Below are 56,245 nucleotides of genomic sequence, written 5' to 3'. Positions count from 1 at the left end.
GGCTGGGCATTCTCATCAAACAGTTCGGCCAGCTTCTCGGTCATCGCCCCACCCAACTCTTCCGCATCAATGATCGTCAGGGCCCGCTGATAATAGCGCGTCACATCATGGCCGATGCCGATGGCCAGCAGATTGACCGGTGAACGGGTTTCGATCTCCTCGATCACTTCGCGCAGGTGCTTTTCAAGATAATTGCCCGGATTGACCGACAAGGTGCTGTCATCAACCGGCGCACCATCCGAAATCATCATCAGGATCTTGCGCTGTTCGGGCCGCGCCAACAGGCGCTTATGCGCCCAATCGAGCGCCTCCCCATCGATATTCTCTTTCAGCAGTCCTTCGCGCATCATCAAGCCAAGATTGCGCCGGGCCCGACGCCACGGACTATCTGCAGATTTATAAATGATATGCCGAAGGTCGTTCAGGCGTCCCGGGTTGAGTGGCTTTTCAGCCTTCAGCCACGCTTCGCGCGACTGACCGCCCTTCCAGGCCTTGGTGGTAAAGCCAAGAATCTCGACCTTGACGTTGCACCGCTCCAGCGTCCGGGCCAGAATGTCGGCACAGGTCGCCGCAATGGAAATCGGTCGCCCGCGCATCGAGCCGGAATTGTCAATCAGCAACGTGACGACCGTATCGCGGAATTCAGTGTCCTGCTCCCATTTGAAAGACAGCGGCCGCATTGGATCCGTCACCACGCGGGTCAGGCGGGCGGTATCAAGTAATCCTTCTTCGAGATCGAAATCCCAGCCACGATTCTGCTGCGCCAACAGGCGACGTTGCAGCCGGTTGGCCAGACGGGCCACAACCTGATGCAAGTTCTGCAGCTGCTTGTCGAGTTGGGCCCGCAACCGATCAAGCTCGGCCGTCTCGCACAAATCCTCGGCATGGATGATTTCGTCAAAGCTCTGGGTGAAGACGCGATAGCGGGTGTCCGGCTCGTTGCGGCCATAATCCTTCTGGGACATGGTCTCGCCGGATTCCTCACCATCGAAATCCTCATAATCGATCATGTCCTGACTGGTCTGTTCATCAGCCTCGGACTCGCCCTCATCCTGCTCTTCAGCGCTTGCTTGGGCTTCCTGATCCTGCTGCTGCTCGCCCTCGGAAGATTCCTCGGTTTCGCGATCATTCTCGACATCGTCATTATTGCCAGATTCGCTATCGTCAGCATTTTCTTCGCTGTCTTCGGCTTCTCCGCCCATGTCATCGGCAACGTCGAGATCCGCCAGCACCCGACGCAAGCGGCGGGCAAATTTGGCCTGATCCTGAATATCCTCGGCCAGACCGTCAAGACTGCCTTCGGCGGTCTGCTCGACCCAGCCGCGCCATTGCTCGACCAGCGCATGAGCGCTGTCGGGGATCGGTTTGCCGGTCAGTTTCTCACGCACGATAAGAGAGAGCACATGATCAAGCGGTGCCTCTTCAATGCGGCTCGAATCCCCTGCCACATAGCGGCTATAGCGATCTTCGAGCATCGCCGAGAGGTTGCCCGCCAGACCTTCCATCTGGCGTGCGCCAATGGCTTCCACCCGCGCCTGCTCGACCGCATCAAACACCCCACGCGCCCGCGCCCCGTCCGGCGCATGCTTTGCGTGAACACGCGGATCATGACAGGCGACCCGCAAAGCAAGACTGTCGGCCTGCCCGCGCAGAATCGCGGCTTTCTCAGCAGTGAGCGCACGCGGCGGTTCCGGCAGACGCGCCTGACCGGACACCAGCATGGGTCGATCGGCAGAGAAATGCACATCCAGCTCCACATGACCGGCAATGGCTTTCAGGGTGCCGCTGACCGAATGCTTGAACCGTTCATTCGGGTCAACATGACCGTGCAGCTTTGAGGGTGACTTGCTCGACATGGGCTTCTTCTTCGTCCACCAACTTGCAACAGGATGCTGTGAGCCTTAGCTCACAGCGACATTCACGGAGCTTTCCGGCAGTTCCTCGCCAAAGCAACGCTGGTAGAACTCTGCCACAAGCGGCTGCTCCAGCTCATCGCATTTGTTCAGGAAGGTTACCCGGAAGGCAAAGCCAATATCCGCGAAAATGTCGGCATTTTCGGCCCAGGTGATCACCGAACGCGGGCTCATGACGGTCGACAGGTCGCCATTCATGAAAGCATTGCGGGTCAGATCGGCAACACGCACCATCTTGCCGGCGGTCACCTTGCCTTCATCGCCCTTGAGCGATTTCACTTTGGCGCAAACGATGCCCACTTCATTGTCATGCGGCAAATAGTTGAGCGTAGTGACAATCGACCAGCGGTCCATCTGGCCCTGGTTGATCTGCTGGGTGCCGTGATACAGGCCCGACGTATCCCCAAGACCAACCGTGTTGGCGGTGGCAAACAGGCGGAAGGATGGATGCGGACGGATGACGCGGTTCTGGTCAAGCAGAGTCAGGCGACCGGCCACTTCCAGCACGCGCTGAATGACAAACATCACATCCGGACGACCCGCATCATATTCGTCAAACACCAGCGCCACATTGTTTTGCAGCGCCCATGGCAGGATGCCATCGCGGAATTCGGTGATCTGCTTGCCTTCTTTGAGGACGATGGCGTCCTTGCCGATCAGATCGATACGCGAAATATGACTATCGAGGTTGACGCGCACACAAGGCCAGTTCAGCCGGGCAGCGACCTGTTCGATATGAGAAGACTTACCCGTGCCATGATACCCGGAAATCATCACCCGCCGATTGTGAGCAAAGCCGGCAAGAATGGCGAGCGTTGTCTGCTTGTCGAACAGATAGTCCGGATCCAGATCCGGCACATATTCATTCGCTTCACTGAAGGCTGGCACCATCCAGTCCGCGTCGATGCCAAAGGTTTCGCGCACGGATACTTCGGTATCCGGCAATTGGGAAAGTTCGTTGCTCATATCATTCACTGCACTGCTCAGGATGGGGCCCATCACTTGCCTTGGCCGCAGGGGCGTCTGGGAAACGCGTTCCCTATGGGACAGGGGCCCGATTGAAAGCTCGGTCATTCGAAATCGCAACTTAAAGCAATCGAGACCGAAAAGAAAAGGTAGATTTGCGCTTTTTTATGTCAGGAGGGAGAGAGCGGATCACTCTAACGTGACGGCCTGCATCTCTGGCCCGTCACAAGACGGGCATTAGAGGTGCAAAGGGACCGTCGGCAACGGGTTGGCAATCCCCTCAGAAAAACAGGCGGCCAAGCCGCCTGCAACATTCTTTTCTTGGCGCGGCAACGCTCGCGCCCTCACCGATAGGCACGCGATCAGCAATAGCCACCGGCGCGCAAGGTATTGTAGGCGGCGATAACGTCCTGCAGACGCTCTTCGCAGGCCCGATCCCCCTTGTTGAGGTCAGGATGGTTTTCTTTCAACAGCCGTTTATAGGCGCGTTTCACGTCATCTGCGGTCGCTGGCAGGCTCAACCCGAGGGTCTCGAACGCCTTTGCTTCCAGAGGCCGCAACTTGCGGGTCTGGTTCTGGTGGCGTGAGCGACGTTTGGCCCGTTCGGCCGCACGCTGGGACCGCCCATCGGAAAAGCCGCTGCCTTCCCAGCTCCGTCCCCGCGCTTCACCAGCCTTATGAGTGGCGTCACCCCAGGCATTGACGCCCATTGCCCAGGTCGGACGGTCGCCGGTCGCGGTGCTGGCCTTGACGCTGTCCGCCTCGTCGTCATCCATACCAGTGAAGTAATTGTAGTTCTGATTGAACTCACGGGCATGCACTTCACAGAAATTGTGATACTCACGACGCGCCGTACCACGCTTGGGCGCCTTGCAGCCCCCAACCTTCTCGCAGCCGGGCCATTCGCACTGCTCTTGCTGCTGCTTCTTCTTCTTGCGGTCAACATCTGGTTTGATGCGAATGGAATCAAAAAGTTTCGAGTCGAGTTTCATTGATTTTTGTTTGTCTCCGAACGCTTGGTTATCGCTCTTACATGGCGCAGAACAGATCGATTGCTGTAAGCCTTTGGTCATGCTATTCGACATCACCCCTTGCACAGACAGGGTAAAAACCCTACCTGCGGGACAATGGAAAAGCAGATCTGCTCAAATCACCCCTAAATTTGAAGTGCAACAATTCAACATTCTTCGCCATGACCGTCAAGAACACGATTGAGAAAAAACTGAACAAACACCTTCAACCCACATTGTTGGAGGTCTTTGATGACTCCGATCGGCATGCCGGCCATGCTGGCGCTCGCCCGGAAGGCGAAACCCACTTTCGGATTCGCGTCTCCAGCCCGGCTTTTGCCGAGCTGTCCCGGATCGATGCACACAGAATGGTGCATGATATTATCAAAGAAGAGCTCGCAGGTCCAATCCATGCTTTGGCCCTTGAGACAATCAAGCCGGCCTGAGCTGAAAACGAGCTGTCAAACCCAGCCAATATCCGGACCTATCGAACCGGAGTGATTCTCAGCGACGTGATCCGGTTACGCTCCTTGCGCAACACGCGGAAACGGAAATCATAGAAGGTGAAACCCTGTCCCGGCTCGGGAATTTGTCGGGCTTCATGGATGACCAGACCGGCTATGGTCGTTGCCTCATCGTCCGGCAAGGACCAGTCAAACGCCCGATTTAGGTCGCGGATCGGCACGGAACCATCCACCAGAACGGACCCGTCCGGCTCGACCTTGACACCCTTGACGTCAATATCATGCTCGTCCGAAATGTCGCCGACGATCTCCTCGAGAATATCTTCAAGCGTCACCAGTCCCATCACTTCGCCATATTCATCCACCACCAGCGCAAAATGGCTCTTGCGCTTGAGGAAGGCATTGAGCTGGGCCTTGAGGCTGGTTGTATCGGGCACAAACCACGGCTCATTGACCACCGACATCAAATCAAGCTTGTCCGGATCCCCCTTGACGCCTGCCAGAGCCCTGAGCAAATCCTTGGCATGCAGAATGCCAATGAAATTGTCCTGCTCGCCCTGCCACAAAGGAATACGGGTATAGGGGCTTTCGAGCGCCTGCTCGACAATCGCGACCGGGCCGTCATCAATATTGAAAGAGCTGACATTGGTGCGGTGAACCATCACGTCAGAGACATCAAGCTCCCCCAGATCCAACAGGCCACCGAACCGGTCACGGTCCGCTTTGACCACACTGCCTTCCATATGCAGCAGATCAACCGCGCCACGCAATTCATCCTGACCAGACAGGATCTGAGCCCCCTTGGTGTCGACCCCGACCAGACGCAACAGGCCAACCACCAACCATTCCACCGCCACAACGAATGGTCCGAACAATTTGGTAATCACCCGCACATAGGGTCCAACCCGCAAGGCAAAGCTGTCCGGGTTGGAAATCGCCCATGTCTTTGGGAACACTTCGGCAAAGACCAGCACCACCAGCGTCATGACAAGCGTCGCATAGACCACGCCAGCCTCGCCAAACAGCGTGATGAACAGGCTGGTTGCCAGCGCCGACGCCAGAATATTGACCAGATTGTTGCCCAGCAGCAGCGACCCGATCAGGCGCTCGCGAATCTGCAACAGCTCATTGACGGCCAAAGCACCCGGCTCGCCATTCTTTTCCTTTTGCAACATACGGGCGCGCGACGCCGCCGTCAGCGCGGTTTCCGAGCCGGAAAAGAAGCCAGACAGGGCGATCAGGCAAAAAATCGCCAGAGCGGTCAACCAGAGCGAACCAAGCATCAGGCCAGTTTCTCCTCAAGAAAGGCGCGCAGTTGAACCGGATCAACACCCTTTTCAACAAAGGACTGACCCAACCCGCGCGTCAGAATGAAGGTCAGATTGCCGCGCGAGACTTTCTTGTCCTGCGCGATGAAATCCATCAGCAGATCCACTTTGGGCAACTGACCGGGGATAGCTCCTATATGGGTAGGCAACCCGACCGCTTGCAAGTGGGCAACCACACGATCGGTCACAGCCGGATCACACAGGCCAAGACGAGCGGAGAATTCATGGGCCAGAACCATGCCGATTGCCACCCCTTCCCCGTGCACCAGTCGTTCGGCGTCATATTCCGCCATCCCTTCAAGGGCATGACCAAAGGTATGGCCAAGATTGAGCAGCGCCCGCTGGTCGGCCTCTTTCTCATCGGCGGCCACCACATCGGCCTTGGCCTGACAGGAGCGCGCAACGGCTTCTTCGCGCTCAGGACCTCCGGCAAAGATGCCCTGCCAGTTCCGCTCCAGCCATTCAAAGAAATCCGGTTGGTTGATCAGACCATATTTGGCCACTTCCGCATAACCGGCCCGAAACTCCCGTGGGCTAAGCGTATCAAGCACCGCCGTATCCGCCAGCACCAGATGCGGTTGATTGAACAGGCCGAGCAAATTCTTGCCGTGCGCCGTGTTGATGCCGGTCTTGCCTCCGACCGAGGAATCCACCTGCGAGAGCAGAGTGGTCGGAACCTGCACAAACCGCATGCCCCGCCGCACGACCCCGGCAACAAAGCCCGCCAAATCACCAATCACGCCACCACCCAGCGCAATCACCAGATCACCACGTTCAAGCCGTGTGTCCAGCACCCCGTCACACGCCTTGATCAGTCCGTCATAGCTCTTGGTCTTCTCGCCCGGTTCCATCACCAGCACTTGATGCTCAATGCCATGGGCGGAAAGGCTCTCTTCGGCGGCTGCCAGATGCAAACCCGCCACTGTCCGATCAGTGATGAAGACAGCACGGGCACCGGGAAACTGCGCTGCAAACCGCGCCCCAAGTGACCCCAGGACCGAGCGACCGATCACAATGTCATAAGAGCGATCTCCGAGCGCAACGCGGACCTTGGTCTCGTCGGCCATTTGTTCAGAAGCTTGCGGAGCCATCCTCATCTCACTTTTCTTGTTATGCAGTCAGCCAAACAAAGGCCGAAAAGCAGACCGGGCATCACGCTGGACCCGCGTTTCAAGTCAGCTTGCCCGATCAACGGGGGAGACCGAGATAGTCTTCCAAGGCCTCAATCACAAAAGTCACGATCTTCTCATGGGGCACGTCAATGGAGTCCACCGTCACATCGGCTTGCGCATAGACCGGATAACGTTCGTCCATCAGACGACGCATGACCCCTTCGGGATCTGGATCCTTCAGCAAGGGTCGATGGGAGCGTCTGCGCACCCGCGACATCAGAATATCAAACTCGGCCTTCAACCAGACCGAAATCCCCTTGCCATTGACCAGCGCCCGGGTTTCCTCATTCATCCAGGCGCCACCACCGGTGGCGAGCACCTGATCGCCTTGCTCCATCAATCGGGCAATTACCCGTTTCTCGCCTTCGCGAAAGTGAGTTTCACCATGTTCGGCAAAAATGTCGGCGACCGACATGTTGGCAGCGGCCTCAATCTCGTGGTCCGCATCACGAAACGGGATGGAAAGCCGGTTGGCCAGTCGACGACCAATGGTCGTCTTGCCTGCACCCATCAGGCCCACCATGATGATGGGCCGCCCATTGAGAGCCGACACCAGACGCTTTTCGCGTTCGCCACCATCACTTTTTTCAGACTTCGCCATGGATTTCCTAATCTCTTTTTGTCTGTTTCTCGTTTGACCGCGATTGGCCCGACCTGTCAAGCCAGCTTTGCATTTTGCCCAAAAAACCCGGCATCCCGTCCCCAAATGCCCGCAAAGGCTGACAAATTGACTGGAAAAGACACAGCCGCAAATGACAACGGTCGGAATTCGGTGCTAGGTTAGCTCGCATTGATACAAAACCAGACTGACAAGCAATCGGAACCATTATGCCTAGTTTGATCAAAGCCTTGGTATTTCTTCTTATTCTGGGCGGCCTTGCTGCGGGTGGCATGTTCTATCTCGCCAATTTCGTTGAGCCGACCCCGAAGGAAACCGTCATTCGCATCCCGTCCAAGGATCTGCGCTAGCCCTTCATCCTCACCAGCCCCATCCATCCGCCCCGCGACAAAGAGCATATTGTGGCCCTGAGCAACCCCCGAGCAATCGACCTCTTTCTTGATTCCCTCAGCGCAGAAAAAGGGGCGTCTGCCAACACGCTGGAGGCTTATCGCCGGGATTTGGACGATCTCGATAGTGCCTGCAGCCGTCAGAAGATGCGCTTTGAACAAATCGACGTCGATGCATTGCGCAGTTATGTCGCCGATCTGTCCGATCAGGGCCTCGCCGCCTCGTCCATCGCGCGCAAAATATCTTCGATCCGGCAATTGTTCCGCTTTCTTTATCGCGACGGCTTTCGCAACGATGACCCCTCGACCACCTTGAAAGCCCCCAAGCGCCAGCGCCCCTTGCCCCGGATCCTGACCGAGCAGGAAGTTGACCGGCTGATCGAAGCAGCCCGTTTCAATGCCAGCCTTCAAGGCCCGACCCCGAAACGTCAGATCCGTGCAATGCGGCTTTATGTGCTGCTCGAATTGCTGTACGCCACGGGCTTGCGCGTGTCTGAACTGGTGTCATTGCCAGCCTCGGCGGCCCATCAGGATGGACAGTTCCTCGCAGTGGTCGGCAAAGGCAGCAAAGAACGGCTGGTACCCCTGTCAGACCGGGCCAAGGAAGCCATGCAGGCCTATCGAACGATGCTGGGTGAAGATCCCACCCGCAACCAGCTCAAGAACCGCCAATGGCTGTTTCCCTCATCGGGCCAATCGGGACATTTCACCCGTCAGGCCTTTGGACGGGATTTGAAGTCATTGGCCGATGATGTCGAGCTGGATGCCGCATCCGTCTCCCCTCATGTGCTGCGCCATGCTTTCGCCTCGCATCTGCTGCAAAATGGTGCCCATTTGCGGGCCGTTCAGAAGCTGCTCGGCCATAGCGATATTTCAACCACCCAGATTTATACCCATATTCTGGATGAGCGACTGATCGAACTGGTTGAACAGCACCACCCCCTGTCCGATCTGGCGAACAAAAACACATCCAAAAGGGGCAATTGACCTTCCCTAGGGACACCCCATTTAAGAGAAGCTTGGGAAAAACCCCATGCGCTCAGCGATAAGTGCGCCATTGCTTGACACGCTTGCTTTATGCGTCCAACGTGCCGCCAACTTGTCAGATAGACCAGAAACACAAGAAAACGCGGATCGAACCACCTATGCATAGTTATCTGGAATTTGAAAAACCGGTTGCCGACCTTGAGGGCAAGGTGCAGGAACTGCTCGTCATGCAGGACAAGGGCGAAGCGGTCGATGTGGGTGACGAAATTGCCCGCTTGCAGAGCAAGGCCGATAGCGCACTGAAGGATATCTATGCCAACCTGACACCATGGCACAAGACCATGGTCGCCCGGCATCCGGACCGGCCACATTTCGTCGATTATGTCGGCGCCCTGATCGATGAATTCACCCCTCTGAGCGGTGACCGCAAGTTTGCCGACGATGAAGCCATTCAGGCCGGTTTCGGCCGCTTCCGTGGTCGTCCCGTCGCGGTGATCGGTCAGGAAAAGGGCTCGGACACCGAAAGCCGCATCAAGCATAATTTTGGCATGGCCCGTCCGGAAGGCTACCGCAAAGCCGTCCGCATCATGGAACTGGCCGAGCGCTTCAAGATGCCTCTGATCACCTTTGTGGACACGGCAGGGGCCTATCCCGGCATTGGCGCGGAAGAGCGCGGCCAGTCGGAAGCCATTGCCCGCTCCACCGACGCCTGCCTTGCCATGGGCATGCCCAATGTCGCGCTGATCATCGGCGAAGGGGGGTCTGGTGGCGCCATCGCGATTGCGGCAGCCAACCGGGTTCTGATGCTCGAACATTCCATCTACAGCGTAATCTCGCCTGAAGGGGCAGCCTCGATCCTGTGGCGTGATTCCACCCGGGCCAAAGACGCGGCGACCAACATGAAAATCACCGCGCAGGATCTGTTGCAACTCGGCGTCATCGACCGGATCGTGTCCGAGCCTGTGGGCGGTGCGCATCGTGCACCGGACACCGTGCTTGAACGCGCTGGCAACATGATTGCCGATTGCCTGTCCGAGTTTGACGGCATGACACCAGAAGAAGTGCGCAAGGCCCGGCGTGAAAAGTTCCTCGCCATCGGCAGAAGCCTCTGACTTGTCTGGCTCTTATGCCCAGGATTGCGACTCGTATAAAGGGAGGGTTCACCCCTCCCTTTTTCATGGCCGTTTGATCGCGCCTTGGGCCATCCAGACCAACCATCTGGTTCATTTTTTCTTGAAGACGGCAAGCTGCCCTATTCTTGCCGCACCAATCCTCCTATTTTTTTGAATTGCATTCTGGGCCCGTTTCCCGATATTTGACTTAAGGAAAACAGGGCGCAAAGCAGCAACGACTGAAAACAGCCAGCCTCGATGGCCCGCCAATAGCGTGTCCATTTCCGGGGCTTGCCAAGAGACTTGTCCGGTAACCATCTGTCAACCAGTTCTGGTTACGGATCGTTGACCATACCGACGGTAGGATGGGGTCAGATTGGCACGCGCGAACAGGCAAGTAACAGCAAATGATCAAAGCTTCACATTTCTTGGCGGCATCCATGGCAGTGCTTATGCTGACCGGCTGCAATCCTGAACTTCTTGAAGATGGCAAGCATTTGCAGCCCATTTCGGCCAAACTGAAGGACGAGATTCGCAAGCTTGATTCCACAGAGCAGGCCCCGCTCTATATTCGTATTTTCAAGAAGGAATCGGTGCTTGAGGCATGGAAGCAGCGCAAGGACGGCACCTATGCGCTGCTCAAGACCTATCCGATCTGCGCCTATTCCGGTGAATTCGGCCCGAAAAAACGCGAAGGCGACCGGCAGGCCCCCGAGGGCTTTTACTCCATCACCCGTGGCCAGATGAATCCGCGTTCAAGCTATTATCTTTCCTTCAATCTGGGCTATCCGAACAAGTTCGACCGGGCCTATGGGCGCACTGGCAAGCATTTGATGGTCCATGGCTCCTGTTCATCCCGTGGATGCTATGCCATGGAAGACGCCCCGATTGCCGAAATTTATGCTCTGGGGCGCGAGTCTTTTGCCGGTGGCCAGCGGACTTTTGAAGTGCATGCCTTTCCTTTCCGCATGACGCCGGAAAATATGGCCAGATACCGGGACAGCGAACATTTCGCCTTCTGGCAGAATCTCAAGAATGGTTACGACCATTTCCAGATCACCCGGAAGCCACCCAAGGTCGAGGTCTGCAACCGAACCTACATCTTCGATCCCGTTGGTGGTGGCCATTTCGATGCCACGGGCCCCTGCCCGGATTACGCCCTCGAGCCGTCTTTGCTGGCCTCGCTGAAAAAACTCAGAGCCAAGGAAAATGTCCGCTTCCAGCAAGCCGTGCTGGAGCTTGAACAACAGGCCAAGGAAAAAGAAATCAAAACCGCCGACGCGATGGTTGATTCCCAGCTCGATCTGCTCAAACGCAAGCAACGCATCGCGGAGGGCAAAAATCCGGATGGCTTCCTTGCCGGTCTGATCAATGGCAATCCGACCACGCCATCCGCAAACGCACCAAGCGCGGCCCCAACCCCAGCCCCAACCCAAGCCCAAGGCCAAGGCCAAGCCTCGCAGCAGCAGGCTCTGGCTCAATCCGAGATCAACCGGCCCCAGACGGAACAGTCTGGCAGTTTCTTCTCCCGTCTGCGCAGCGCTGTCGCAAGCCCCTTCAAGCGCTCGGCATCAGAGCCCACTCAGCCACAGCAAACGTCAGAGCCAAGCCTGCTGACCCTGCCAAAGGCCCGCCAGTAATGCACAAAGGCCCGGCTTGTGACCGGGCCTTCTGCTTATCCTGATTGCCTTTTGATAATCTTGGGATCGATTGTGCCCTAGGTCACCCGATAGCCCATCCGAACACCACCCCAGTGGCGCCCCCGGACATAAACCGGTGCAGACACATCCTTCATCAACACAAAGGTGCCGCCACCCATATCCCGACGGTAGGTCTGCAACAGGAAAGGCTCGGTATTCTGCCCGGCCGACAGACCGACACGATCATTGAAAATCCGCCGGTTACGGCAATTGGCAGCATTCCAGATCGGGTCATCGCCTTGTGGCTTCGAGAAGACCTTGTTGTGGGTTGGCAGATACCCGTTCCGATCGATCGCGGCAACAAAGACAATGACGTCATTCTCAGCCACAACAGGTTCCTGAATGGCTGGCATGACGCGATCCGTCATGGTGGTGAAAGGTGCCATCACCTGTTCCGGATCCGTCCCGACAATCGGTGTATAGGTCATGTCGAACAGATCGGTCTCACTGATCCGCCCGGCCCGTACCTCTGCCTCAAAGGCGTCTGCCACCTGATTGGCCAGCGTCTGGATGGTCTTGATACAGAAGGTATCATCCGTCTCGATGCCGCTGATCGAGGACCGCGCTACCATGCGGTCTGCTGCAGCGACCGATTTAATCATCCGCTCGCTGGCCCTGTTGAGCCCGGAATGGGTGGCATCAAATGCCTTGTGCACCGAATCCACATCACCAACCAGCGTCTCGATCGTACCATTGGCTTCAGATACCTGCCCTTCAATGGACTCCGACGATTCCCGGATCGTCTGAAAAGCTTCGTCCAGACCGGTAATCAGCCCGTGCACCGACGCGGTGCTTTTCTCGACCTCATCCATGTAGCCCGTTGCTCGACCGCTGAGATCGATCAGGGCTTCGGCTTCCTGATCCAGATCGGACAATGTGGACCCGATGGTCTCGGTGGCCTTGCTGGTCTGGGCGGCCAGTTCCTTGACTTCCGCAGCAACCACCGCAAACCCTTTGCCGGCTTCCCCGGCCCGTGCCGCCTCAATCGTCGCATTCAGCGCCAACAGATTGGTCTGCCGCGCAATGGCATCAATCGCGGCAGCCACATCGCGCACGGAAGAAAAGGCGCTCTGAAGCCCTTGAAGCTGGGAGTTGATGCCTGTCACCGACTCCACCAGCTCGCTGACCTTGCCCAATGTGACATCGATCATCTCGCGGCTTTGCACCACTTCCTGCGATGTTGTCTGGGCAATTTCAAACGACCGGCTGGCCGCATTCATGATCTGGTCATTCGAAGCCTTGACCTCGCCAGAGGCTTTCACCAAATCGGACAGGGACTGGAAGCAATCAGATGTTTCCTTGTTGATCAGTTCAATCTCACCGGCCAACTCGGCCATATCCTGCCCTAGATCGCCAAGATCATGGACAACATCGCTGATCAATTGTTGATCAATCGGAGATACTGAGCTGTCAGGATTGTCAAGTTCGCTCTCGGTGTCCCCCGAACCGCGATCGAACGCTTCGTGGTCTGTGTCCATATGCACAGCACGCGAAGATTTTGAAAATTTGAACATGTCCCACTCGTCACTAGCGTTAGAATCTGTGATCGGTCTATCATTTGATCGCGCGGGTTAACAAAGACAAAAGAAGCGCCCGTTTTGCGCTATTTTTGGCCTGTTTTGGCCTGTTTCCGGGTCGCTTTGCCGATATTCTCGGCAAAGCGTAAACAAAGACATACGTGTCAGCCCGGATTAAGTCGGCTTCCGTTGACCTCTTGTTTTTGATTTTTGTTATGTTATAACGTAACTTAAATCATCGGATTTTTCTGCACACTCCCCGACCCCACCCAAGAAATGGCAAAAAGTTTCACCATGGCTTCTACTGTGAAAAACCTATCCCGGCACTTGGCCGCCCTCTCCGTATTTTCTTTGGTTACCACCCTTCCCGCTCTGGCCGCCCCTGACGTGGTGGCATCCGTTGCACCGGTTCATTCAATCGCTGCAGCCATCATGAAGGGCGTTGGGACGCCTCACCTGCTCATACCCTCTTCCGCGTCTCCACACAGCGCAGATCTTCGCCCATCCGGTGCACGGGCGCTGCAGGATGCAGATTTGGTCTTCTGGGTTGGCCCACGCATTGAGGCCTTCCTAGTCAAACCCCTGAACACACTGGCAGCGAACGCAAAAGCCATCCCGATGATCGATGCCGAAGGCATGACATTGCTGCCGGTCCGCTCTGGCAGCAACTGGGAAAAACACACCCACGCCCATGATGATGATCACGAACATGAGCATGAGCATGAGCATGAGGATCATGATGATCACGAGCATGAAGGTCACGAGCATGAAGATCATGACAAGGAGGGTCATGAACATGCGGCCGAAGAGCATGACCATGACGCCCATGATCACGACCATGACGAAGCCAGCGTCATGGACAATCACATCTGGCTCTCCCCGGACAACGGACTGGCGATGGCAGCTGCCATAACCAAAGCCCTGTCCGAAGCCGACCCTGACAATGCCCAGATCTATGCCGCCAACAGCAAGGCTTTGACCGCAGAGATCAAAGCGGCATCAGAGGAAGCCAAGAGCCTGCTCGCCGACCACAAAACGGCCCCCTTCATGGTCTTTCACGATGCCTATCAATATTTCGAGGCAGCGTTTGATGTGTCAGCCATCGGCTCCATCACCCTCACGCCCGGTGTCAATCCCGGCGCCGCTCGGATCAAGGAAATAAAGGAAAAGCTCGACCATCTGGGCGTAGCCTGCCTGATGTCCGAACCGCAATTCTCCTCCAGAATCACCACGATTCTGGTTGAGGGCACCAAGACCAGACAGGGCCTGCTCGACCCGATTGGCAAGGAGCTAACCGAGGGCCCCACCCTCTATCCAGAGCTGATCCGCTACAATGCCCGCCAACTGGCCGGTTGCCTGAAGGGCGCATGATCAGGGGTGAGGCAGCGATCTTAGCCTTGCCAACAACACATGAAAAAGCGGGCGCAAAGGCCCGCTTTTTTCTTACTCAGTATCATCCAGAATGGATGGCCCAAGCCCCAGAATTTGGGGATCGGTTGGCGCAATGACCGAAGCATCCTTGCCCGGATAGTGCAGATTGGCCAGCAGATAGCGCAGCATGTTCAGCCGTCCGCGTCGTTTGTCATTATAGCGGATCACCACCCACGGCGCATGTTTGGTATGGGTTGCCTCCATCATCCGGTTGCGCGCATCCGTATAGGCATCCCACAGATCCAGCGACTTCAAATCGATCGGCGACAATTTCCAATGTTTGAGCAGACTGTGGCGGCGATCATGAAAGCGCTTGAGCTGCATTTCGCGTCCCACATTGAGCCAAAATTTGAACAGCCGCGTGCCGCTATCCTGAATCATCTTTTCGAACCGTGGTGCATCATCGAGAAATTTGTCAGCCTGCTCCGGCGTGCAGAAGCCCATCACCGGCTCGACCCCGGCCCGGTTGTACCAGGAACGGTCAAACAGCACGATTTCCCCCTGCGTCGGCAATTGGGCCGCATAGCGTTGGAAATACCATTGCCCCTGCTCCACATCGCTTGGCTTGGACAAGGCGACGACCCGCACATGACGCGGATTGGTATATTCAGTCAGTCGCTTGATCGAGCCGCCCTTGCCAGCGGCATCCCGTCCCTCGAAAACAACAACAATCCGCTGGTCAGTCTGGCGCACCCATTCCTGAACCTTGACCAGTTCGATCTGAAGCTTTTCAAGCTCCTCTTCATATTTTGACCGCTTCAATTTCTTACCATGGGGATAGTTGCCACTGCGCATGGCAACGTCATTCAGAGCGTCTGGAAAATCGGGATTGTTGATATCAAACGGGACAGGCATCACAATTTGCTCCGGCTTCTATGTCAAACGGGTGATGGCGATGCTAACGCCAATTCGAAGGGAAGGCCAGCCACTCCCGCTCTGGACACCCTGAAACGCCATTCCAGCCGCAGCCCTTTGAGCAAGATGGTGTAGCAAGGAATTGTTTTCAGGTTGCAATTCGATTAGACCTATCCCTGTCAAACACTTTGCTGATTGTCGCTCGAACAAGGAAATTCTCTTCAATGTTGCACAAAGCCCTCCGCTCTTTTGGCCTTGTCTTGCTTCTGATCACCACGCTTGCAGCAGGTGCGGTTTCAGGCGCTCGGGCGCAGACAACCGAAGCCCCGAATGTTGCGGATTCCCTGCTTGTGAAGCTCGATCAGATCGAAGCCACACTCAACCGTGACGGCCTGTCCGAAGACACCTTCTCCGAACTGCGTAGCAGCCTCAGCGACATCGAGGCCAAGGCGACAGCGCAGAAAAGTCAGGTCCAACCTCTGCTACAGGAAGCCAAGGCGCGCCTCGAAGCGCTGAAACCGGCAGAAACAAAGGAAGGTGAGGAAGCTGCAACCGAAGCCGACAGCCTTAAGACACGGCGTGAGGAACTTCAGGAACAAGTTACCCAGATCGACGCCCAGCTCAAGCTGATCTCCTCCAGTCTTGTTCGTGCCGAGCAGTTGAACAACCGCATCACCCTTGCCCGTCAGGACCGGTTCACCCGGCAATTGTTCGAGCGCAGTGGCACCATCCTCAACCCGGCCCTTTGGCTCAATGGCCTGTCCGGCAGCGTCACCACGTGGCAAGCGGTCACCACGCTCTTTTCCGATTGGGGGCGCTATCTGATAACCCGCGCCGCCGATCACATCTGGCAGGTGATCGGAGTGATCCTGATTGTCGCGGTGGTGATCGTTGGTCCCTTGCGGTTCCTGCTCTTCTCCGGCTTGCGACGCCTGTCCAATCTGGAAGACCCCACGGCACTGCAACGCAGCCTCTATGCCTGCTGGGCCGTGTTTGTCTATACCATCGTGCCTGTTCTGATCTTCCTTGCGGTCATCCTCATCCTCGACAATGCCGACCTGATGCCACGCCGCGTTGAAGCCCTGATGTCCGAACTCGGCTCCGTGGTCTTCACCCTGTCCTTGAGCTATGGCTTGATCAGGGTTCTGCTGGCCCCAAGCCGTCCCACCTATCGACTGCTCAATATCTCAGATTCCGACGCCAACAAACTCTATGGCATCGCGCTGACCCTGCTGGCCATCTATGGCTTTGAAATCACCCTTGACGAAACAGACCAGACCCTGTTGACCCCGCTTGAAACCACGATCCTGCTCAGCGGCATCGCCTCGATCCTGACGGCCATCCTGATCTGGACCGGTCAACGCGTGATGATCAACACCACGCCACAGCACGAGACCCCGGTCGATGAGTCCCTGACACTGCCATCCGGTTTCAATCTGCCCGGCTTCCTGCGTCTGTTGCAGCCCTTCATCTGGATTGCCTGTCTTGTGATCGGCCTTGCCCCGATCCTTGGATTTGTATCACTTGGCAGCTTCCTCGCCATGCAGCTGGGACGCACCTTCATCATCCTTGGCCTGCTTGGCATTTTCTCGGCCCTGATCGACAATTTCCTCAATGAAGAGCTCGAAACCGGCAACACCGCAGCCCAGAAAATCTCGCGCGCTATGGGCATCACGCCAAAGACGGTCAATCAGTTCAGCGTGCTGTTCAATGGCCTGATGCGTATCCTGCTCTATGTTGGCGCAGCCCTGCTGATTTTCACGCCATGGGGTGTGGAATCGACAGGCTTCTTCTCTTCGCTCGAAAAGGCCATCTTCAATATCCAGATCGGTGATCTGAGCATTTCCCCGATCAACATTGTCGGGGCACTGGCGGTCTTCATCGTCACTCTGGTGCTGGTCAAGAGCATCCAGCGCTGGATGGAACAGCGCCTGATGCCTGCAACCGACCTTGATACGGGCCTCAAAAATTCCATTCAGACCAGCATTGGGTATGTCGGTTTCATCCTTGCCGCGATGCTGGCCTTCTCCTATATGGGTGTCAATCTCTCCAACATCGCGCTGGTGGCTGGTGCGCTTTCAGTCGGTATCGGTTTTGGCCTTCAGAGCATTGTCAACAACTTCGTCTCCGGCCTCATTCTGCTCGTCGAACGCCCCATCAAGACCGGTGACTGGGTCGTGGTGGGCAACGATCAGGGCTATGTCAGCAAGATTTCCGTCCGCGCCACCAAGATCGAAACCTTCGACCGCGCCACTGTCATCGTGCCTAACTCGGACCTGATCTCCAACCGGGTGATGAACTGGATGCATAACGGCTCCATGGGGCGGATCATTGTGCCTGTCGGGGTTTCCTACGATTCCGACCCGGAACAGGTCCGCGACATTCTGATGCGCGTGGCCAGTCAGTCCGATCAGGTGTCCTCCTACCCCAGCCCGAGCGTCTATTTCATGGAATTTGGCGCATCCTCACTGGATTTCGAATTGCGCTGCTTCATTCACGACATCAACAGCTCGCTAAGCGCCAAGAGCGACCTGCGCTTTGCCATTTTCAAGGCCTTGAAAGAAGCCAATATCGAAATTCCATTCCCGCAGCAGGATGTCTATATCCGCTCGATGGCAGCCCCGAACAAGCCGATGCAACCAGAACTGCCACCGGAAACACCGCCCACCCAGCAAAGCAAACAGACAAGTCCCAAGTCCGACGGTCATCAAAATGCCGAATATGAGTTGAACGATGGCAATGACAATGATTCTGGAGAAGGGGACGGCGATGCCGCGGCAACCGCATAATATCGGAACATGGGCGGGTCGAAAAACCCGCTTGGCACGCCTTCTGGCAATAGGGCTTGCCACTGCATTGCCATTTGGCCTTGCCAGCTGCAGTCAGGGGCCAGGCTTTGACCAGCCGGTCATGTATGACAATCTCAACCGCACCGGAGCCTCGGTTAACCCACAGGAAGCGCTCAGCATGCTCAATGCCTACCGCAGCCGACAGGGACTGAGCCAGCTGGTTCTGAGTGACAAGCTCACGACGGCTGCGCAGGAGCAGGCCAACGCCATGGCGGCGGCCGACAAGGTCAGCCACACATTGGGACGCGATCGAACCCTGATCAAGCGCCTCAACAAGGCCAGTTATGAGCCAGATATTGCAGTAGAGAATATCAGCGCCGGCTATTGGACTCTGGCCGAGGCCTTTTCCGGTTGGCGCGATTCGCGCGGCCACAATGCCAATATGCTGCGCAAGGGTGTCACGGAAATGGGGATTGCGACGAGCTATCGTCCGGATGCCAAATACAAGGTTTTCTGGACCCTTATTCTGGCCAAGCCGTCAGAAATCAAAGAGCCGGACACGATGTCTCAGATGCGGCCCAACATCCTCTTCGCCCAATAACGAGCCTGCTGCTTACCATCTGCCGCCGCACTGTGGCTGAGGGCACCCACTCTGCCATAAGCACTGAGCGGCACGAATAGCTGCGCATAGGCCCGATGTCCGCCCCAGATGTGCTCGGCCACCGGGTGGCCCGCATCCGCCAAGCTGTCGACATAATCGATATCGGGATCAGCCAAGGCCTGAAGGCTGAGATGATGCAGGATATGCACGCCGGGAGAAAAGCGTTTATAGACTTCATCCATCCCGGTTTTCCAAGAGAAAAGACCACGCCCCGCCTGCAAAGACACCAGTCCCGCGATGCAATGATCATCAAGCATCATCAGATCGATCCGGGCACGCCCTTCTGCCAGCAGTGGCGGCAGAAAGTCATGGGCAAACGCATTGAGCGCAGGCACCACCGACAAGGCCGTGCCTTTACGGGCCTTCCAGCCCGAGGCCTCGACCTTCAGAAAAGCCTCCAGGGCTTCTCCATCATCCAGACCATCCCGGGTTGAAACGAAACGCACCGCGCCCATTTCCTCAAGCCGACGCCTTTGACGGCCCATCAGTTTGCGTTTGTTCCGACTCAAGGTCAGACCGGCATCCTGTGCAGTGCGACAATCAAGAAAGCCCCGTTGGTGCGCGCGACGCATCAGCATCGAGGCAGAGGGACCAAAGTGATCGACCAAAAAAGCGCGAAGCCACTGAAATTCTCGCGCTTCAATCGGGAAATAGGGCCATATCAGAAAGTCCGCGCCGGCTTTGTCGATCAACGCCTCAAGCCCGGCTCTAAAATCCGCCTCATTGCGCTGATGCCTGCCATCCAGATCAAGGAAACAGCCACCGATCGGACCGTAGCCATGCCCCCAAAGGGTTGCGTAACTGGCCCCCAGAGACGGAGCGGAGCGCTTGTTTTCATAGTGAAACCGGTAGCCACCCTGATGGACTTGCTGAACCGGTCCGGCACAAATGCGCCCGTCGGCAGCCTCAATGAAAGCAGGGTGCACGAATGGGCTGTCAAACAGATCCATTCTGTCCTCCACATTCAACATCCTGTCTGCTTTCAACAACATCCTGCCCGGTCCCATATCCGTTGCCCTGCCCATCAGACCGCGCAATGCGGTTTCGGTGCACTGCATCCAGTATAAGCAGTTTTTCCGATACAAGACGGCATAGTTTCAGCTTTAGGTTAATCGATCGCGCAAGCAGCACGCGATTTCCATCACCTTTTCCCTTCACCTTCAAGGGATTGAGCGCCGCTCTACGCTAGAATCGCTAAAAATTGAACAATTCGATCAAGAAACGAAACAAAATTGCCAGCTTGCACGCTTTAACGGATCATTAACCCTGATAACAGAATTCCAGTATCGCGGGCTTCCGAGCGGCCTTCAAGGCCCCCATCGAAGGCCAAGTCTCACCTCAAGTCTCACCCGGCAAAGCCACCTTCATCGAGAAAGACCTGCTCCTCTGGTGTTGTCTCACGACCCAGAACCGCATTGCGGTGTGGGAAGCGACCGAAGCGGGCAATGATATCGCGATGGATGATCGCAAAGCGCTCGGAATTGGCGTTGCCGATCCGCTTCATCCAGGCGATGCAATCCTCTTGTACCTGCAAATCTTCCGCATGCATCATCGGCATCACCGCAAAGGTCTTTTCATCATAGCTGAGCTGATTCCAGTCCGGATGCGCGACCAGCGTTGAAGAGAGCCGTAAAGCTTCATCATCATGGGCAAAAGCTTCGGCCGAGTCGCGATAGAGATTGCGAGAAAACTGATCCAGCACGATGATCAGAGCCAATGTTCCGTGCAGGCTTTCCCGCCAAGCGCTGAGCTGACCGGCACGGGCCGCCTCAAGCACAGGACCGAATCTTTCGCGGATCTCCGCATCGAACCCGTCATCCTTGGCAAACCAGTATTTCGGATCGGCCCCGAACCAGAAATCCAACACTTCTTGTGGCTGTACGTGATTGGCTTGCATCATCATCTCCCCTTATTGTCCGGTTTCCCCGCTTGCGACATCGTCAGCGAACCGTTAGAAACCGAGATCACCCCATATACTGATTTATACTGGATTTAACGTAAGACGGAACGCGCCTCATGCAAGAGATGGACTTAAGCGGCCTCAAATGTCCCCTGCCCGTCCTGCGGACCCAAAAGGCATTGTCGGCCATGAAGGCAGGCGACTGCATAGAGGTCACCACCACCGATCCGATGTCGATGATCGACTTGCCTCATTATTGCAACGAGCATGGTCACCGACTGCTGGCAAGCGACCAGCACCAAGACGGTAAGATGCGTTTTCTGATTGTAAAAGCGTGAGCGACTCAGGGCTTCGGGCGTGGCAAATAGGCCAGACGAACCACATCACCCTTCTGCGCCTTTAGCGGCTGGACCGGCTTTTCGAACGGGCTGGCTAGGGGCAATTGCGCCATTTTCAGCGGCAGCTTGATCGGCCTTTTCTTCACCCCGGCATAAACCCGCACCGGCTCCATTACCTTGAAGCGCGGCTCAAGAAAACTGACCTTGTAGGCCACATGTGGCGTCCATTTCGGCCCGCCATTGGGGCAGATTTCCGGCCGCATGTCATGGGGTCGAGTGATCGCTCCAAACTGGGTCCCATTGGCAATCGATGCCCCGGCGCCCGGCGCCATATCCTGCCGCACGAAGCCTTGGGTCAGCAGGAAAGCGGCTGTCTCGGAACGCAGTTGTGTGTTGGAAGCCCCCAGCACCACAGCCACCAGTTGCCGGCCATTGCGCGTTGCAGACGAAACGATGTTGTAACCGGAGGAACAAACAAACCCGGTTTTCATACCGTTGGCACCGCGGAAGGTTTCGAGCAGCTTGTTGTAGGAGCGAAGGACCCGCTTGCCATGGCGAATGGCCGGGATCTGGAACAACGGGCGATATTGCGGAAATTCCAGCAGGATCTGCCGGGTCAGCACAGCCATGTCACGGGCCGAGCTGGTTTGATCCGGATGGAAAAGACCATTGGCATTGACAAAATGGGTCGCAGTCATACCCAGACGCGCCGCCTCCCGGTTCATCCGCTCGGCAAAGGAAGGTTCACTGCCCGCAACCCGTTCACCCAAAGCGGCGGCAATGTCGTTGGCCGATTTGACCAACACCATCTTCAGTGCATTGTCGACCGTCAGCCGTGTGCCGACCTTGAACCCCATTTTAGACGCAGGATAGGCCAGTGCATGCTCGGAAATGGTCACCACACTATCTTCGGACAATTCGCCAGACGCGATGGCCCGAAAGGTGACATAGGCCGTCATCAGCTTGGTCAGCGATGCCGGATACCATTTCTGATTGGCTTTTTGATGATACAGCACCTTGCCGCTCGCCACATCCATCAGCAACAGCGGATTGGCAGACAGAACCAGATCCTGCTTTTCCGCAGGTTTGGCCTTTTGCGCCGCCTGCGCCGACCCGCCCGTCGCCAGCATTGATCCCATCAGCGCGACAAGGCCAAGACCGACCAGCGATAGCGCCGTCAAACGTCTGCTGGATTTGACCAGACTGTCTTGTTTGGTGTGACTGGCTTTGACGCCAAAGGCTGGACGCATGATCCGAAACTCTCCGAAGATAGGCAGTTCGAGACTGATTCTCAGATCAGTCGGGTAGGGTTCTGACGTTAAAGACCCACCCCTCTCTAGCGGATGCACCGACGGCGAACAAGCCCCAATCGCGAGAAGGCGCATTCCAACAGGGGCCGCAGAGACAAAGCCCTTGCCCTTGCTTGATGCCCCCACTAATCTCAACGCAATCACGAGACAGCACGGTCTCGTGCGATGGAAGCTCAACAGAGCCCGTCCTGTTCAAACAAACCTTTCCAAGCAAGGCCTCCATTCATGCCAATCATCAATCGTATTGCCGACTTTCACGACGAACTCACTCAAGTCCGGCGCGATTTGCACCAACAACCAGAGCTTCAGTTCGACGTCCATGAAACCGCCAAGCGGGTCGTCAAGGAACTGACAGCCTATGGCATCACGGACATCACCACTGGCATTGGCAGAACCGGCGTCGTCGCCGTGATCGAAGGCAAGAGCAACATATCCGGCAAGACTGTAGGGCTGCGCGCCGACATGGACGCTCTGCCGCTGGTTGAGACCTCCGGCAAGCCCTATGCCTCCAAGGTCGAAGGCAAAATGCATGCCTGCGGTCATGATGGCCACACCACCATGCTTCTGGCAGCGGCCAAGTATCTTCAGGAAACCCGCAATTTTGATGGTCGCGTGGCGCTGATCTTCCAACCAGCTGAAGAAGGCGGGGGCGGCGCGCGCGAAATGGTCGCAGACGGCCTGATGGATCGCTGGTCGATCGATGAAGTCTATGGCATGCACAACTGGCCCGGTGTGCCGCTCGGGGCCTTTTGTATGAAGGATGGCCCGATCATGGCCTCAGCCGATCGCATCATGATCAATGTCGAGGGCAAAGGCTGCCATGCCGCCAAGCCCCATGAAGGCATTGACACTGTCGTGGTGATGGCCGCCATTATTCAGGCGGTGCAGACCATCGCCAGTCGCAACACCAACCCGCAGAGCTCGATTGTCGTCTCTCTTTGCCACATCCATGCTGGTTTCACGGACAATGTGGTCCCCCAGACCGGTTTCATCGAAGGCACGGTCCGCACCCTCGACCCCGCAGTCCGCGATATGGCCGAACAGCGCTTGCAAGAAATTGTCGAGGGCACGGCAGCTCTTTATGGTGCCAAGGCCACATTGGCCTATCAGCGCGATTACCCCGTCACTGTCAACCATGGCGCGCCAGTGGCAATCGCCGAAAAGGTAGCCAAGGAACTGGCCGGTGAGGACCAGGTCGATGCCACCATGACGCCATCCATGGGCTCGGAGGATTTCTCCTTCATGCTACAGGAACGACCCGGCGCGTTTGTTTTTGTCGGCAATGGCGACAGCGCCTCGCTGCATCATCCCGATTATGACTTCAATGATGACCTCATTCCGGTCGGGGCATCCTATTGGGTGAAGATTGTCGAGGCTGCCCTGCCAGCCTGAGGCCAGACAACCCAATCCCGCAAGCCCGATGCAAGGGGGCGATCATGTTAGAATCTCTGCCAATCTTTGCCGACACCGGCCTTAATGAGCTCGCTTTGTGGGGTCTGATTGTCGCCGCTTATGCCACCTCCGCCATGACTGCCGCCTTTGGCATTGGTGGCGGAGTTGCGCTGTTGGCAATCATGAGCATGGTCATTCCCGTCGCAACCCTCATTCCAGCCCACGGCATCGTCCAGATGGGCTCCAATGCAGGGCGGGCATGGCACTTGCGTCCCCATATTCGATGGACCTTCATGCTGGCCTTTGCCATCGGCGCGATCCTTGGTACGGCGGTCGGATCGCAAATCGTGATCGCCTTGCCCGATGCCCTGTTGAAGATCATCCTTGCTCTGTTCGTGTTGTTTCTGGTCTGGGCTCCGCGACCCAAATTCATGCAAGGCGGCGCGGCAACCATCGGATTTGGCGGTGCCTTTTCCTCACTGGTCGGCATGTTTGTCGGCGCAACCGGCCCCCTTGTCGCTGCCATCGTGGCTGGCAAAGCCCCGGACCGTCAGGGGGTCGTTGCAACCCATGCAACCGCCATGACCCTTCAACATGGCTTGAAGATCATTGCCTTCGGCTTTGTCGGCTTTGCGTTTAAAGCTTGGATCGGTTTGTTGCTGGCAATGATCGCGTCCGGCTATCTGGGGACCATCACCGGCGGCAAGATCTTGCATATGATGGATGAAAGCCTGTTCCGCAAAATCTTCAAATATCTGCTGACCGGTCTGGCACTGCTGATGCTGTTGAATGCCATCCGCACGCTTCTATAGCCGACAAGACGCATCAAATGGGCGCCAAAGCGCAATGATGGCCGTGCGTGCGAAAGGATGTGAACATTTTACCAGGAAGAGAAATGGTGCCCCTGGCCCGACTCGAACGGGCACTCCGGTGAAGGAAACGGATTTTGAATCCGTCGCGTCTACCAGTTCCGCCACAGGGGCACGTGAGGTGGGAATATAGAAGCAAAAATTCTCCCGTCAACAGACAAGCGTCACAATTCTTCCATAGTCAACACGATTTGACACACCCTTAACCAGTGCCCCCTATGCTCGCGCCACTGGAACAAGGCACAAAGGTGCCCTATCTGAACTGAGACATTCCGCCTCCGGCAGAGACAAGAGAGAGATGATCCCCGATGCTGCGCAAATTGTATGATTGGACAATGGGTCTGGCATCAGGCCCCCGCGCCCCTTGGGCGCTCGGGTCGGTTTCCTTCATCGAAAGCTCGGTCTTCCCCATCCCGCCAGACGCGCTATTGATCCCGATGGTCATCGCCAAGCGCGAAAAAGCATGGCTCTACGCAGCCATTTGCACGGCGGCTTCCGTGCTGGGTGGGTTGCTGGGCTATATCATCGGTGCCTTTCTGTTTGACCAGCTGGCCCAGCCGATCCTTAGCTTCTATGGCTATGCGGACAAATTCGCGTCTTTCACAGAACGCTACAATGAATGGGGCGTCTGGATCGTGCTGATTGCCGGTCTTACCCCCTTTCCCTACAAGGTCATCACCATTGCGTCGGGCGCCACAGGGCTGGCCATGCCGGTCTTTCTGGTCGCTTCCGTCATCGCCCGGGGCATTCGCTTCTTTGCCGTCGCAGCGTTGCTCTATTGGCTCGGCCCTCCTATTCGCGACTTCATCGAGAAAAGGCTCGGTCTGGTTTTCACCGTGTCGCTGATCGTCTTGATCGGCGGTTTCGTTGTGGCGAAATATCTGGTTCCACACTGACAAATTTTCGACATGGTTGCCCCCTAAAGCTCTGACACCTGCCAAGCTTGGCCCTCCCGGCCCGCATCCCGTCCCTTGGATGACAGACAATGACATTGACGACCCCGCTTTCCGACACCCAACGCATGAGCGCCCTCCTGCTCTTTCTGGGATCTGCCTTCATTTCCCTTTGCTCCCTTGGCTTCGAACATATTGGCGGTTTCCAGCCGTGCCAATTGTGCTACATCCAGCGTCACACCCATTACGCCATGGTACCGCTCGCAGCCATTTTGGTGCTTGCGATCCGTCTAAAGGCCCCCGCACCTTTTGTCCGGCTGATGCTTTTGGCCTTGTCGGGCCTGATGTTCTACAGCGCGGGCGTGGGCGTCTATCAGGCCGGTGCCGAGTGGGAATTCTGGATGGGTCCCAGCGACTGCACAAACACCGTTGAAATCACCAACAATGCCGCCAATCTGCTGCAGCAACTTCAACAAACCGAACTGATCAGTTGCTCGGTCGCCCAGATGCGCATTCTCGGTCTTTCCTTTGGCGGCTGGAATGCCGTGCTGTCCAGCATTCTCGGCGCCATTGGCCTTGTCGGCGCATTTGGCCGGGATGGTATCTTCGGCTTTGTGTTCCGTCTGCTGCCCTTCCTCAAGGGCTGGCTCGACAAGCTCTATGGTCAGGCCTGATCAGATCACTCCGTCGCGCCCTGCTTTCAGGTCGCGATAGATCGCCCAGAGCAAATGCGCAGCCGCGCTGCGCTCTGGCTGCCACGCGCTTGCCGCCAATTCCTCCAATTGCTTGGCGCTGAGCCGCTCGTCCGCCCCCACCAGATGGGCAGCCGCCACCTGCAAGGCCAGATCACCGGACGGCATCACATCACGCCCCCCAAGACAGAACAGCAGATAAATATCGGCTGTCCATGGTCCCACCCCATGCAACGCAAGCAATTCCGTGCGCACCACAGACAGGCCTTGTTCCAGCAACCCATCGGGATCAAAGCCATCTGCAAAGGCTTGGGCGATCCTTGTCACCGCCTTGATTTTCGGTCGTGACAGAGAGCAGGCACGCAAATCCTCTTCGCTCGCCTCGGCCAATGCTTTGGCCTCCATGCCCGGATAGGCCGCCTCAAAGCGCTGCCAAATGGCATTGGCCGACGCAACCGAGACCTGTTGCCCCAACAGGATCCGCAACAACCCCCCAAGGCCTCCGGGCCGTTGCCGCAAAGGGATCGGCTGGCACAGTTCGATGAAAGGCACACAGCGCCGGTCCAACTGACCGAGCCGCACCAAAGCCGCATCGAGATCTGACTGATCCTTAAAGCGTTCCATAATCGATCTTTCTCACTTGGCGTCCCTATAGACACTCCCTGCCCGAAGGGGCTATCAATCACCAGATTGCCTCCTCCCGCAACCGGACAAGACCCGATGTGCCCGATTTTCCGCTTTGCCCCCAGCCCCAATGGCGCTCTTCATCTGGGCCACGCCCTCTCGGCTCTGATCAATTTCGAAGCGGCACAACGCAGGCAGGGACAGTTTCTGCTCCGCATCGAGGACATCGACACCATCCGCTGCACCCCGAACCAGGTCAACCAGATGACCGATGACCTGCGATGGCTGGGCCTCGACTGGCCTGAACCGGTCGTGCAGCAATCCAGCCGTTTTGACGTCTATGCGGCAAGCATTGATCAATTGAAACAGCGAGGCCTGCTCTATCCTTCCATCGCCAGCCGCAAAGAGATCCGGCAGGCCATCGCCCGCTCAGAAGAACAAACAGGGCACCCCCATCCGCGTGATCCGGATGGAGCACCGCTGTTCCCCCGCCATTTGCTCAAGGAGAAAGAGCATGCGAATGGTGACTGTGCCTGGCGGCTCGATATGGAAAAGGCAATGAAATTGGTGGCGTCCGCCCCCCTCAACTGGCAGGAAAATGGCCTTCGCAGCCCATCCTATCCGCAAGTGTCCGCCATTCCTGCTCAGCCAAACGCATGGGGCGATGTGATATTGGCGCGCAAGGACTGCCCGACCAGCTATCATTTGTCGGTGGTGGTGGATGATGCCGCGCAAAAGATTTCCCATGTGGTGCGAGGGCAAGATCTCTATCACGCCACCGGCCTTCACCGGCTGTTGCAACAACTTCTCGCTCTACCCGCCCCACTCTATCATCACCATCGGTTGCTGACTGACATTGCAGGGCAAAAGCTCTCCAAATCCCGTGGGGATCTGAGCTTGAAGACGTTGCGCGCGCAAGGTGCGACACCCGCCGACATCCGCACCATGATTGAGTTTTCCGACGACGATCTGGCTGCGTTTCTCTATTGACCCAGAATCTGGTGCGAGACGGAAATCCAGAAAGGCAGGGTCACCAGCCCCAAAAGCACCGACAGGGTGATGGTGTTGGCCGCCACCCGGTGCCCGACACCAAAATGCTCGGCCAGCAAATAGGCATTAACCCCGGTCGGACAGGCCGCACCAATCAGGATCACAGCCACCCATTCAGTTGGCAACGGAATCAGTGTGCTGGTGATCAGCAGGAACAGAGCGGGCAGCAGCATAGTCTTCATCAAGGCCAGCAGGAAGCCCGACAGGATGTCGCCACTCAGCCCGTATTTGCGCATCCCCATGCCCATCGACATCAAGGCCAGAGGCACGGTCACGGGCACGATCTTGTCAATCACCACCGAAGCCACCTGTGGGATGCCAAACCCGGTGAGGCTCCACAGCCCCCCGGCCACGATGCCAACGACGATCGGATTGGCCGCAAGCCCCTTGGCCACATTGAGCAGAGCAGCGCCGACATTCAGCGCCTTTCCCTCTTCCCGATCATACCATTCCACCAGAATGGAACTGACCAGCATCGCAGCAGGCAAATGCACCGTCAGCAGCATCAGCAAGGGAAACAGCGCCTCTTCGCCATAGACCCCGGTGATCATTGGAATGCCAAGCAGCACCAGATTGGAGAAGCCAGCGGAAATCCCGGCCACGGCCAGTGCCTTGCCCTCGCGCTTGAAGACCACCGCCAGCAAAATCATCCCCAAAATCCAGACCGCAAACAGACAGGGGAAATAAGCCCCCCACAATGGCCACGGCGCCTGTCCGGCCAGATCATTGGTCGCCAGATTTCGGAACAACAGCAAGGGCAGTGGGATGGTGAAAACGAATTTCGACAGGGCCGCCCCGACATCCTGCGGCACAAGGCCAATGATCACCACGCCATAACCAAGACCGATCAGCGCAAAGATGGGAAAAACAATCAAGAGAATATCGGCCATGGAGATCTCCGGGGCAGGCAGGGCGGGGACATGAGGCAGGTCACGGACGCAAGGAAGCAATGTCCTTGTGATGCCAATGCTTTGGCAATTAAACTGACGCTTGTCTCAATCGAATTGAGGATGGCAAGTTGGCAGGGAAAGAGGCATCATGCGGATAGACAACCTCTTGAAAATGCACATCTAAGGGTGCCTATAGCATAAAATGGAATACAAGAATCAAGAAAATGTTGACCAGACTCGTGAAGTCGACAGCTTTCACCATGACCTGCGCACCCAGTTGAGCGCCATTGTCTCCCTGAGCACATTGATCCGGAAATCCCGAAATCCGGCCAACTGCACCGCTTTGCTTGAGGCTTTGCATTTGGCCGCCAACAATGCCATGGCAATGATGGAAGACGGCGCTGCCATGCATGAAGCCCTGCCGACCGCCAGCATGCAGCTGGTCAAACTGCTTAAGGATTTTGAGCAAGTGGCATCAGGTCTTGCCGAGGCACGCGGTGCCCATTTCAGGCTGGTGCTTGATCCGGCACTCAAATCCACCGCCTTTGCCAGCCCCGATCCGACCTATTTCAACCGGCTTTTCACCCTGCTGCTCGACAATGCCATCAAATATGCCCCCGGCTCGACCATCACCCTGTCGGCCACCATCAAGGAAGGCAACGAATTGGCGCTGGATTTTGCCGATGATGGCCCGGGCTTTGGCGTTGCAGACCCAAGCCTGCTGTTCGAACCCTATCAGCGAGGAACCAGTTCCGAAGGGGTCGCCGGGTCAGGTCTTGGTCTGTGGAGCGTCAAGACGATTGTCGAAATGATGCATGGCAAGATCTGGGCGGCTGCCAACAAGCCCACGGGTGCCGTCTTCTTTGTCCGTCTGCCGCTTGATGTGGTCGCAACCGCTCCACTACCAGAGGATAAAGACGACAGCGACACCAAAGCGACAACAGAAGACGGCCTCGGTTTTGCCGGGCTAATTGTCGACGACAATGCCACCAATCAGCTGATCATCTCCGAATTGCTCAAAGCCATGGGCTGCGCCACCAGCCATGCCTCTTCCGGCGAAGAAGCGCTAACACGCTTGGCATCTGAACAGGCAACCGATCTGCCGGACTTCATGCTGCTAGACATCCGTATGGAAGGCATGGATGGTTGGGAACTGGCCGGGCGCATCCGCGACAACAAGGCATGGGATGCGATGCCTCTGATCGCGGTCTCCTCCGACCCGACCCCGGCAGCGTTGGCTCCCTTTGATGGCTGGATGCAGCGACCGATTGATCCTGAAAGGCTCCAATCGATGCTGAGCGATCTGGTCAAGAGCTAACGGCCTTGGCCGTCGCCTCTCTATCCAATGTGGAAAGAATATAGCCCGCAATCGTCAAAGATTGCGGGCTTCCAGTTAGCCCACCGACCAACGAGTTTCAGCCACCAGCGGGCACAATGGAATGCGGTCGGGCACCTACCGCAAAGCCTGATCAAGTCTGTTTGGTTAGGCAACCAGTTCGGCAATATTCTTCATGATTTCATTCAGCTGGAAGTCTTTCGGCGTATAGACAGCGGCAACCCCATGCTCCAAGAGATGCGCCGCGTCTGCGGGCGGAATAATACCGCCAACCACCACGGGCACATCATCCAGCCCGGATGCCCGCATCTGGTCCATCACATCGTCAACCAGCGCCAGATGCGAACCGGACAGGATCGACAGCCCCACCACATGCACCCCTTCTTCGAGTGCAGTATTGACGATCTGCTCCGGTGTCAGACGAATGCCCTGATAGACCACCTCCATGCCGCAATCCCGTGCCCGCACGGCAATCTGCTCCGCTCCGTTGGAATGGCCATCAAGGCCCGGCTTGCCGACCAGAATTTTCAAGCGCCGCCCCAATGTCTCGGACACTGCATCCACTTTCTCGCGCACGCCAGCCAGTTCTTCGCTGGTGGCCAAAGCCGCCTTGCCAACCCCGGTCGGGGCGCGATATTCGCCAAAGACCGAGCGCAAGACCTGACCCCATTCACCGGTGGTCACCCCAGCCTTGGCGCAGGCGATGGAAGGCTCCATGATATTGGTCCCGCTCACAGCGGCATCCTTCAACGCGGCCAGCGCCGCTTCAACAGCCCCGTTGTCGCGGCCCTCGCGCCATGCCTTGATCTTCTCGACCGCTTCCTGCTCAACGGCAGGATCAACGGTCAGAATCGAACCACCATCGCCAGAAGATAGCGGCGACGGTTCGCTTTGCTGAAACTGGTTCACCCCGACAAGGGTCTGATCGCCGCGCTCGATGCCTTCAAGCCGCTTGGCGTTTGATTCCACCAGCTTCTGTTTCATATAGCTTGATTCAATCGCCGAGATCGCGCCGCCCATTTCCTGAATGCGAACCATCTCCTCGCGCGCTTCTGCCTTCAGCGCTTCGACCTTGGCATCGACTTCCTTGGAGCCATCAAACAGATCACCAAATTCAAGCAAGTCCGTTTCATACGCCATGATCTGCTGCATCCTCAGCGACCATTGCTGATCCCACGAACGCGGCAAGCCAAGGGCCTCATTCCAGGCAGGCAACTGCACCGCCCGCGCCCGCGCCTTTTTCGACAAAACCACCGCCAGCATCTCGATCAGGATGCGGTAGACATTGTTCTCCGGCTGCTGCTCGGTGAGGCCGAGGGAATTGACCTGCACCCCATAGCGGAAGCGACGATATTTCTCTTCCTTGACCCCATACCGCTCAAGACAAATCTCGTCCCACAGATCGACAAAGGCCCGCATCTTGCAGATTTCGGTCACGAACCGCATGCCCGCATTGACAAAGAAGGAGATCCGCCCGACCGCTTCCGGAAAGTCAGCTTCGCTCATCACGCCGCTTTCCTTGACCGCATCCAGCACGGCAATCGCCGTCGACAGGGCATAGGCCAACTCCTGCACAGGCGTCGCGCCTGCTTCCTGCAAATGATAAGAGCAGACATTCATCGGGTTGAATTTCGGCATTTCGCGATAGGTGAAGCCGATAATGTCGGTGGTCAGCCGCAAGGATGGCTTGGGCGGAAAGACATAGGTGCCGCGCGAGAGATATTCCTTGATCAGATCATTCTGGGTGGTGCCAGCCAGTTTGGCCCGATCCGCACCCTGCTCATCAGCAACCGCGATGTAAAGCGCCAACAGCCATGCCGCCGTCGCATTGATGGTCATCGAAGTGTTCATCTGCTCAAGCGGAATCTGATCGAACAGGGCCCGCATGTCACCAATATGGGCAATTGGCACCCCCACTTTTCCCACCTCGCCGCGCGCCAGCGCATGGTCCGGGTCATACCCTGTCTGGGTTGGCAGATCGAACGCCACCGACAGGCCGGTCTGACCCTTGGACAGATTGGTGCGATAAAGGGCATTGGAATCCTTGGCCGTGGAATGGCCCGCATAGGTCCGAAACAGCCAGGGCCGGTCCTTTTGCCGCATCTCGCTTGCCGCGTGCCCGGTGTCAGCCTTCATACTTTCGTTCACACTGTGTTGATGGGTCATCTCTGGTTCCTCCCGATCACCCGCCAAGGGTCGTGTCTCTCTGATCCACCTTCGAACGCGATGGCAAGGCAGATGGACCCGCAACCCCCTACGGCACTTCAGCTTTTGTTCCATAGGGCAATAGGCGTCGTTCCACACCCTTCCCCTTGGTCACTTCTTTTTGTTCAAGCAAGAGTGTCTCTTCGCACACGCAAAAAGCAAATTGGCAATAAGACGTATATCTTTGCGCAAAATAATTTCGGATAGTTTCGCAAGTGCGTCATAAAGCGCAGTTCGCAGTCCAAAGTTGCTGCGGCGCAATATGACCAATGCAATGGCTTTCTATGTCAGGAGGAGCATAAATGGCTGAAGAACTGCTTGCTCAGGGCACCACCGGTGAAAAAAAAGATCTATATGAGATCGGTGAAATCCCGCCACTGGGACATGTGCCCAAAGAGATGTATGCCTGGGCGATCCGTCAGGACCGTCACGGCCCACCGGAACAATCCTTCCAGATCGAGGTCGTCCCGACCTGGGAGCTGGACAGTCACGAAGTGCTGGTCCTCAACATGGCCGCTGGTGTCAATTATAATGGCGTCTGGGCAGGCCTTGGCGAGCCGATTTCGCCGCTCGACGTGCATAAAAATCCCTATCATATTGCCGGCTCCGATGCCTCGGGCATCGTTTGGGCCGTCGGCTCGAAGGTGAAAAACTGGAAGGTCGGCGACGAAGTGGTCATTCACTGCAATCAGGATGATGGCGACGACGCGGAATGCAATGGCGGCGATCCGATGTTCTCACCCACCCAGCGGATCTGGGGCTATGAGACCCCGGACGGCTCCTTTGCGCAATTTTCCCGCGTTCAGGCGCAACAGTTGCTGCCCCGCCCGCAGCATCTGACATGGGAAGAAAGCGCCTGCTATGTGCTGACCCTGGCCACCGCCTACCGCATGATGTTCGGCCACAATCCCCACGAGCTGAAACCCGGTCAGAATGTGCTGATCTGGGGCGCCTCGGGCGGTCTTGGCGTTTTCGGCGTCCAGATTGCAGCGGCCGCCGGAGCCAATGCCATCGGTGTGATCTCGGACGAATCCAAGCGCGATTTCGTCATGAGCCTGGGTGCCCGTGGCGTGCTGAACCGCAAGGATTTCAAGTGCTGGGGCCAGTTGCCCAAGGTCAATTCGCCCGAATATGCCGAATGGTTCAAGGAAGTGCGCAATTTCGGCAAGGCCATCTGGGACATTACCGGCAAAGGCAACAATGTTGATATGGTGTTCGAGCATCCCGGTGAAGCGACCATGCCGGTATCCACCTTCATCGTCAAACGCGGCGGCATGGTGGTCATTTGCGCAGGCACATCAGGTTTCAACCTGACCATGGATGCCCGTTATCTCTGGATGCACCAGAAGCGGGTTCAGGGCTCACACTTTGCCCATCTCAAACAGGCCATGGCCGCCAACCAGATGGTCATTGACCGCCATGTGGATCCTTGCATGTCAGAGGTCTTCACTTGGGACCAGATCCCCAAGGCCCACGATCTGATGCTCAACAACCGCCATCAGCCGGGCAACATGTCCTGTCTGGTCAACACCAGCCGGACCGGCTTGCGCTCCGCCGAAGAGGTGATTCTGGCCAGCCGAGGCGAAGAAATCTGATTTCTACCTGTCAAAAGCGCAGGAAAAAGGCCGGTCACACCGGCCTTTTTCATATCCCATGTCACGCATATCCCATGTCACGCATTGCTTGTCTGATAGCGCAGATCCTCAGACATGCTCGCCATCTTCTTTTTCCGTCACGCCCTCCGCATGCTTCTTCGGGTCGGGATGCTCAAGATCCGCTTTTGTCACCCGGTTGCGATTGAGCCGCTGCCAGCGAATCCGCCAGGCATTCACCTCTGCACCGAACAAAAAGATCATTGAAATAATGTGCAGGAAGATGAGGGTCGCCACCACCCCGGCAAGCCCCGCATAGACCTTGGCATATTGTGCAAAATGGGACAAATAGTAGGAGTAGGCCTCTGCGGTGATCCACCACAGAACCAGCGTGGTCAAAACCCCGGGCCACAGATCATCCCACTCGATTACCCGCATCGGCAACCAGCGATGGCTGGCGACAAGAAAGGCCGTCAGGATCGGCAGGGCAATACTCAGGCGCACCACATCAAACGTCACCTGAAAGTCCTGCAGCCACGGCAAATGCGGCTTGGCGATCTGCCATGCCAGCGGGGCCATGAACAGACCAGCCGCCACCGACACCATCACCAAAATCGCCCCGATGACAGCAATCAGCCCCATCGCCCGGCGCGACAGGATCGACCGGCGCTCATAATAGCCATAGGCACGGTTCAGTCCTTCGCGCAGGCTCTCGACCAACGAGGTCAGCGTCACAAGAAAGATCACAAGAGACAGGGACAACAGGCTTCCCGTTCGCTCGGCAATCACCGCGTCCACATCCGGCTGCAGGATATGGGCGATCGGATCAGGCAACAGGAAGGGCAATAAATCCTGAAGGATATTCCCCAGCTCCTGCCCACCGGCCCAAACGGTCACCCCGGTGATGATCAGCAGGAAAGGAAACAGCGATAGCAGAATAGAGAAGGCAATATTGCTGGCCAGCGCGAAACCATGATTGTCCGAAAACCGCCAGAAGATCCGAACCGGAACCAACACCCATTCCCAAATCTGAGACATTCCCGACACCCTGACGCAAAGACGCTATCCGTCGCAATCCTTATAAGCTGCAATCATAAAAAGCAATCCGTCACAAAATCGCGAAACCGCAAGGGATGGATGGACAATTAGGGTTTGACCGGATAGGGATCCTAAACCTGCCCGCTCTGTTTCCCGCTTCGGCCTGCCATCAAAGGGTCTTTCCATGTCAACCAAGACAAAGCCAAGCCTTGCGCAAGCAACCCCTGCCCTGTTTGTCGTCTTGTGGTCGACCGGCTTTATCGGCGCACGGATGGGGGCGCCCTATTCCGAACCGATGACTTTTCTGGCCATGCGTTTCTCGCTGGTCCTTGCGCTTCTCTTGCCCATTTCCCTGATGCTGCGTGCCAAATGGCCCACTCCGAAACAGGCCTTCCATGCGTTTGTAACAGGCTTGCTGATCCACGGCGTCTATCTGGCCTGTGTCTTCTGGGCCATTGACAATGGCATGCCTGCCGGGCTCGCGGCTCTCGTGATGGGTCTGCAACCGGTCATGACTGCCTTCTTTGCCCGTGGCATTCTGGGCGAGCGCCTGACGCGCAATCACCTGTTTGGTTTCATACTGGGATTGATCGGCATTTGCCTGGTGCTTTATCCGCGCTTGAGCGGTGGGGATTTTTCCGTCACCCCGCCCCAGATTGTGGTGGTTTGCGCTGCCATGCTGTCCATTTCCTTTGGCACCGTCTATCAGAAACGCTTTGCCGCCAATCTCGACATGCGCGCCGCCACCATCTGGCAATATCTCGCCGCCTGCCTCCTGTGTGCCGGACTGAGTTTTGCCACTGAGACCCAAACGATTGTCTGGTCAGGCGAGTTCATCTTTGCCCTTGGCTGGCTCACTCTGGTCCTGTCCATCGGTGCCATCTTCCTGTTGCTCTGGCTCATCGAGCATGGCGCCGTCTCCAACATAGCCGCCCTTTTTTATATGATCCCGGCGGTGACTGCGGTCATTTCCTATCTGCTGTTCGACGAGCCGATCACCTTGATGCAGATCCTCGGCATCATCATCACCGCCACTGGTGTATTGATCGCCAGCCGCACAGCCAGATAAGGCGACAGGCAATAGAAGAGAAGCATCTTTTCCCTTCTTCCCATCACTGCCTTGCCTGCATCCAAATGCCGCGCGCATTCACCGGTTCCTTTGGCACCATTGCCAAGCCCGTCAAATCACGTCCCATCTCCCGCTTCAACGGCAGTGCAACATGACTTTCCATTAATCCATTGGCCAATTGCCAACTGCCTGCCCGCCCTTCACTGTGCGGTGCAGCATAAACGGATTTTCGACCGCGCGAACCAAGCGGCACTCAGACCGACGCGCAGTCTTAAAGGAGGAGGAAGATCCATGACCCTGACCATTCAGACCCAAGCCATCCCGACGCCAGAGACCTTCATGGACGACACGGGTGCCGCCCTGACCGCCATCGAAACCCTGCTCGAAGCCATCAAGACCGAAGTGCGGGCCAAGGTGGTTGTCGAGGATCGCATCAGCGCAGAACGGATCGAGGCTGAACAGCGAGCCACCCACGGATTCGCCTGGTTCGCCACTTATGTCGAAGCGCTCAAGGAAATGCGCGGCTATGCCAGCACGCTTTCAGACGAAGGCCGCTTTGGCGAAATGGAAATGTTGATCACCCGCATCGCCTTTGCCGAATATCTCGCCCAGATCTTTGGCGGCATCCCGATGACTCAAGGTGAAATTGTCCGTCTGGCAGATTTCAACCTGCCCTTTGAGGCCATCCAGAAGGCCTATTGCCCGCAAATTGTGCGCCTGATCACAGAAGGCAACACACCAACCATCCGCAATCGCCTGATCGCGCTGATCGAGGCCGCAGAAGGGGCCGCTTCCTATGGCGATGCCGGTCTCGACGAAACCATGGAAGCCTTTCGCGAGGAAATGCGCCGCTTTGCCGACAGCGAAGTCAAACCCCATGCCCATCAATGGCATCTGGACAATGCCTATATCCCCCTCGACATTGTCGACAAGATGGCTGAAATGGGTGTTTTTGGCCTGACCATCCCGGAAGAGTTTGGCGGCCTTGGCCTTGGCAAGGAAAGCATGTGCGTGGTGTCGGAAGAATTGTCCCGCGCCTATATCGGCGTCGGCTCGCTTGGCACCCGCTCGGAAATCGCCGCCGAACTGATCATTTGCGGCGGCAATGACGAACAGAAAGAAAGCTGGCTGCCCCGCATCGCGGCGGGCGAAATCCTGCCAACCGCCGTCTTCACCGAGCCCAACACCGGATCTGATCTGGCCAGCCTGAAGACCCGCGCCGTGCTGGATGGCGACAGCTACAAAGTCACCGGCAACAAGACATGGATCACCCATCCGGTCCGCGCCGATCTGATGACGCTGTTGGTCCGCACCAACCCCGAAGAACCCGGCTATAAGGGCCTGTCCATGCTGCTGGCAGAAAAACCGCGCGGCGACGATGCCAATCCCTTCCCGGCGGCCGGCATGGATGGCGGCGAGATCGAAGTGCTCGGCTATCGTGGTATGAAGGAATATGAGATCTCGTTCGACAATTTCGAGGTCAAGAAGGACGCCCTGCTGGGCGGCGTCGAAGGGCAAGGCTTCAAGCAATTGATGCAGACCTTTGAATCCGCCCGCATCCAGACGGCAGCCCGTGCCATTGGCGTCGCCCAATGCGCTATGGATCTGGGCTTGCGCTATGCACAGGAACGAGCCCAGTTCGGCAAATCGCTGATCAATTTCCCGCGCGTCGTCGACAAGCTGGTGATGATGGCTGTTGAAATCATGATTGCCCGCCAGTTGACCTATTTCTCCGCCCGCCAGAAAGACCATGACAAACGCTGCGATGTCGAGGCAGGCATGGCCAAGCTGCTTGGCGCGCGCGTCGCTTGGGCCGCGGCCGACAATGCCCTGCAAATTCACGGTGGCAATGGCTTTGCACTGGAATATGAGATTTCCCGTGTCCTGTGTGATGCACGCATCCTGAATATTTTTGAAGGGGCAGGCGAAATTCAAGCCCAGGTCATTGCCCGTCGCCTGCTTGGCTAAGATGCAGGAAACCTAGCAAGCTTTGGTAAAATGTCTCGAAGACGTGACGACAGAAAGGGTGTTTCGGCAAGAAGCACCCTTTTCTTTTTGCCAATGTCTGGTAAACCACTATTAGCTAAAAGTATGAGACAGGAAGAAATGGCCCAAAGATCAATACTCATCACCGGATGCTCCACCGGCATCGGACACCATTGTGCGCTGCGCCTGAAGGAAAAAGGCTGGCAGGTTTTTGCCACCGCACGCAAGGTTGAGGATCTCGAAGCTCTGCGCGACGCCGGTCTGACGGCCATTTATCTCGACTATACCGATCAGCAGTCCATTTCCGCCTGCAAGGAAGCCGTTCTCAATCACACCGGCGGCAAACTTGATGCCCTGTTCAACAATGGGGCCTATGGTCAACCCGGCGCGGTCGAAGATCTGCCCACCGATGTGCTCAGGCAGCAATTTGAAGCCAACTTCTTTGGCTGGCATGAACTGACCCGCCAGATCATTCCGGTGATGCGGGCCCAGGGCCATGGCCGCATTGTCCAGTGTTCCTCGGTGCTCGGCTTTGTGCCGCTGGCTTTCCGTGGTGCCTATGTCGCCTCGAAATACGCACTCGAAGGCCTCACCGACACCATGCGCCTTGAGCTTCATGGCTCCAACATCCATGTCTCGACCATCGAACCCGGCCCGATCACCAGCCAATTTCGCGAAACTGCCCGCAGACGCTTCATCGATTCGATCAACATCAATCGCTCGCCTTACAAGGAGCGTTACCAGAGCAGACTGGAAAAAATGGATTCCGATCAGCCTGACCGGTTCGAGAAATCCCCTGAAGCGGTGTTCGAAAAACTCATCCATGCGATCGAAAGCACCTCCCCCAAGCCCTATTACATGGTCACGGTGCCGACCTATCTGATGGCTTGCCTGAAGCGCCTTTTGCCAAGCAAACCGCTTGAGACCTTTCTGCGCGCTGCTGGCGACTGACCCGACATCTTAAGGCGGCAATCGACAAAAGTCGTGCGCCCGAGGTCTTTTCCGTTATCCGTATAACCTGCTAGAGTGAGGGAAGCCGCCTGCGACACTTGATCGCGCATAGCGGCAGGCCCGGCGCATCGCCCGATGCATCTCCCTTAAAAGGAACACCAAGAATGTCAGCCCTTCTGCCCACTCTCGTCCCGATCGCGCTCATCGCAGTCGCCATTGTTCTTGGACTGGGGCTTTACAATATGCTGCGCGGCGGCAGCCCCAGCCGCTCGCAATCCCTTATGCGCTGGCGGGTGATCCTGCAGTTCGTGGCCATTATTCTGGTCATGGCCAGCCTCTATGTGATGACCTGACCCCTGCCATTGATCGCATAAACCGCCGTCCCGCTTGTCCAACCGGCCTTGATCGGGCGCGTGCGCTTGCTATGTAAAAAGAACAAGTTGCATGCGCGCATGTGCCATCTACACTGGTGTGCGAACGCAATTGCATGATTCTTCTTGCCCCATCAGCCGCGCATCTGGACGGCTGACATCATCCCTTGACTGCTCACCCGCCGGATTGGCCAACGCCGCATCGGGTCCGGGTGCAAAATACGGAAAGTTGCTCCATGGTCCGCCTGAACAAGATCTATACCCGCACCGGCGACAAAGGAACCACGATGCTCGGCAGTGGCGACCGCGTCGCCAAGCATGACCTGCGTGTGGAAACCTATGGCACGGTTGACGAAACCAACTCCATCGTCGGCCTTGTCCGGCTGGAACTGGCGGACCTGCCTGAAATGGACGCCATGATGTCACAGATCCAGAACGACCTGTTCGATCTGGGCGCCGACCTCACCACCCCGGATCGGGGGCAAGAGTTCAAATATGAGCCTCTGCGCATCACCGCGTCTCAGGTTGAGCGTCTGGAACAGCAGATCGACCAATTGAATGCTGATCTCGAACCACTCAGAAGCTTCATCCTGCCCGGCGGCTCCCGTGCGTCGGCCTATCTGCATCTGGCCCGCACCGTCTCACGTCGTTCGGAGCGTCTGATGACCGCCTTGGCCGCCATGGAAGACGAGCCGGTTTCCAACATCTGCATTCAGTATGTCAACCGTCTGTCCGACTTCTTCTTTGTTGCAGCCCGGGTGGCGAACAATATGGGCAAGGAAGATGTGCTTTGGGTTCCGGGACAAAACCGCTAAACTGATCCCGAAACAGCCTTCAGCCCGAGGGCCGGGACAGAATGGAACCGCCAGATGTTCATACCGCTGCATGACAAGAATGATCTCACCCATGTCCGCTGGCAGTATGCAACCCTTGGCCTGATCCTTACCAATGTGGTGGTCTTTGTGATCACCACATCCGGCTCCGGCGGCCTTGTGCTTCAGGATTATGCGCTGGCCTATGGCCTTATCCCCAGCGACTTTGCCCGCCAAAATCTGAGTGCAATTGCGCTCACCGAGCCAATCCTGCTGACCGCCCCCATCTCATACGCCTTCCTTCATGCCGACTGGATGCATCTGATCGGCAACATGGCTTTTCTCTGGGTCTTTGGTGACAATATCGAGGACGCCATGGGCCATGGCCGCTTCTTGCTCTTCTATTGCCTGTGTGCCATGGGCGCTGCTGCCCTGCACATGATGATCAATTGGGGATCTCCCATCCCTTTGATTGGCGCCTCCGGGGCGACGGCCGGCATCATTGCCGCCTATTTGCTGCTCCATCCGCGCGTCAAGGTCTGGATTCTGGTGCTCGGACGCATTCCGCTGCCGGTCCCTGCGCTCTATTGTCTGGGCGCTTGGATTGCCTTGCAGATCTTCAACTCCGTCACCAGCGTCGATGAAGGCGTCGCCTGGTGGGCCCATGTTGGCGGGGCAGCAACCGGGGCCTTCCTCATCCCCCTAATGAAATATGCCAATGTTCCACTTTTCCAACGCAGTGGATAAATTACGTATACGTAACGTAATTATAACCGAAAGTCATGCGACTGCGACGGACGGATTGTTGACAGCCCCAATCCATGCCATTACCGTCCTCCCCAAACTTGCAGCAGCCGACCGTCAGGGCGCATCTTTCCGATTGCGAAAGGCGCCCCTCATGCGTTCATCAGATGCGTACAGTTCTATTCAATTCAAGCAACTTCTGAACTGGCCTATGCCGGTTCATGTGGGAGAGACGATCCATGAAGATTCTCGTACCCGTCAAACGGGTTGTCGATTACAACGTCAAAATCCGTGTCAAAGCAGACGGAACCGGTGTTGATCTTGCCAACGTGAAAATGTCCATGAACCCGTTTGACGAGATCTCGGTAGAAGAAGCCGTTCGCATGAAAGAAGCGGGCACGGCGACGGAAATCGTTCTGGTCTCCGTTGGTCCACAACAGGCACAAGAAACCCTGCGCACCGGTCTTGCCATGGGGGCGGACCGCGCAATCCTGATCAAGACCGATGCCCATGTGGAACCACTCGGCGTTGCCAAACTGCTCAAAGCCGTGGTTGCGGAAGAACAGCCCGGTCTCGTCATCGTTGGCAAACAGGCCATTGACGATGACAGCAACCAGACCGGCCAGATGCTTTCCGCCCTGCTGGGCTGGCCGCAAGGCACCTTCGCTTCCAAAATCGACATTGAAGGCGAAACCGCATCCGTCACCCGCGAAATCGATGGTGGTTCGCAGGAAATCAAGATTGCCCTACCTGCCGTGGTCACCTCTGACCTGCGTCTGAACGAACCACGCTATGCCTCCCTGCCCAACATCATGAAGGCCAAGAAAAAGCCGCTTGATACCAAGGAAGCCGGAGACTATGGCGTTGACATCGCGCCGCGTCACGAGATCCTTGCCACCGCCGAACCTGCTGCCCGCGAAGCTGGCATCAAGGTGGAAAGCGTCGCCGAACTGGTCGACAAGCTGAAAAACGAAGCTGGCGTGCTGTAAGGCAGAAAGAGGAGACACAAGATCATGACAACCCTTCTGATTGCCGAACATAACAATGCGGCACTGAATGAAGCCACCACCAAAGCCATGACTGCAGCTGTCGCCCTTGGCGCAGACGTTCATGTGCTGGTCGCAGGCAAAGGCTGTGGTGCCGTTGCTGAGGAAGCCGCCAAGCTGAGTGGTGCCGCCAAGGTGCTGGTTGCCGAAAGCGATGCCCTTGAGCATCAGCTGGCCGAAGCCATGGCTGCCCAGATCGTAGCACTGGCCGATGGTTATGACGCCTTTGTTGCGCCAGCCACCGCCAACGGCAAAAACTATATGCCACGCGCCGCTGCCCTGCTCGACGTGATGCAGCTGTCCGACGTCACCAAAATCATCGCGGCTGACACCTTCGAGCGTCCGACCTATGCCGGCAACGCCATCCAGACCGTAAAGACAAGCGACGCGAAAAAGGTCGTCACCGTGCGGACCGCCAACTTCGCTGCCGCTGCCACCGAAGGCTCGGCTGCCATTGAAAGCGTGGCCGCAGCCGATGCTCCGGCTGGTGCCAGCTTCGTCAGCGAAGAATTGTCCCAGTCCGACCGTCCGGAACTGGCCGCAGCCCGCGTCATCATTTCCGGTGGTCGTGGATTGGCATCCGAAGAACAGTTCAACGCCATTCTGACCCCAATCGCCGACAAATTGGGTGCCGCCATTGGTGCCTCCCGCGCGGCGGTTGACGCTGGCTATGCACCCAATGATCTGCAGGTCGGCCAGACCGGCAAGGTTGTTGCTCCCGAGCTGTATATCGCGGCGGGCATTTCCGGTGCCATCCAGCATCTGGCTGGCATGAAGGATTCCAAAGTCATTGTTGCCATCAACAAGGACGAGGAAGCTCCGATCTTCCAGGTGGCGGATTATGGCATTGTCGGCGACCTGTTCGACATTCTGCCCGAGCTGGAAAAAGCCCTCTGAACCAAGGCTTCCGCCTTCACAATCTGGCCGGATGGAACAAATTTCGAAAGGGTGCCCCATCGGCACCCTTTCGTGCTTTTCGCATTTGCGAAATAGCCTATAATCTGCCACTATTCCGCCCAGACCACGCGATGGCTAGCAACAAGCGGCCCGCGCGATGGGAAAAAAACAAGAACCCCAAGAAGTAGCCGCAACAGCGGCAAGCGGTGAGCAGGATGATTTCTGAAATCAAGAAAGTCGGCATCATTGGCGCTGGACAGATGGGCAATGGCATTGCCCATGTCTGCGGCCTGTCAAACTATGACGTGGTCCTCAACGATCTGAGCGCGGACAATCTCGACAAGGGCATGGCCACGATCAAGAAAAACATGGATCGTCAGGTCTCCAAAGGCACGATCAGTGCAGCCGAACGCGACGCAGCTCTGGGCCGCATCATTCCGGCAACCGAGCTCAAGGCCATGGCCGAAGTGGATCTGGTCATCGAGGCCGCCACCGAACATGAGGAAACCAAGCGCAAGATCTTCGCCGCAGTCACCCCGGTGCTGCGCCCCGACGCGATGATCGCATCCAACACATCCTCGATTTCCATCACCCGTCTGGCTGCGTCGACCGATCGTGCCGAGCAATTCATCGGCATTCACTTCATGAATCCGGTGCCGGTGATGAAGCTGATCGAACTGGTGCGCGGCATTGCCACGGACGAGCAAACCTATATCACCTCGAAGAAATTCGCTGACAGCCTGGGCAAGACTGTTGCGGTTTCCGAAGACTTCCCGGCCTTCATGGTCAACCGCATCCTGCTGCCGATGATCAACGAAGCCATCTATACCCTTTACGAGGGTGTTGGCTCGGTCGAATCCATTGATACCGCCATGCGCCTTGGCGCCAACCACCCGATGGGCCCGCTGCAGCTGGCCGATTTCATCGGCCTCGACACCTGCCTGTCCATCATGCAGGTGCTTTATGAAGGCTTGGCCGATACCAAATATCGCCCATGTCCGCTGTTGGTCAAATATGTCGAAGCAGGCTGGCTTGGTCGCAAGACCCAGCGGGGTTTCTACGACTATCGCGGCGATGAGCCGGTGCCAACCCGCTAAGCAGCGGTCGCAGAAACGGCAATCTTTGCTCAAGGCACCCGGTTTCGGCCGGGTGCCTTTTTTGTCACGCCTGCGCCCTTTTGGTTGCCGGCATTCTGCCGGTGCTTGCAGGCCCGCCAAACCGATGTTATGAAGGCTGTGCAAATGCAAGAAAGGGCTTTATGTCATACCGTCCCACAAAAGAGATTGTAAGCGCCTAGCATCGACCAACAATCAGTCGATGCCGATGGTTGCATGACCTCTGACCTCCATGCTCGCGTCCGGGCAGGATCAGACGTCAGCAGCCCTTATGGCAGCAAAATCTTCTTTTCCCACACAGAATAAACAGCTCATCAACGCTCCGCTGCATCTTGCACGGCAAGCACCACGCGCTGTTTTCCGCACGCCTCTTTCCCATGCCCAACCAGAAACAATGGCATGCGGTCAGAACGGTTGATGCGCCCTGGATGCCTTCGCCCCAGCGACTTGAAGCATTGTGACTTCAAGCATTGTGGCTTGAAGCTCGCTGACGGGCATCCTTCTGTCTGGAATCCCGGTATCTGGCAAAGCCGATCACACCACAAGATTTTGGTCTGTCCAATCATCCTTCTGATGATGAACGGAATAGACAATGAAACACCCTCATCCTTGCAGCAAACAGCGCAAGCGTCCTTTAACCCATCACCCCAAAGACAAACGAGACAAAAAGAGCCGCAAACGCTGGCACACGACAAACGAAGCCTTTCGCTGCCACCATTGTCAGCAAATGGTGTTTCCGGCAGAGCAGATAGGCACCACGCAACGCAACCACTGCCCGCATTGCCTCTGGTCCTGTCATGTTGACACCAAACCCGGCAACCGCGCCTCCACCTGTCACGGCGGTATGGAACCGGTCGGCCTGACCTTCAAGCATCATGGCTTTGACAAATATGGCCGCGCCAGAACCGGCGACGTGATGCTCGTTCATCATTGCCATGGCTGTGGAGCAATCAACCTCAACCGCATTGCCGGTGACGATTGTCTGGCAAAGCTGTTTGACATCTTTGACCGGTCAGAGACGCTTGGCCCGCCTTTGTTGCGCAAGCTCTCGGAGCAGGCAATCTGCCTGCTGACCCGGACCGACAGCGATCGTTTGCACCAAGCCATCTATGGCAAATCCTTCCGACCGGATGCTCTGACAAGGGTTCCATAGCCAGCGGGCCGCTACCGGCCCCTGACCCCAGCCAATGCTTGCCGGGCCTCCACCACCCGGCAGGCATTCCTTCAAGTTCGATCAATTTGTTTAGCTTTTTATTTACCCTGACTTAAGGAACAGATGCGAAACTAACGCTTCATAGGATCCAATGATCTGGAGCAAATACCCATGTCTTCTGTCGTCTCTCTGGCCTCTGCAATGGTTGCGAAAAACGCAGCGGAGACCAATATGGAACTTGGCAGCACCCTGACCAAGATTGCCCACAATGCCGACAATGCCATGACTGGCATTCTCGACAAGCTCGTCCAGCAGGGCCTGCAAAATAATGCAGCAACCCCGGAAGGGATGGGCGGGTCGGTCAATATCAAGGCCTGACCTTGCCTGAAAGCCGATACCCGACACAAATCTGCAACCCGGCCTTTGCCGGGTTTTTCATTGCCCGAACGACAAGGCAAAGCCTACGCTTCTGACGCAATTGTGATACCGCCGAGAGCGCTTCTTCATTGTCGATTAAGGACAAAAGTCAAATCTCATGGGGCAAAACAAAACCATGAGGAGAAAGACGATGTGTGGAGTATCAGCCGCTGGTGGGGGAGGACATGTCGCCCAGACCAGCTACTCAGCCCCGAGCCCTACGCCCTCGCCTGCCGCCAGTGCAGCATCAAGCCCGGCCAAGGCCGCAACACCGCCCCCTGCCCCGGCGGGCCTTGGTGGATCAGTGGACCTATCGGTCTGAATAGGAAAAGCCCGGAAAAATCCGGGCTTTTTTGTGAGATCAGAGCAGACGGCACCGACTTACTGTTTGCCAATCACATCCCGGATCATGAGTTTGGCCTGTTCGTCAGCCCAAGGTGCCGACCCTGACATATGGGCCAGTGAGCAGCCATCCTGATCAATGATCAGGGTCGTTGGCATGCCGAACGCCATACCCTGTTTGCGCAAAGTGGGGAACAGCGCCATGCCTTCATCATAGAACAGCTCAAGATCGTTGAGCGTGAAGGCATCGAAGAATTCCCGCGCCTTGGCGGGTGCCTTGCGATCCAGACTGATGGTGACAACCTCGAAGTCATCCCCGCCAACACTTGCCTGCAGGGCATTGAGGTCAGGCATTTCGTGACGGCAGGGCGCGCACCATGTGGCCCACAGATTGAGCAGCAGCACCTTACCTTCGAAATCGGCAACCGATACATCACTGCCATCTTCGCGTTTGAAGGAAAGGCCGGACATATCTCTGGGGTGACCACTGATCTGAAGGGCCGCAATCGCGCCCTTGATCAGCGGGTCAATGCTGTCGATCCGCGCCTTGGAGGCGGGGCAGGCATCCGCTGCCCAACCGACCGCTGGCAGCATCAGCATGCCCATCATCAAAAGGACCTTGCTGGCCCACTGCTTCATTCCCTTCACCATATCTCTCCTACCTTATTGGTCTTTCTTATTTTTCCTGCCTTGATCCGGCCTGATTTCTGTTGTCCAGAAGTCTGCAGAATTTTCTACCTCAAAAGCGCTGACAGCCCAATTTTGTTGTGGCATAAAGCACGGCAACAAGCACATACAGACTGGAACATCTATTATGAGCAACAAAATGTGGGGCGGGCGCTTTTCTGAAGGCCCAGATGCAATCATGGAAGAAATCAACGCTTCCATCGATTTTGACAAAAAACTCTATGCCCAGGATATCTCCGGTTCGAAAGCTCATGTAAGCATGTTGGCCGAGCAGGGCATCGTCACGAGCGATGATGCCAAAGCCATCAAGGATGGTCTAGACACAATCGCGGGAGAAATTGAGGCGGGTACCTTCACTTTTTCGCGCGCGCTGGAAGACATTCACATGAATGTGGAAAGCCGCCTTGCGGATCTGATCGGCCCGACCGCCGGTCGTCTGCATACGGCGCGCTCGCGTAACGATCAGGTCGCCACCGATTTCCGCCTCTGGGTGCGCGAAACCCTCGACACGCTCGATGGTCAGCTGCTCGAGTTGCAACAGGCATTTGCCGACAAGGCCGTGGAATTTTCCGCCAGCGTCATGCCCGGCTTTACCCATCTGCAGAGCGCCCAGCCGGTGACTTTCGGTCATCACATGCTGGCCTATGTCGAGATGCTGGCTCGTGACCGGGGCCGGGTGCAGGATGCCCGCAAGCGGATGAATGAAAGCCCGCTTGGCGCTGCCGCGCTGGCAGGCACCTCCTTCCCGATCGACCGTCACATGACCGCCAAGGCGCTGGGCTTTAACCGCCCGACAGCCAACTCGCTGGACAGCGTGTCAGACCGCGACTTTGCCCTTGAGGCCCTGTCGGCGGCCTCCATTTGCGCCATCCATCTGTCGCGCTTTGCCGAAGAGCTGGTCATCTGGTCTTCCGCCCAGTTCCGTTTTGTCAAACTCAGTGACAAATTCTCCACCGGCTCCTCGATCATGCCACAGAAGCGCAACCCCGATGCCGCCGAACTGGTCCGCGCCAAATCAGGTCGCATCATCGGTGCCCTCAACGCTTTGCTGATCGTCATGAAAGGCCTGCCGCTGACCTATTCCAAGGACATGCAGGAAGACAAGGAACAGACCTTCGACGCTTTGCAGAACTTGTCCCTCTGTGTCGCGGCCATGACCGGTATGGTCAGCGACCTTGAGCCCAATGTCAAAGAGCTGAAAAAGGCCGCTGGGTCAGGCTATTCCACCGCCACCGATCTGGCCGACTGGCTGGTGCGCAGTCTCAACATGCCATTCCGCAACGCCCACCATGTCACCGGCACCCTTGTCGCCATGGCCGCCGAGCGCAACATCGAGCTGCACAAACTGACGCTTGAAGACATGCAGTCGGTGGATCCTGAGATCACCGCCGATGTCTTTTCTGTGCTATCGGTAGACAAATCGGTTCGCAGCCGCACCTCCTATGGCGGCACCGCACCGGTCAATGTCAGAAAACAGGCGAAAAGCTGGCTGAAAAAGCTTGAAAAAGAAAGAGCAGCCAAGCAATAGTCGGATCAACGGCGCCGGGGACATCCCAGTCTCCCGGCCCTCTTTGATTCGCTCTGGTCCCATCGACCCTGAGCAAACACCGCATGGCCCTTGAAAGGGCAAAAACGAAGGCACAAGGATTTCTCGCGATGGCTCTCAATTCCCTTTCCCTCGCCCCGGCAAAGACACTTGCCAAGCTTCTGTGCCTGACAGCCCTGGCTGCCGGTCTGGCTGCCTGTGGCCAGCGCGGCCCGCTGGTCCCGCCTTCGGCCAAGACCCCGGATGCCGGTATGGAGACGGAGGCCGCACCAGCGACCACCAAAGACAATCCGAATGTGCCTGACGAAGGCTTCGTTCTGGACCCGCTGCTCTAAACCCAGACGGCTCAAACCTCATTTCCCGCCCGCGTCCCGGAAAGGCACGCGCGACAAACCGGCGAGACGATTATGCACCATTTTGATTATGTCGACGGCGTGATGCATGCCGAGGATGTGTCCATCCCCGAAATCGCCCGTCAGGTGGGCACGCCCTTCTATGTCTATTCCACCGCGACCTTCGAGCGTCATTTCAAGGTCTTCTCGGATGCCTTTGGCGATGTGCCTTCGCTTGTTTGCTATGCGATGAAGGCCAACTCCAATCAGGCCATCCTGAAAACCCTTGCCCGTCTGGGCGCAGGCGCTGATGTGGTATCCGAAGGGGAAATGCGCCGCGCACTGGCCGCTGGCATTCCCGCTGACCGGATCCTCTTTTCCGGCGTCGGCAAAACCCGCCGCGAACTGACCTTTGCGCTGGAACATGACATTCTCTGTTTCAATGTCGAATCCGAGCCGGAGCTGGAGCATCTCAGCCGCATCGCCAGCGATCTGGGCAAAGAAGCCCGGATCTCGATCCGCATCAACCCCGATGTCGACGCCAAGACCCACGCCAAGATCGCCACTGGCAAGTCGGAAAACAAATTCGGCATTCCGTGGAAGCGCGCCCGTGACGTCTATAAACGCGCCGACAATCTGCCGGGCATCAGGGTCACTGGCATCGACATGCATATCGGCAGCCAGATCACCCAGCTCGAGCCGTTCGACAATGCCTTCCAGCGCCTTGGCGATCTGGTTCGGGACCTGCGTGCCGACGGCCATCTGATCGACCATGTGGATCTGGGCGGCGGTCTGGGCATTCCCTATGAAGCCAACCAGTCGCCACCACCTTTGCCACGCGATTATGCGGACACGGTGAAGAAGCATGTCAAGGATCTCGACTGCAAGGTCTATTTCGAGCCGGGTCGTCTGATCGCAGGCAATGCGGGCATATTGGTCAGCGAAGTCATCTATCGCAAGGAAGGCGAAGGCAAGACTTTCCTGATCGTCGATGGCGCAATGAATGACCTCATTCGCCCGACCCTCTATGAGGCTTGGCACGAAGTCAAACCGGTCATCGAGCCGGGCTTTGATACCCCGGTGACCAATGTCGATGTGGTGGGACCAGTTTGCGAAACCGGTGATTTCCTCGCCCAGAACCGCCCTCTGCCAAAAATGGAAGCGGGCGATCTGCTCGCCATCATGTCCGCAGGGGCCTATGGCGCGGTTCAATCCAACACCTATAACAGCCGCCTGTTGGTGCCTGAAGTGCTGGTCAATGGCGATCAGTGGGACGTGATTCGGGCGCGCCCATCCTATGAGGATCTGCTCGGCCTCGACACCATCCCGGCATGGCTGGAGGACTGATCCAGCCCTCCTGCAGCATCGCTCATTTCAAGAAGAGTTTCGCTGAAACAATCGAGCCCACAAATATGGCCGACAGGATGTTGGCAGCAATCAGGGGCGGCGAATTGATGGCAATGCCATAGATCAGCCATAGGCTCATGGTGGTAAAAAGCATCAAGTTGGTGGACAGCGACAGGTCCTTGGTCTGTCGTGTTTTCCAGACTTTCAACACTTGCGGGATCCAGCAAAGGGTCCCCAGCAAGGCCGCAGCGTAGCCGAGCAGGTCAATCATGTCGATTTGCCTTCTTCACTATGGCTCTGGCAGGCAACAGCCTGCCTAGCAAGCCGATTGCGCACCATCGATATGGAGATGGAGATTGGGCGTACCCTTTTGGAACCGGAGAAACGGTCAGGTACGTATATGTAAGGGCCACCCTCTTAGCATATCCTTGTCCGCCTGTGGACCCATAAAAGCAACAGCTTAGAAAAGACCGCGAAAAAGGGGCTCGCAAAAAGCAAAAGGACGGCGCGATGCCATCCCTTTTGCAAGTCTCTATTTGCGCTCAATTGCGGCAATTAGCCATACATGACCTGAGATATGGAGGCTGGTCCGGCAGCGGCACGCCCGGACAGCGCCTCACGCACCGCGTTGCGGATTTCCGCCAGAGAAAATGGTTTGGATACCACATCATGAACGATGGCATTCAGGCTGTCGCAGCGTTCCCGCTGGTCGGCAAAGCCGGTCATCATCAAAATGGTCAATTCGGGATACTCTTGCGCGGCGCTTTTGGCCAGCGCTATGCCATCCATATATGGCATCTTGATATCGGTCAGGAGCAGATCAAACGCTCCCTCGCAATCCGTCAGTACATCAAGGGCATCCCCACCATCTTCTGCCGTTCTGACTTCGTGTCCGTCCATCATCAAAGCGCGCTGGACAAACATACGTACGCCATCATCGTCTTCGGTCAGAAGAATTCGGGCCATATGTCCCACTCCCACACTATACTCAAACTCGTCACCCCAAGATCTCTTGATGATCTTGCCATCCCATTTGACAGGGAAAAGGTTTACCAAAAGCGAAAGCGACGACGAAAAGTTGCGGATGGGAGCGGCAATCCGACCCAGTGGGGGATAAGCGCCCAATCGACAAATCCGCTCCGGCGACAACGGAACGGCGGTGCAAACAGTCAAACCAGAGGCAGAGTAAAGCTCTATTCGAGATAACCGACGAACGGCACTTCCCGATAGGAATGCGCTTTGTCCATACCATAGCCGACGACAAATTTGTCCGGGCAGACGAACCCGACATACTCGCCTTTGATATCGGCGATTCGTTTGCCCGGCTTGTCGAGCAGCACCGCCACATCCACCCGGTTAGCACCGCGATTGGACAGAAGATCCTTGGCAAAGGCCAGTGTCCGGCCGGATTCGAGAATGTCGTCGATCAGCAGCACGTCGCGCCCTTTGACCTCTTCCTCGACATCCCGCACCACGCGCACATGGCCGGTGGATTTGGTGCCCGTCCCATAACTCGACAGGGACATGAACTCCACTTCCAGCTTCACGCCCGCCCGATAGAGCGCCCGCAGCAAATCGGCTGCAAAGACGAAGCTGCCCTTCAGCACAGCAATCACCAGAAGATTTTGATAGCCCGCATCCGCTATGGCCTTGGCCAGCTCGGTGTTGCGATCAGCAAGGGTCGCCTCATCATAGAGGACGTGAATGGTGTCTGTCATGCGCTTGTCCGGATTCCTGTTGCCGCGTGTCGGATGGCTTGGTCATGGCCTGTCTGGGGCCACATTGGCCCACGTTGGCATGACGGATCAATGGAACATCCGCAGCGATACAAATTTCGCTTGTGAGGGCGCGGCAACCGACGTCTTGATCGTCTTGCGCTCGCCCGGCCCCAATCCCCTGATGTCGGGATTGATATCCCATGAATAAAGTTCTGAATCGTTGTTGCCAAGGACCGAAAACCGCACAGAGGGAAGACTCACAGGTTCTATCCCAAGATTCACAAGCTCAGCCTCCACCGCAATCACCGGAGCACCCGCCTTTTGGACCAGTTCGACATTCACCGCTTGAATATCGACACCGGTCACGTTGATGTCCATGCCCAGCATGTCATAGAACGAAGCCAGATCGGGGAAGCTTCTGGTCCAGAAATTGGGGGCCGCGACCAGCGAAATAACCAGAACAAGCGTAGCGGCCAGAGCCGAGGCGCCAACAATCCATTCCTTGCGCTGGGCAGCCTGCCCTTTGTTGCTGTCCTTGGCCCTTGCCTTGGCTTTCTGTTTCTTGCGCCTTTTGCGACGCACACTTGATTCGATGTCAGTGCCGCGCGCCACTTTCTTCTGCGCTTCAAAGGCTGCGGCATCCATCAGGTCCATCACCGGCGAATCGAACCGATCATCTTCATCACCAGTGACCATCATCGGATCATCGCTATTTTCCGACGTGATCACCGTTGGTCCGTCATCAGACCCTGCATCGTCCGTATCAAACAGGGAGTCGATATCATCCTGACTCTGCTCGTCTCCCCCCGACGGGCTGTCAAACAAGGCGTCAATATCATCCTGACTTTGGTCCTCGCCCCCTGAAGGGCTATCGAACAAGGCGTCGATATCATCCTGACTTTGGTCTTCGCCCCCTGAAGGACTATCGAACAGAGCATCAATATCGTCCTGGCTCTGGTCTTCACCACCAGCCGGGCTGTCAAACAAGGCATCAATGTCATCTTGGGAATTGTCGCCGTCATCGGCTTGGTCAGCGGGCGCTGCCGGGGAAGCGGTCACCTTTGCAGGGGCTTCGGGCACCGCATGCCATGTATCCCCGCAATTGGCACAGCGCACCGGCCGCCCCTCGGCACCGATATAGTCGTCAGGCACCTGATAACTGGTCGAACATTTGGGGCAGGTGATTTTCATTGGCGCACAATCAGTTGAAGCCACGGTCACGGAACATCCGCATTTCTGGTCTCAAACAGAGGAAAGCGGACGAATCATCCACAAAATAGGATATCAGCCCTTAACGCTTTGCCAAGACCTGTCTAAAGATCAGGCAAACCGGGCACAAATCGGATGAATTCACGCAGGAAATCAGGCAAGCTCGGCACCAACAGCAAAGAGGGAAACCGGTTTGATTCGCTTTGAAAATGTTGGACTGCGCTATGGCATGGGACAGGAGGTCTTGCGGGATGTGTCCTTTGACATTCCGGCAAAATCCTTCCAGTTCCTTTCCGGTCCCTCCGGCGCGGGCAAGACATCCCTGCTGCAATTGATGTTCCTGTCGCTCAAGCCCAATCGCGGCCTGATCAAGATATTCGGCAAGGACACCGCCCGGCTGGATCATGACGAGCTGTCCCAACTGCGCCGCCAGATCGGTTTTGTGTTTCAGGAATTCCGGCTGCTCAACCACCTGACCACCTTTGAAAATGTCGCCCTGCCGCTGCGGGTTCAGGGCAAGTCGGAGCATGATTACCGTACCGATGTGGCCGAACTGCTCCAATGGGTCGGACTGGGCCATCGCATGCATGTCTACCCACCGGTCATGTCCGGTGGGGAAAAGCAGCGTGCCGCCATTGCGCGCGCTCTGATTTCCCAACCCAAACTGCTGCTGGCGGACGAACCGACAGGCAACGTCGACCCGATTTTGGCGCGCCGCCTGCTCCGGCTGTTCATCGAGCTGCATCGCTCGGGCACTTCCATCATCATTGCCACCCATGACACCGGACTGATGGATCAGGTCGATGCCCGCCGGATTGTGCTCAATGATGGCGCGCTCTATGTGTATGATTGAGGTCTGAACTGTGGCAACTGACAAACCAAACGGCAATGGCAGCAATCGGACAGGTGGCAATGGGCATCCATCAGGCCCGTCCATGCATGGCGCCCATAGCTTGCCACCCATGCCTTCGAGCTCACCCCGGGTTGGCCCGAACCTCAATCCAATTGACAGCCAGTCCTTTGCCCCATCGGGCAAGCCCCCGCCAACAATCGCAAAACCAAAGCGCCGCAAGGGACGTCTTGGGGGCCTCAAACCCAAGGCAATGCTCAAAAATTCCAGCTTTGCGATGGCCAACAAGGCTGACCCCATTGTGCCCAAGGGCACCATTGCCGGTCACGCTCTGGTGTTGGTCATTGCCATCATGAGCTTTCTGGCGGCGCTGACAGTGGCTGGGGTCTCGGTGGTCTCAGATGCCACCCGCGACTGGCAGTCGGACATTTCGCGCGGTGCCACCATCCAGATCCGCCCGATTGAAGGGGTCGACATCGATGCCGAGTTGGCCAAGGCGGTGCGCATTGCCCGCGAGGCCAACGGCATCAACAGCGCCAGGGTGTTGACCGAAAGGGACTCGAACGCCCTGCTGGAACCATGGCTCGGCCTCGATCTGGCCTTTGACGACCTGCCGGTTCCCCGGTTGATCGAACTGACCATTGATGACCCGTCCGTCGTGGATTTCGCTGCCATCAGCGACGCCCTGCAAAAGCAGGTTCGCGGCGCGATCCTTGACAATCACCGTTTCTGGGTCGACCGCCTGAAATCCATGGCCGAAACCGCCATTCTTGCGGGTGTCGCCATTCTCGCTCTGGTGATCGCCGCCACGGTGCTGATCGTCGTCTTTGCAACCCGTGCCGCCATGGCTGGCAACAAGGAAACCATTGAGGTTCTGCATTTTGTCGGTGCCAGCAACCGCTTCATCGCAAGTGAATTTCAACGCCGTTTTTTTGCCCTTGGCATCAAGGGCTCCATATCGGGCGGTGGCGGGGCCATGCTGGCCTTTCTGATGATGCAGTTTGTGGTTCGGGAGGATGAAGGATCAGCAGCGGCAGATCAGATGCAGGCCCTATTGGGTGTGATAGAGCTCGGCTACAGTGCTTATCTGGGCACCTTGGCACTGGCGCTGGCCATTGCCATCTTCACCGCAGTCACGACACGATTGACGGTTATCAACACGCTGAGCAAACTGAGTTGACCAGAACGGTATCCCGTTGTCCAACAAACGACAACGACCTCACCCCGAGATAGAAAACACTGAAAGCAGATACCCCCCAATGTCCAATCAGGCCAACAGCAACAGCCTTGACAAGTCGGAGCTCCGCGAAGCACGCGGCTGGTCGTTCTTGTCCTGGCGCAAGTTGGCACGGCTGATTGCCCTGTTGGTCTTGTTGACCATCGCCATGCTCGGCATGGGGTTGGCAGGCTATACCGGCTATGTGTTGCTGGCCAGTGAACGCGAGCCGGAACCGGCTGACGCCATCGTGGTCGTCACCGGCGGCGCAGGCCGTCTGGAAAAGGCCATCGAGCTTTTGAAGCAGGAGAAAGGCAAACGACTGCTGATTTCGGGTGTCCATCCCGGCTATGGTCCCATCACCCTTGAACGCCGCTACAAGCTGACCAAGAACCAGATTGCCTGTTGTGTCGATCTCGACAGCCGGGCGCTCAACACAGTGGCCAATGCCACCCAGACGGCTGAATGGGCCCGCCGTTATGGCTTTGAAAGCCTGATCATCGTCACTAGTGCCTACCACATGCCGCGCACCATGCTTGAAATGCGCCGCGCCGCGCCGGACATTCGGCTGCAGGGGCAGTTGGTAACCCGCTCGGACCGCGCGCTGTTGACCCGCCTGTTTGACTGGAACAATGTCCATTTGCTGACCAAGGAATATGGCAAACTGCTCGGTGCCATCGTCTATGGCAGCTCCGAACGGCTTACCAAACGCTAACCGGGAGGGTGCCAAACCCTTACGCCTTTCCCCAAGATCCGCCGCCCCGTTGCTGGACTCCTTGCCCAATATGGCCGATAACAACCGCGCATGGCGATCCAGCCACCAGTCCAGCGCGACGTCATGCTGCTCGAAGACACATGATCAGGGACGGCAGCCGCACAGCGCAACCGCCGCAATTGCCCTGACCACAAGGGATTAATGCATGCTGTTCGTCCGGTCGTTGCTCTATCACATTGCCTTTTATGTGGTGACCTTCATCTTGTTGCTTGCCTGCATGCTGACCCTGCCCTTTCGCCGTTTCGGGGTGATTGCCATTGCTCGTTTCTGGGCGGCCCTCTGCACCAAGCTTCTCACCCTGATTGTCGGCGGCTCCTATGAAGTGCGCGGCCTTGAAAATCTGCCGCAAAATCAGAGCCTCATTCTGGCCGCCAAGCATATGAGTGTGTTCGAAACCTTTGCGCTGGTGCCCTTGGTCAAGGATCCGCTTTTCATCCTCAAGCGCGAACTGATGTGGATCCCGCTCTTTGGCTGGGCGGTGGCCCGTGGCGAAATGATTCCGATCAATCGCGGTGCCCGGGCAAAAGCCCTGCGCCAAATGCTCGAAAACGCCAGACAACGCATGCAGGAAAACCGCCAGCTGATCATCTTCCCGGAAGGCACCCGCCGTCCGCTCGATG

Annotated in this window: 54 protein-coding genes and 1 tRNA gene (2 of these 55 cut by a window edge); 34 read left to right on the top strand and 21 right to left on the bottom strand. The window is 56.9% G+C overall.

Going from position 1 to position 56,245, the window contains the following annotated elements; translation table 11 throughout:
• The 3 genes from cobT to DSD30_RS05480 all read right to left on the bottom strand — a co-directional run.
• On the bottom strand, window positions 1-1,856 hold the 5' portion of the coding sequence (gene cobT, locus DSD30_RS05490) for a cobaltochelatase subunit CobT (protein ID WP_114008516.1). It extends 49 nt beyond the left edge of the window; the window shows 1,856 of its 1,905 coding nt (coding positions 1-1,856); it begins with the start codon at window positions 1,854-1,856; the stop codon falls past the left edge of the window.
• A gap of 45 nt (window positions 1,857-1,901) precedes the next feature.
• Complete coding sequence (gene cobS / locus DSD30_RS05485) at window positions 1,902-2,879, bottom strand: cobaltochelatase subunit CobS (protein ID WP_171021986.1); 978 nt, start codon at window positions 2,877-2,879, stop codon at window positions 1,902-1,904.
• 362 nt (window positions 2,880-3,241) lie between these two features.
• Complete coding sequence (locus DSD30_RS05480; RefSeq protein ID WP_157967569.1) at window positions 3,242-3,871, bottom strand: J domain-containing protein; 630 nt, start codon at window positions 3,869-3,871, stop codon at window positions 3,242-3,244.
• A gap of 200 nt (window positions 3,872-4,071) precedes the next feature.
• On the opposite strand from DSD30_RS05480, the gene DSD30_RS05475 reads away from it, so the two are divergent.
• Window positions 4,072-4,335, top strand: a complete 264-nt coding sequence (locus DSD30_RS05475) for a BolA family protein (protein WP_114008513.1) — start codon at window positions 4,072-4,074, stop codon at window positions 4,333-4,335.
• A 38-nt stretch (window positions 4,336-4,373) separates the two neighbouring features.
• On the opposite strand, the gene DSD30_RS05470 is transcribed toward DSD30_RS05475, so the two are convergent.
• From DSD30_RS05470 to DSD30_RS05460, 3 genes are all read right to left on the bottom strand, one after another.
• Window positions 4,374-5,636, bottom strand: coding sequence for an HlyC/CorC family transporter (locus DSD30_RS05470; protein ID WP_171021987.1), 1,263 nt, complete (start codon window positions 5,634-5,636; stop codon window positions 4,374-4,376).
• Window positions 5,636-6,772 carry a 3-dehydroquinate synthase gene (gene aroB / locus DSD30_RS05465; RefSeq protein WP_114008511.1) on the bottom strand — a complete coding sequence of 379 codons (1,137 nt, stop codon included), beginning with the start codon at window positions 6,770-6,772 and terminating at the stop codon, window positions 5,636-5,638. Before aroB ends, DSD30_RS05470 begins: the two co-directional genes overlap by 1 nt.
• Window positions 6,773-6,869: 97 nt before the next feature.
• Window positions 6,870-7,454 carry a shikimate kinase gene (locus DSD30_RS05460; protein WP_114008510.1) on the bottom strand — a complete coding sequence of 195 codons (585 nt, stop codon included), beginning with the start codon at window positions 7,452-7,454 and terminating at the stop codon, window positions 6,870-6,872.
• A gap of 227 nt (window positions 7,455-7,681) precedes the next feature.
• On the opposite strand from DSD30_RS05460, the gene DSD30_RS05455 reads away from it, so the two are divergent.
• From DSD30_RS05455 to DSD30_RS05440, 4 genes are all read left to right on the top strand, one after another.
• Entirely contained in the window at window positions 7,682-7,822 is a 141-nt protein-coding gene (locus tag DSD30_RS05455) for a histidine kinase (protein WP_114008509.1), read from the top strand.
• 48 nt (window positions 7,823-7,870) lie between these two features.
• Window positions 7,871-8,848: a site-specific tyrosine recombinase XerD gene (locus tag DSD30_RS05450; RefSeq protein WP_425359449.1), complete on the top strand. Its 978-nt coding sequence runs from the start codon at window positions 7,871-7,873 to the stop codon at window positions 8,846-8,848.
• 158 nt (window positions 8,849-9,006) lie between these two features.
• Entirely contained in the window at window positions 9,007-9,960 is a 954-nt protein-coding gene (locus DSD30_RS05445) for an acetyl-CoA carboxylase carboxyltransferase subunit alpha (RefSeq protein WP_114008508.1), read from the top strand.
• Between the two features lie 440 nt (window positions 9,961-10,400).
• Window positions 10,401-11,600: a L,D-transpeptidase family protein gene (locus DSD30_RS05440; RefSeq protein WP_157967568.1), complete on the top strand. Its 1,200-nt coding sequence runs from the start codon at window positions 10,401-10,403 to the stop codon at window positions 11,598-11,600.
• Window positions 11,601-11,677: 77 nt separating this feature from the next.
• Here the strand turns inward: DSD30_RS05440 and DSD30_RS05435 are convergent, their stop codons facing one another.
• Window positions 11,678-13,174, bottom strand: coding sequence for a methyl-accepting chemotaxis protein (locus tag DSD30_RS05435; RefSeq protein WP_114008506.1), 1,497 nt, complete (start codon window positions 13,172-13,174; stop codon window positions 11,678-11,680).
• Between the two features lie 297 nt (window positions 13,175-13,471).
• Here DSD30_RS05435 and DSD30_RS05430 point away from each other — a divergent pair, with 297 nt between their 5' ends.
• The gene (locus tag DSD30_RS05430) at window positions 13,472-14,548 is read left to right on the top strand and encodes a zinc ABC transporter substrate-binding protein (protein WP_157967567.1); all 1,077 of its coding nucleotides are present in this window, start codon (window positions 13,472-13,474) and stop codon (window positions 14,546-14,548) included.
• Window positions 14,549-14,620: 72 nt separating this feature from the next.
• Here the strand turns inward: DSD30_RS05430 and ppk2 are convergent, their stop codons facing one another.
• Window positions 14,621-15,463, bottom strand: a complete 843-nt coding sequence (gene ppk2 / locus DSD30_RS05425) for a polyphosphate kinase 2 (RefSeq protein WP_114008504.1) — start codon at window positions 15,461-15,463, stop codon at window positions 14,621-14,623.
• Window positions 15,464-15,687: 224 nt separating this feature from the next.
• On the opposite strand from ppk2, the gene DSD30_RS05420 reads away from it, so the two are divergent.
• Window positions 15,688-18,252, top strand: coding sequence for a DUF3772 domain-containing protein (locus DSD30_RS05420; RefSeq protein ID WP_114008503.1), 2,565 nt, complete (start codon window positions 15,688-15,690; stop codon window positions 18,250-18,252).
• Window positions 18,197-18,853, top strand: a complete 657-nt coding sequence (locus tag DSD30_RS05415; protein WP_114008502.1) for a CAP domain-containing protein — start codon at window positions 18,197-18,199, stop codon at window positions 18,851-18,853. The genes DSD30_RS05420 and DSD30_RS05415 overlap by 56 nt, the downstream gene beginning before the upstream one ends.
• Here the strand turns inward: DSD30_RS05415 and DSD30_RS05410 are convergent.
• Complete coding sequence (locus tag DSD30_RS05410) at window positions 18,820-19,863, bottom strand: GNAT family N-acetyltransferase (protein WP_157967566.1); 1,044 nt, start codon at window positions 19,861-19,863, stop codon at window positions 18,820-18,822. The two genes, DSD30_RS05415 and DSD30_RS05410, sit on opposite strands and share 34 nt — an antisense overlap.
• Before the next feature lie 395 nt (window positions 19,864-20,258).
• Window positions 20,259-20,810 (bottom strand): DUF924 family protein, encoded by a 552-nt coding sequence (locus DSD30_RS05405; protein ID WP_114008667.1) that lies wholly within the window; start codon window positions 20,808-20,810, stop codon window positions 20,259-20,261.
• Window positions 20,811-20,929: 119 nt separating this feature from the next.
• Between DSD30_RS05405 and DSD30_RS05400 the strand changes: the two genes are divergently transcribed.
• On the top strand, window positions 20,930-21,151 hold the full coding sequence (locus tag DSD30_RS05400) for a sulfurtransferase TusA family protein (RefSeq protein WP_114008500.1): 222 nt from the start codon (window positions 20,930-20,932) through the stop codon (window positions 21,149-21,151).
• A gap of 5 nt (window positions 21,152-21,156) precedes the next feature.
• Here DSD30_RS05400 and DSD30_RS05395 read toward each other — a convergent pair whose 3' ends face one another.
• Window positions 21,157-22,401: a D-alanyl-D-alanine carboxypeptidase family protein gene (locus DSD30_RS05395; RefSeq protein ID WP_245418358.1), complete on the bottom strand. Its 1,245-nt coding sequence runs from the start codon at window positions 22,399-22,401 to the stop codon at window positions 21,157-21,159.
• A gap of 285 nt (window positions 22,402-22,686) precedes the next feature.
• Here DSD30_RS05395 and DSD30_RS05390 point away from each other — a divergent pair, with 285 nt between their 5' ends.
• Window positions 22,687-23,853 carry a M20 aminoacylase family protein gene (locus DSD30_RS05390; protein WP_114008499.1) on the top strand — a complete coding sequence of 389 codons (1,167 nt, stop codon included), beginning with the start codon at window positions 22,687-22,689 and terminating at the stop codon, window positions 23,851-23,853.
• A gap of 44 nt (window positions 23,854-23,897) precedes the next feature.
• Window positions 23,898-24,665, top strand: coding sequence for a sulfite exporter TauE/SafE family protein (locus DSD30_RS05385; RefSeq protein WP_114008498.1), 768 nt, complete (start codon window positions 23,898-23,900; stop codon window positions 24,663-24,665).
• An 84-nt stretch (window positions 24,666-24,749) separates the two neighbouring features.
• On the opposite strand, the gene DSD30_RS05380 is transcribed toward DSD30_RS05385, so the two are convergent.
• A tRNA-Leu gene (locus tag DSD30_RS05380) sits at window positions 24,750-24,836 on the bottom strand.
• 194 nt (window positions 24,837-25,030) lie between these two features.
• Here DSD30_RS05380 and DSD30_RS05375 point away from each other — a divergent pair.
• Together DSD30_RS05375 and DSD30_RS05370 are read left to right on the top strand one after the other, a co-directional pair.
• Window positions 25,031-25,618, top strand: coding sequence for a YqaA family protein (locus DSD30_RS05375; protein WP_114008497.1), 588 nt, complete (start codon window positions 25,031-25,033; stop codon window positions 25,616-25,618).
• Between the two features lie 89 nt (window positions 25,619-25,707).
• Window positions 25,708-26,289 (top strand): disulfide bond formation protein B, encoded by a 582-nt coding sequence (locus tag DSD30_RS05370; RefSeq protein ID WP_114008496.1) that lies wholly within the window; start codon window positions 25,708-25,710, stop codon window positions 26,287-26,289.
• On the opposite strand, the gene DSD30_RS05365 is transcribed toward DSD30_RS05370, so the two are convergent.
• Window positions 26,290-26,931, bottom strand: coding sequence for a DNA-3-methyladenine glycosylase family protein (locus DSD30_RS05365; protein ID WP_114008495.1), 642 nt, complete (start codon window positions 26,929-26,931; stop codon window positions 26,290-26,292).
• A gap of 96 nt (window positions 26,932-27,027) precedes the next feature.
• Here DSD30_RS05365 and gluQRS point away from each other — a divergent pair, with 96 nt between their 5' ends.
• Complete coding sequence (gene gluQRS / locus DSD30_RS05360; protein WP_114008494.1) at window positions 27,028-27,921, top strand: tRNA glutamyl-Q(34) synthetase GluQRS; 894 nt, start codon at window positions 27,028-27,030, stop codon at window positions 27,919-27,921.
• Here the strand turns inward: gluQRS and DSD30_RS05355 are convergent.
• The gene (locus DSD30_RS05355) at window positions 27,915-28,871 is read right to left on the bottom strand and encodes an AEC family transporter (RefSeq protein ID WP_114008493.1); all 957 of its coding nucleotides are present in this window, start codon (window positions 28,869-28,871) and stop codon (window positions 27,915-27,917) included. The two genes, gluQRS and DSD30_RS05355, sit on opposite strands and share 7 nt — an antisense overlap.
• 202 nt (window positions 28,872-29,073) lie before the next feature.
• On the opposite strand from DSD30_RS05355, the gene DSD30_RS05350 reads away from it, so the two are divergent.
• Window positions 29,074-30,189 carry a hybrid sensor histidine kinase/response regulator gene (locus tag DSD30_RS05350; RefSeq protein WP_114008492.1) on the top strand — a complete coding sequence of 372 codons (1,116 nt, stop codon included), beginning with the start codon at window positions 29,074-29,076 and terminating at the stop codon, window positions 30,187-30,189.
• A gap of 165 nt (window positions 30,190-30,354) precedes the next feature.
• Here the strand turns inward: DSD30_RS05350 and DSD30_RS05345 are convergent, their stop codons facing one another.
• Window positions 30,355-32,310: a protein meaA gene (locus DSD30_RS05345; RefSeq protein WP_114008665.1), complete on the bottom strand. Its 1,956-nt coding sequence runs from the start codon at window positions 32,308-32,310 to the stop codon at window positions 30,355-30,357.
• Window positions 32,311-32,714: 404 nt separating this feature from the next.
• Here DSD30_RS05345 and ccrA point away from each other — a divergent pair, with 404 nt between their 5' ends.
• Window positions 32,715-34,007 (top strand): crotonyl-CoA carboxylase/reductase, encoded by a 1,293-nt coding sequence (gene ccrA, locus DSD30_RS05340; protein ID WP_114008491.1) that lies wholly within the window; start codon window positions 32,715-32,717, stop codon window positions 34,005-34,007.
• Window positions 34,008-34,115: 108 nt separating this feature from the next.
• On the opposite strand, the gene DSD30_RS05335 is transcribed toward ccrA, so the two are convergent.
• A complete protein-coding gene (locus DSD30_RS05335; RefSeq protein ID WP_114008490.1) occupies window positions 34,116-35,042 on the bottom strand; it encodes a YihY/virulence factor BrkB family protein in 927 nt (308 codons plus the stop codon).
• A gap of 184 nt (window positions 35,043-35,226) precedes the next feature.
• Between DSD30_RS05335 and DSD30_RS05330 the strand changes: the two genes are divergently transcribed.
• From DSD30_RS05330 to DSD30_RS05280, 11 genes are all read left to right on the top strand, one after another.
• Window positions 35,227-36,111, top strand: coding sequence for a DMT family transporter (locus DSD30_RS05330; protein ID WP_114008489.1), 885 nt, complete (start codon window positions 35,227-35,229; stop codon window positions 36,109-36,111).
• Between the two features lie 291 nt (window positions 36,112-36,402).
• Complete coding sequence (locus DSD30_RS05325) at window positions 36,403-38,079, top strand: acyl-CoA dehydrogenase family protein (RefSeq protein WP_114008488.1); 1,677 nt, start codon at window positions 36,403-36,405, stop codon at window positions 38,077-38,079.
• Window positions 38,080-38,217: 138 nt separating this feature from the next.
• Window positions 38,218-39,048 carry an SDR family oxidoreductase gene (locus tag DSD30_RS05320; RefSeq protein WP_114008487.1) on the top strand — a complete coding sequence of 277 codons (831 nt, stop codon included), beginning with the start codon at window positions 38,218-38,220 and terminating at the stop codon, window positions 39,046-39,048.
• A gap of 164 nt (window positions 39,049-39,212) precedes the next feature.
• Window positions 39,213-39,401, top strand: coding sequence for a twin transmembrane helix small protein (locus DSD30_RS05315; protein ID WP_114008486.1), 189 nt, complete (start codon window positions 39,213-39,215; stop codon window positions 39,399-39,401).
• 254 nt (window positions 39,402-39,655) lie between these two features.
• The gene (locus DSD30_RS05310) at window positions 39,656-40,234 is read left to right on the top strand and encodes a cob(I)yrinic acid a,c-diamide adenosyltransferase (protein ID WP_114008485.1); all 579 of its coding nucleotides are present in this window, start codon (window positions 39,656-39,658) and stop codon (window positions 40,232-40,234) included.
• Window positions 40,235-40,288: 54 nt separating this feature from the next.
• Window positions 40,289-40,978: a rhomboid family intramembrane serine protease gene (locus tag DSD30_RS05305; protein WP_114008484.1), complete on the top strand. Its 690-nt coding sequence runs from the start codon at window positions 40,289-40,291 to the stop codon at window positions 40,976-40,978.
• Between the two features lie 236 nt (window positions 40,979-41,214).
• Window positions 41,215-41,964: an electron transfer flavoprotein subunit beta/FixA family protein gene (locus DSD30_RS05300; RefSeq protein WP_114008483.1), complete on the top strand. Its 750-nt coding sequence runs from the start codon at window positions 41,215-41,217 to the stop codon at window positions 41,962-41,964.
• 24 nt (window positions 41,965-41,988) lie between these two features.
• Window positions 41,989-42,918, top strand: a complete 930-nt coding sequence (locus DSD30_RS05295) for an electron transfer flavoprotein subunit alpha/FixB family protein (protein WP_114008482.1) — start codon at window positions 41,989-41,991, stop codon at window positions 42,916-42,918.
• 215 nt (window positions 42,919-43,133) lie between these two features.
• Window positions 43,134-44,015 carry a 3-hydroxybutyryl-CoA dehydrogenase gene (locus DSD30_RS05290; protein ID WP_114008481.1) on the top strand — a complete coding sequence of 294 codons (882 nt, stop codon included), beginning with the start codon at window positions 43,134-43,136 and terminating at the stop codon, window positions 44,013-44,015.
• Between the two features lie 610 nt (window positions 44,016-44,625).
• Window positions 44,626-45,186, top strand: a complete 561-nt coding sequence (locus tag DSD30_RS05285) for an RNHCP domain-containing protein (protein WP_114008480.1) — start codon at window positions 44,626-44,628, stop codon at window positions 45,184-45,186.
• Window positions 45,187-45,357: 171 nt separating this feature from the next.
• Entirely contained in the window at window positions 45,358-45,564 is a 207-nt protein-coding gene (locus DSD30_RS05280; protein ID WP_114008479.1) for a hypothetical protein, read from the top strand.
• Window positions 45,565-45,984: 420 nt separating this feature from the next.
• Here DSD30_RS05280 and DSD30_RS05275 read toward each other — a convergent pair whose 3' ends face one another.
• Window positions 45,985-46,584 (bottom strand): TlpA disulfide reductase family protein, encoded by a 600-nt coding sequence (locus DSD30_RS05275; RefSeq protein WP_245418378.1) that lies wholly within the window; start codon window positions 46,582-46,584, stop codon window positions 45,985-45,987.
• Window positions 46,585-46,759: 175 nt separating this feature from the next.
• On the opposite strand from DSD30_RS05275, the gene argH reads away from it, so the two are divergent.
• The 3 genes from argH (at window position 46,760) to lysA (ending at window position 49,857) form a co-directional block, all read left to right on the top strand.
• The gene (argH, locus tag DSD30_RS05270; RefSeq protein ID WP_114008477.1) at window positions 46,760-48,160 is read left to right on the top strand and encodes an argininosuccinate lyase; all 1,401 of its coding nucleotides are present in this window, start codon (window positions 46,760-46,762) and stop codon (window positions 48,158-48,160) included.
• Between the two features lie 128 nt (window positions 48,161-48,288).
• Window positions 48,289-48,513, top strand: coding sequence for an LPS translocon maturation chaperone LptM (gene lptM, locus DSD30_RS05265; protein WP_157967564.1), 225 nt, complete (start codon window positions 48,289-48,291; stop codon window positions 48,511-48,513).
• A gap of 72 nt (window positions 48,514-48,585) precedes the next feature.
• Complete coding sequence (gene lysA / locus DSD30_RS05260; protein ID WP_114008475.1) at window positions 48,586-49,857, top strand: diaminopimelate decarboxylase; 1,272 nt, start codon at window positions 48,586-48,588, stop codon at window positions 49,855-49,857.
• A 22-nt stretch (window positions 49,858-49,879) separates the two neighbouring features.
• Here lysA and DSD30_RS05255 read toward each other — a convergent pair whose 3' ends face one another.
• The 4 genes from DSD30_RS05255 to DSD30_RS05240 all read right to left on the bottom strand — a co-directional run bounded on the left by DSD30_RS05255 (window position 49,880) and on the right by DSD30_RS05240 (window position 52,766).
• Window positions 49,880-50,128: a SemiSWEET family sugar transporter gene (locus DSD30_RS05255; RefSeq protein WP_114008474.1), complete on the bottom strand. Its 249-nt coding sequence runs from the start codon at window positions 50,126-50,128 to the stop codon at window positions 49,880-49,882.
• Window positions 50,129-50,412: 284 nt separating this feature from the next.
• Entirely contained in the window at window positions 50,413-50,823 is a 411-nt protein-coding gene (locus DSD30_RS05250; RefSeq protein WP_114008473.1) for a response regulator, read from the bottom strand.
• A 227-nt stretch (window positions 50,824-51,050) separates the two neighbouring features.
• Window positions 51,051-51,575, bottom strand: a complete 525-nt coding sequence (gene hpt / locus DSD30_RS05245) for a hypoxanthine phosphoribosyltransferase (RefSeq protein ID WP_114008472.1) — start codon at window positions 51,573-51,575, stop codon at window positions 51,051-51,053.
• Window positions 51,576-51,662: 87 nt separating this feature from the next.
• Complete coding sequence (locus tag DSD30_RS05240) at window positions 51,663-52,766, bottom strand: zinc-ribbon domain-containing protein (protein WP_114008471.1); 1,104 nt, start codon at window positions 52,764-52,766, stop codon at window positions 51,663-51,665.
• Window positions 52,767-52,977: 211 nt separating this feature from the next.
• Between DSD30_RS05240 and ftsE the strand changes: the two genes are divergently transcribed.
• From ftsE to DSD30_RS05220, 4 genes are all read left to right on the top strand, one after another.
• Complete coding sequence (ftsE, locus tag DSD30_RS05235) at window positions 52,978-53,637, top strand: cell division ATP-binding protein FtsE (RefSeq protein ID WP_114008470.1); 660 nt, start codon at window positions 52,978-52,980, stop codon at window positions 53,635-53,637.
• Window positions 53,638-53,647: 10 nt separating this feature from the next.
• Entirely contained in the window at window positions 53,648-54,814 is a 1,167-nt protein-coding gene (locus DSD30_RS05230) for a cell division protein FtsX (protein WP_114008469.1), read from the top strand.
• Between the two features lie 79 nt (window positions 54,815-54,893).
• A complete protein-coding gene (locus DSD30_RS05225; protein ID WP_114008468.1) occupies window positions 54,894-55,565 on the top strand; it encodes a YdcF family protein in 672 nt (223 codons plus the stop codon).
• 205 nt (window positions 55,566-55,770) lie between these two features.
• Window positions 55,771-56,245: the 5' portion of a lysophospholipid acyltransferase family protein gene (locus DSD30_RS05220; protein ID WP_114008467.1), read on the top strand. It continues 272 nt past the right edge of the window; only the first 475 of its 747 coding nucleotides appear in the window; it begins with the start codon at window positions 55,771-55,773; its stop codon lies off the right edge, out of view.

Origin of the sequence: Cohaesibacter intestini, from assembly GCF_003324485.1 — a bacterium.
GTDB lineage: Bacteria > Pseudomonadota > Alphaproteobacteria > Rhizobiales > Cohaesibacteraceae > Cohaesibacter > Cohaesibacter intestini.
This window is presented reverse-complemented; position numbering and strand designations above follow the sequence as displayed.

What these genes read in the sequence shown, in the direction of transcription:
- cobS (WP_171021986.1), bottom strand. Translation starts at nt 2,879, where the DNA reads ATGAGCAACGAACTTTCCCAATTGCCGGATACCGAAGTATCCGTGCGC.
- DSD30_RS05480 (WP_157967569.1), bottom strand. Translation starts at nt 3,871, where the DNA reads ATGAAACTCGACTCGAAACTTTTTGATTCCATTCGCATCAAACCAGAT.
- DSD30_RS05475 (WP_114008513.1), top strand. Translation starts at nt 4,072, where the DNA reads ATGACCGTCAAGAACACGATTGAGAAAAAACTGAACAAACACCTTCAA.
- DSD30_RS05470 (WP_171021987.1), bottom strand. Translation starts at nt 5,636, where the DNA reads ATGCTTGGTTCGCTCTGGTTGACCGCTCTGGCGATTTTTTGCCTGATC.
- aroB (WP_114008511.1), bottom strand. Translation starts at nt 6,772, where the DNA reads ATGGCTCCGCAAGCTTCTGAACAAATGGCCGACGAGACCAAGGTCCGC.
- DSD30_RS05460 (WP_114008510.1), bottom strand. Translation starts at nt 7,454, where the DNA reads ATGGCGAAGTCTGAAAAAAGTGATGGTGGCGAACGCGAAAAGCGTCTG.
- DSD30_RS05455 (WP_114008509.1), top strand. Translation starts at nt 7,682, where the DNA reads ATGCCTAGTTTGATCAAAGCCTTGGTATTTCTTCTTATTCTGGGCGGC.
- DSD30_RS05445 (WP_114008508.1), top strand. Translation starts at nt 9,007, where the DNA reads ATGCATAGTTATCTGGAATTTGAAAAACCGGTTGCCGACCTTGAGGGC.
- DSD30_RS05440 (WP_157967568.1), top strand. Translation starts at nt 10,401, where the DNA reads ATGGCAGTGCTTATGCTGACCGGCTGCAATCCTGAACTTCTTGAAGAT.
- DSD30_RS05435 (WP_114008506.1), bottom strand. Translation starts at nt 13,174, where the DNA reads ATGTTCAAATTTTCAAAATCTTCGCGTGCTGTGCATATGGACACAGAC.
- DSD30_RS05430 (WP_157967567.1), top strand. Translation starts at nt 13,472, where the DNA reads ATGGCTTCTACTGTGAAAAACCTATCCCGGCACTTGGCCGCCCTCTCC.
- ppk2 (WP_114008504.1), bottom strand. Translation starts at nt 15,463, where the DNA reads ATGCCTGTCCCGTTTGATATCAACAATCCCGATTTTCCAGACGCTCTG.
- DSD30_RS05420 (WP_114008503.1), top strand. Translation starts at nt 15,688, where the DNA reads ATGTTGCACAAAGCCCTCCGCTCTTTTGGCCTTGTCTTGCTTCTGATC.
- DSD30_RS05415 (WP_114008502.1), top strand. Translation starts at nt 18,197, where the DNA reads ATGGCAATGACAATGATTCTGGAGAAGGGGACGGCGATGCCGCGGCAA.
- DSD30_RS05410 (WP_157967566.1), bottom strand. Translation starts at nt 19,863, where the DNA reads ATGGATCTGTTTGACAGCCCATTCGTGCACCCTGCTTTCATTGAGGCT.
- DSD30_RS05405 (WP_114008667.1), bottom strand. Translation starts at nt 20,810, where the DNA reads ATGCAAGCCAATCACGTACAGCCACAAGAAGTGTTGGATTTCTGGTTC.
- DSD30_RS05400 (WP_114008500.1), top strand. Translation starts at nt 20,930, where the DNA reads ATGCAAGAGATGGACTTAAGCGGCCTCAAATGTCCCCTGCCCGTCCTG.
- DSD30_RS05395 (WP_245418358.1), bottom strand. Translation starts at nt 22,401, where the DNA reads ATGCGTCCAGCCTTTGGCGTCAAAGCCAGTCACACCAAACAAGACAGT.
- DSD30_RS05390 (WP_114008499.1), top strand. Translation starts at nt 22,687, where the DNA reads ATGCCAATCATCAATCGTATTGCCGACTTTCACGACGAACTCACTCAA.
- DSD30_RS05385 (WP_114008498.1), top strand. Translation starts at nt 23,898, where the DNA reads ATGTTAGAATCTCTGCCAATCTTTGCCGACACCGGCCTTAATGAGCTC.
- DSD30_RS05375 (WP_114008497.1), top strand. Translation starts at nt 25,031, where the DNA reads ATGCTGCGCAAATTGTATGATTGGACAATGGGTCTGGCATCAGGCCCC.
- DSD30_RS05370 (WP_114008496.1), top strand. Translation starts at nt 25,708, where the DNA reads ATGACATTGACGACCCCGCTTTCCGACACCCAACGCATGAGCGCCCTC.
- DSD30_RS05365 (WP_114008495.1), bottom strand. Translation starts at nt 26,931, where the DNA reads ATGGAACGCTTTAAGGATCAGTCAGATCTCGATGCGGCTTTGGTGCGG.
- gluQRS (WP_114008494.1), top strand. Translation starts at nt 27,028, where the DNA reads ATGTGCCCGATTTTCCGCTTTGCCCCCAGCCCCAATGGCGCTCTTCAT.
- DSD30_RS05355 (WP_114008493.1), bottom strand. Translation starts at nt 28,871, where the DNA reads ATGGCCGATATTCTCTTGATTGTTTTTCCCATCTTTGCGCTGATCGGT.
- DSD30_RS05350 (WP_114008492.1), top strand. Translation starts at nt 29,074, where the DNA reads ATGGAATACAAGAATCAAGAAAATGTTGACCAGACTCGTGAAGTCGAC.
- DSD30_RS05345 (WP_114008665.1), bottom strand. Translation starts at nt 32,310, where the DNA reads ATGCGGCAAAAGGACCGGCCCTGGCTGTTTCGGACCTATGCGGGCCAT.
- ccrA (WP_114008491.1), top strand. Translation starts at nt 32,715, where the DNA reads ATGGCTGAAGAACTGCTTGCTCAGGGCACCACCGGTGAAAAAAAAGAT.
- DSD30_RS05335 (WP_114008490.1), bottom strand. Translation starts at nt 35,042, where the DNA reads ATGTCTCAGATTTGGGAATGGGTGTTGGTTCCGGTTCGGATCTTCTGG.
- DSD30_RS05330 (WP_114008489.1), top strand. Translation starts at nt 35,227, where the DNA reads ATGTCAACCAAGACAAAGCCAAGCCTTGCGCAAGCAACCCCTGCCCTG.
- DSD30_RS05325 (WP_114008488.1), top strand. Translation starts at nt 36,403, where the DNA reads ATGACCCTGACCATTCAGACCCAAGCCATCCCGACGCCAGAGACCTTC.
- DSD30_RS05320 (WP_114008487.1), top strand. Translation starts at nt 38,218, where the DNA reads ATGGCCCAAAGATCAATACTCATCACCGGATGCTCCACCGGCATCGGA.
- DSD30_RS05315 (WP_114008486.1), top strand. Translation starts at nt 39,213, where the DNA reads ATGTCAGCCCTTCTGCCCACTCTCGTCCCGATCGCGCTCATCGCAGTC.
- DSD30_RS05310 (WP_114008485.1), top strand. Translation starts at nt 39,656, where the DNA reads ATGGTCCGCCTGAACAAGATCTATACCCGCACCGGCGACAAAGGAACC.
- DSD30_RS05305 (WP_114008484.1), top strand. Translation starts at nt 40,289, where the DNA reads ATGTTCATACCGCTGCATGACAAGAATGATCTCACCCATGTCCGCTGG.
- DSD30_RS05300 (WP_114008483.1), top strand. Translation starts at nt 41,215, where the DNA reads ATGAAGATTCTCGTACCCGTCAAACGGGTTGTCGATTACAACGTCAAA.
- DSD30_RS05295 (WP_114008482.1), top strand. Translation starts at nt 41,989, where the DNA reads ATGACAACCCTTCTGATTGCCGAACATAACAATGCGGCACTGAATGAA.
- DSD30_RS05290 (WP_114008481.1), top strand. Translation starts at nt 43,134, where the DNA reads ATGATTTCTGAAATCAAGAAAGTCGGCATCATTGGCGCTGGACAGATG.
- DSD30_RS05285 (WP_114008480.1), top strand. Translation starts at nt 44,626, where the DNA reads ATGAAACACCCTCATCCTTGCAGCAAACAGCGCAAGCGTCCTTTAACC.
- DSD30_RS05280 (WP_114008479.1), top strand. Translation starts at nt 45,358, where the DNA reads ATGTCTTCTGTCGTCTCTCTGGCCTCTGCAATGGTTGCGAAAAACGCA.
- DSD30_RS05275 (WP_245418378.1), bottom strand. Translation starts at nt 46,584, where the DNA reads ATGAAGCAGTGGGCCAGCAAGGTCCTTTTGATGATGGGCATGCTGATG.
- argH (WP_114008477.1), top strand. Translation starts at nt 46,760, where the DNA reads ATGAGCAACAAAATGTGGGGCGGGCGCTTTTCTGAAGGCCCAGATGCA.
- lptM (WP_157967564.1), top strand. Translation starts at nt 48,289, where the DNA reads ATGGCTCTCAATTCCCTTTCCCTCGCCCCGGCAAAGACACTTGCCAAG.
- lysA (WP_114008475.1), top strand. Translation starts at nt 48,586, where the DNA reads ATGCACCATTTTGATTATGTCGACGGCGTGATGCATGCCGAGGATGTG.
- DSD30_RS05255 (WP_114008474.1), bottom strand. Translation starts at nt 50,128, where the DNA reads ATGATTGACCTGCTCGGCTACGCTGCGGCCTTGCTGGGGACCCTTTGC.
- DSD30_RS05250 (WP_114008473.1), bottom strand. Translation starts at nt 50,823, where the DNA reads ATGGCCCGAATTCTTCTGACCGAAGACGATGATGGCGTACGTATGTTT.
- hpt (WP_114008472.1), bottom strand. Translation starts at nt 51,575, where the DNA reads ATGACAGACACCATTCACGTCCTCTATGATGAGGCGACCCTTGCTGAT.
- DSD30_RS05240 (WP_114008471.1), bottom strand. Translation starts at nt 52,766, where the DNA reads ATGAAAATCACCTGCCCCAAATGTTCGACCAGTTATCAGGTGCCTGAC.
- DSD30_RS05225 (WP_114008468.1), top strand. Translation starts at nt 54,894, where the DNA reads ATGTCCAATCAGGCCAACAGCAACAGCCTTGACAAGTCGGAGCTCCGC.